The 46,962-nt window shown below is 64.5% G+C and carries 45 protein-coding genes and 1 pseudogene; 28 read left to right on the plus strand and 18 right to left on the minus strand.

Translation table 11 applies throughout. The features are described from left to right. Window positions 1–341: 341 nt before the first annotated feature. Together ACOJTB_RS20125 and ACOJTB_RS20130 are read right to left on the minus strand one after the other, a co-directional pair. Window positions 342–1,385 carry a patatin-like phospholipase family protein gene (locus ACOJTB_RS20125; RefSeq protein ID WP_420104302.1) on the minus strand — a complete coding sequence of 348 codons (1,044 nt, stop codon included), beginning with the start codon at window positions 1,383–1,385 and terminating at the stop codon, window positions 342–344. Between the two features lie 59 nt (window positions 1,386–1,444). Further along, complete coding sequence (locus ACOJTB_RS20130; RefSeq protein ID WP_420104303.1) at window positions 1,445–2,359, minus strand: SDR family oxidoreductase; 915 nt, start codon at window positions 2,357–2,359, stop codon at window positions 1,445–1,447. Between the two features lie 354 nt (window positions 2,360–2,713). On the opposite strand from ACOJTB_RS20130, the gene ACOJTB_RS20135 reads away from it, so the two are divergent. After that, on the plus strand, window positions 2,714–2,875 hold the full coding sequence (locus ACOJTB_RS20135) for a hypothetical protein (protein WP_420104304.1): 162 nt from the start codon (window positions 2,714–2,716) through the stop codon (window positions 2,873–2,875). 124 nt (window positions 2,876–2,999) lie between these two features. Here ACOJTB_RS20135 and ACOJTB_RS20140 read toward each other — a convergent pair whose 3' ends face one another. Then, a complete protein-coding gene (locus ACOJTB_RS20140; RefSeq protein WP_420104344.1) occupies window positions 3,000–3,902 on the minus strand; it encodes an AraC family transcriptional regulator in 903 nt (300 codons plus the stop codon). Between the two features lie 179 nt (window positions 3,903–4,081). Here ACOJTB_RS20140 and ACOJTB_RS20145 point away from each other — a divergent pair, with 179 nt between their 5' ends. The 3 genes from ACOJTB_RS20145 to ACOJTB_RS20155 are packed head-to-tail and all read left to right on the plus strand — an operon-like array spanning window position 4,082 to window position 5,802. Next, complete coding sequence (locus tag ACOJTB_RS20145; protein WP_420104305.1) at window positions 4,082–5,422, plus strand: MFS transporter; 1,341 nt, start codon at window positions 4,082–4,084, stop codon at window positions 5,420–5,422. Window positions 5,423–5,443: 21 nt separating this feature from the next. Then, a complete protein-coding gene (locus ACOJTB_RS20150; RefSeq protein WP_420104306.1) occupies window positions 5,444–5,689 on the plus strand; it encodes a hypothetical protein in 246 nt (81 codons plus the stop codon). After that, window positions 5,668–5,802, plus strand: coding sequence for a hypothetical protein (locus tag ACOJTB_RS20155; protein ID WP_420104307.1), 135 nt, complete (start codon window positions 5,668–5,670; stop codon window positions 5,800–5,802). The genes ACOJTB_RS20150 and ACOJTB_RS20155 overlap by 22 nt, the downstream gene beginning before the upstream one ends. A gap of 43 nt (window positions 5,803–5,845) precedes the next feature. Here ACOJTB_RS20155 and ACOJTB_RS20160 read toward each other — a convergent pair whose 3' ends face one another. Both ACOJTB_RS20160 and ACOJTB_RS20165 read right to left on the minus strand, forming a co-directional pair. Continuing rightward, entirely contained in the window at window positions 5,846–6,940 is a 1,095-nt protein-coding gene (locus tag ACOJTB_RS20160) for an aldo/keto reductase (protein WP_420104308.1), read from the minus strand. Window positions 6,941–6,959: 19 nt separating this feature from the next. Continuing rightward, window positions 6,960–7,940, minus strand: a complete 981-nt coding sequence (locus tag ACOJTB_RS20165; protein WP_420104309.1) for an MBL fold metallo-hydrolase — start codon at window positions 7,938–7,940, stop codon at window positions 6,960–6,962. A gap of 103 nt (window positions 7,941–8,043) precedes the next feature. Between ACOJTB_RS20165 and ACOJTB_RS20170 the strand changes: the two genes are divergently transcribed. From ACOJTB_RS20170 to ACOJTB_RS20200, 7 genes are all read left to right on the plus strand, one after another. Further along, a complete protein-coding gene (locus tag ACOJTB_RS20170) occupies window positions 8,044–8,943 on the plus strand; it encodes a LysR family transcriptional regulator (RefSeq protein ID WP_420104310.1) in 900 nt (299 codons plus the stop codon). A 183-nt stretch (window positions 8,944–9,126) separates the two neighbouring features. Then, window positions 9,127–9,567 (plus strand): hypothetical protein, encoded by a 441-nt coding sequence (locus tag ACOJTB_RS20175; RefSeq protein ID WP_420104311.1) that lies wholly within the window; start codon window positions 9,127–9,129, stop codon window positions 9,565–9,567. Window positions 9,568–9,629: 62 nt separating this feature from the next. Continuing rightward, window positions 9,630–11,330, plus strand: a complete 1,701-nt coding sequence (locus ACOJTB_RS20180) for an efflux RND transporter periplasmic adaptor subunit (protein ID WP_420104312.1) — start codon at window positions 9,630–9,632, stop codon at window positions 11,328–11,330. A gap of 12 nt (window positions 11,331–11,342) precedes the next feature. Then, window positions 11,343–14,468 carry an efflux RND transporter permease subunit gene (locus ACOJTB_RS20185; RefSeq protein ID WP_420104313.1) on the plus strand — a complete coding sequence of 1,042 codons (3,126 nt, stop codon included), beginning with the start codon at window positions 11,343–11,345 and terminating at the stop codon, window positions 14,466–14,468. A 20-nt stretch (window positions 14,469–14,488) separates the two neighbouring features. Beyond that, on the plus strand, window positions 14,489–14,863 hold the full coding sequence (locus ACOJTB_RS20190; protein WP_420104314.1) for a hypothetical protein: 375 nt from the start codon (window positions 14,489–14,491) through the stop codon (window positions 14,861–14,863). A 22-nt stretch (window positions 14,864–14,885) separates the two neighbouring features. After that, window positions 14,886–15,329 (plus strand): CopM family metallochaperone, encoded by a 444-nt coding sequence (copM, locus tag ACOJTB_RS20195; RefSeq protein ID WP_420104315.1) that lies wholly within the window; start codon window positions 14,886–14,888, stop codon window positions 15,327–15,329. 138 nt (window positions 15,330–15,467) lie between these two features. Continuing rightward, complete coding sequence (locus ACOJTB_RS20200) at window positions 15,468–16,094, plus strand: tyrosine-type recombinase/integrase (protein ID WP_420104316.1); 627 nt, start codon at window positions 15,468–15,470, stop codon at window positions 16,092–16,094. A gap of 191 nt (window positions 16,095–16,285) precedes the next feature. Here ACOJTB_RS20200 and ACOJTB_RS20205 read toward each other — a convergent pair whose 3' ends face one another. The 11 genes and pseudogenes from ACOJTB_RS20205 to ACOJTB_RS20255 form a co-directional block, all read right to left on the minus strand. Continuing rightward, the gene (locus tag ACOJTB_RS20205) at window positions 16,286–17,068 is read right to left on the minus strand and encodes an alpha/beta fold hydrolase (protein WP_420104317.1); all 783 of its coding nucleotides are present in this window, start codon (window positions 17,066–17,068) and stop codon (window positions 16,286–16,288) included. Then, window positions 17,059–17,813, minus strand: a pseudogene (locus ACOJTB_RS20210) (IS3 family transposase); the annotation flags it as partial. The gene ACOJTB_RS20205 and the pseudogene ACOJTB_RS20210, both read right to left, overlap by 10 nt. A 195-nt stretch (window positions 17,814–18,008) precedes the next feature. Beyond that, window positions 18,009–19,190 carry a beta-ketothiolase BktB gene (gene bktB, locus ACOJTB_RS20215; RefSeq protein WP_420104318.1) on the minus strand — a complete coding sequence of 394 codons (1,182 nt, stop codon included), beginning with the start codon at window positions 19,188–19,190 and terminating at the stop codon, window positions 18,009–18,011. A 46-nt stretch (window positions 19,191–19,236) separates the two neighbouring features. Next, window positions 19,237–20,652, minus strand: coding sequence for a dihydrolipoyl dehydrogenase (gene lpdA / locus ACOJTB_RS20220; RefSeq protein WP_420104319.1), 1,416 nt, complete (start codon window positions 20,650–20,652; stop codon window positions 19,237–19,239). Beyond that, complete coding sequence (locus ACOJTB_RS20225; protein ID WP_420104320.1) at window positions 20,649–21,032, minus strand: MaoC family dehydratase; 384 nt, start codon at window positions 21,030–21,032, stop codon at window positions 20,649–20,651. Before ACOJTB_RS20225 ends, lpdA begins: the two co-directional genes overlap by 4 nt. A gap of 53 nt (window positions 21,033–21,085) precedes the next feature. Beyond that, window positions 21,086–21,484 carry a hypothetical protein gene (locus tag ACOJTB_RS20230; protein WP_420104321.1) on the minus strand — a complete coding sequence of 133 codons (399 nt, stop codon included), beginning with the start codon at window positions 21,482–21,484 and terminating at the stop codon, window positions 21,086–21,088. Window positions 21,485–21,487: 3 nt separating this feature from the next. Next, window positions 21,488–22,732, minus strand: a complete 1,245-nt coding sequence (locus tag ACOJTB_RS20235) for a dihydrolipoamide acetyltransferase family protein (RefSeq protein ID WP_420104322.1) — start codon at window positions 22,730–22,732, stop codon at window positions 21,488–21,490. Between the two features lie 18 nt (window positions 22,733–22,750). Then, entirely contained in the window at window positions 22,751–23,728 is a 978-nt protein-coding gene (locus ACOJTB_RS20240) for an alpha-ketoacid dehydrogenase subunit beta (RefSeq protein ID WP_420104323.1), read from the minus strand. Between the two features lie 18 nt (window positions 23,729–23,746). Continuing rightward, window positions 23,747–24,745, minus strand: coding sequence for a thiamine pyrophosphate-dependent dehydrogenase E1 component subunit alpha (locus ACOJTB_RS20245; RefSeq protein WP_420104324.1), 999 nt, complete (start codon window positions 24,743–24,745; stop codon window positions 23,747–23,749). Further along, window positions 24,738–26,306, minus strand: a complete 1,569-nt coding sequence (locus tag ACOJTB_RS20250; RefSeq protein ID WP_420104325.1) for an AMP-binding protein — start codon at window positions 26,304–26,306, stop codon at window positions 24,738–24,740. Before ACOJTB_RS20250 ends, ACOJTB_RS20245 begins: the two co-directional genes overlap by 8 nt. Before the next feature lie 47 nt (window positions 26,307–26,353). Next, entirely contained in the window at window positions 26,354–27,517 is a 1,164-nt protein-coding gene (locus ACOJTB_RS20255; RefSeq protein ID WP_420104326.1) for an acyl-CoA dehydrogenase family protein, read from the minus strand. Between the two features lie 319 nt (window positions 27,518–27,836). On the opposite strand from ACOJTB_RS20255, the gene ACOJTB_RS20260 reads away from it, so the two are divergent. From ACOJTB_RS20260 to ACOJTB_RS20290, 7 genes are all read left to right on the plus strand, one after another. Then, window positions 27,837–29,063 carry an ABC transporter substrate-binding protein gene (locus ACOJTB_RS20260; RefSeq protein WP_420104327.1) on the plus strand — a complete coding sequence of 409 codons (1,227 nt, stop codon included), beginning with the start codon at window positions 27,837–27,839 and terminating at the stop codon, window positions 29,061–29,063. Window positions 29,064–29,119: 56 nt separating this feature from the next. Continuing rightward, window positions 29,120–29,992: a branched-chain amino acid ABC transporter permease gene (locus ACOJTB_RS20265; RefSeq protein ID WP_420104328.1), complete on the plus strand. Its 873-nt coding sequence runs from the start codon at window positions 29,120–29,122 to the stop codon at window positions 29,990–29,992. Further along, window positions 29,989–31,806, plus strand: coding sequence for a branched-chain amino acid ABC transporter ATP-binding protein/permease (locus ACOJTB_RS20270; RefSeq protein ID WP_420104329.1), 1,818 nt, complete (start codon window positions 29,989–29,991; stop codon window positions 31,804–31,806). The genes ACOJTB_RS20265 and ACOJTB_RS20270 overlap by 4 nt, the downstream gene beginning before the upstream one ends. Beyond that, entirely contained in the window at window positions 31,799–32,506 is a 708-nt protein-coding gene (locus ACOJTB_RS20275) for an ABC transporter ATP-binding protein (RefSeq protein WP_420104330.1), read from the plus strand. Before ACOJTB_RS20270 ends, ACOJTB_RS20275 begins: the two co-directional genes overlap by 8 nt. 39 nt (window positions 32,507–32,545) lie before the next feature. Further along, the gene (locus ACOJTB_RS20280) at window positions 32,546–33,163 is read left to right on the plus strand and encodes a TetR/AcrR family transcriptional regulator (protein WP_420104331.1); all 618 of its coding nucleotides are present in this window, start codon (window positions 32,546–32,548) and stop codon (window positions 33,161–33,163) included. Window positions 33,164–33,199: 36 nt separating this feature from the next. Continuing rightward, window positions 33,200–33,946, plus strand: a complete 747-nt coding sequence (locus ACOJTB_RS20285; RefSeq protein ID WP_420104332.1) for an SDR family NAD(P)-dependent oxidoreductase — start codon at window positions 33,200–33,202, stop codon at window positions 33,944–33,946. 86 nt (window positions 33,947–34,032) lie between these two features. Then, window positions 34,033–35,385 carry an MmgE/PrpD family protein gene (locus tag ACOJTB_RS20290; RefSeq protein WP_420104333.1) on the plus strand — a complete coding sequence of 451 codons (1,353 nt, stop codon included), beginning with the start codon at window positions 34,033–34,035 and terminating at the stop codon, window positions 35,383–35,385. A 278-nt stretch (window positions 35,386–35,663) separates the two neighbouring features. Here the strand turns inward: ACOJTB_RS20290 and ACOJTB_RS20295 are convergent, their stop codons facing one another. After that, window positions 35,664–36,434 (minus strand): aspartate dehydrogenase domain-containing protein, encoded by a 771-nt coding sequence (locus tag ACOJTB_RS20295; RefSeq protein WP_420104334.1) that lies wholly within the window; start codon window positions 36,432–36,434, stop codon window positions 35,664–35,666. A 114-nt stretch (window positions 36,435–36,548) separates the two neighbouring features. Next, window positions 36,549–37,205 (minus strand): GntR family transcriptional regulator, encoded by a 657-nt coding sequence (locus ACOJTB_RS20300; RefSeq protein WP_420104335.1) that lies wholly within the window; start codon window positions 37,203–37,205, stop codon window positions 36,549–36,551. A gap of 221 nt (window positions 37,206–37,426) precedes the next feature. On the opposite strand from ACOJTB_RS20300, the gene ACOJTB_RS20305 reads away from it, so the two are divergent. The 10 genes from ACOJTB_RS20305 to ACOJTB_RS20350 all read left to right on the plus strand — a co-directional run bounded on the left by ACOJTB_RS20305 (window position 37,427) and on the right by ACOJTB_RS20350 (window position 46,908). Beyond that, window positions 37,427–38,131 carry an HAD-IA family hydrolase gene (locus tag ACOJTB_RS20305; RefSeq protein ID WP_420104336.1) on the plus strand — a complete coding sequence of 235 codons (705 nt, stop codon included), beginning with the start codon at window positions 37,427–37,429 and terminating at the stop codon, window positions 38,129–38,131. Window positions 38,132–38,170: 39 nt separating this feature from the next. After that, complete coding sequence (locus tag ACOJTB_RS20310) at window positions 38,171–39,046, plus strand: amino acid ABC transporter substrate-binding protein (protein ID WP_420104337.1); 876 nt, start codon at window positions 38,171–38,173, stop codon at window positions 39,044–39,046. 43 nt (window positions 39,047–39,089) lie between these two features. Beyond that, window positions 39,090–39,806 (plus strand): amino acid ABC transporter permease, encoded by a 717-nt coding sequence (locus ACOJTB_RS20315; RefSeq protein ID WP_420104338.1) that lies wholly within the window; start codon window positions 39,090–39,092, stop codon window positions 39,804–39,806. A 3-nt stretch (window positions 39,807–39,809) separates the two neighbouring features. Further along, window positions 39,810–40,469 carry an amino acid ABC transporter permease gene (locus ACOJTB_RS20320; protein WP_420104339.1) on the plus strand — a complete coding sequence of 220 codons (660 nt, stop codon included), beginning with the start codon at window positions 39,810–39,812 and terminating at the stop codon, window positions 40,467–40,469. Between the two features lie 56 nt (window positions 40,470–40,525). Next, window positions 40,526–41,254: an amino acid ABC transporter ATP-binding protein gene (locus tag ACOJTB_RS20325; protein ID WP_346502115.1), complete on the plus strand. Its 729-nt coding sequence runs from the start codon at window positions 40,526–40,528 to the stop codon at window positions 41,252–41,254. A gap of 1 nt (window position 41,255) precedes the next feature. Then, a complete protein-coding gene (locus ACOJTB_RS20330) occupies window positions 41,256–42,233 on the plus strand; it encodes a threonine/serine dehydratase (protein WP_420104340.1) in 978 nt (325 codons plus the stop codon). Window positions 42,234–42,286: 53 nt separating this feature from the next. After that, window positions 42,287–43,498 carry a pyridoxal phosphate-dependent aminotransferase gene (locus ACOJTB_RS20335; protein ID WP_420104341.1) on the plus strand — a complete coding sequence of 404 codons (1,212 nt, stop codon included), beginning with the start codon at window positions 42,287–42,289 and terminating at the stop codon, window positions 43,496–43,498. Window positions 43,499–43,675: 177 nt separating this feature from the next. Next, entirely contained in the window at window positions 43,676–43,852 is a 177-nt protein-coding gene (locus tag ACOJTB_RS20340) for a hypothetical protein (RefSeq protein ID WP_420104345.1), read from the plus strand. Window positions 43,853–44,009: 157 nt separating this feature from the next. After that, window positions 44,010–45,470, plus strand: a complete 1,461-nt coding sequence (locus tag ACOJTB_RS20345) for a MobA/MobL family protein (protein ID WP_420104342.1) — start codon at window positions 44,010–44,012, stop codon at window positions 45,468–45,470. A 343-nt stretch (window positions 45,471–45,813) separates the two neighbouring features. After that, a complete protein-coding gene (locus ACOJTB_RS20350) occupies window positions 45,814–46,908 on the plus strand; it encodes a nucleoid-associated protein (protein WP_420104343.1) in 1,095 nt (364 codons plus the stop codon). Window positions 46,909–46,962 lie beyond the last annotated feature (54 nt).

Genomic DNA, 46,962 nt, shown 5'->3' on the forward strand with positions numbered 1-46,962 from the left:
GACGGATGCTCGGCCTCGTGATCCAGCACCATCCGAACCGCGCGGGCACGCACCTCAGGCGAAAACTTGTTTGTTGTCTTGCTCGTCATAGCTCCACCTTCTCAGGAGTTGGAGCCTCCGACAAACCCGGAGCGGTTCACCCAGCTTCTTTGTGCGCGGTTCGGATGCTCTCCTGATGGAAATCGCGGAGGATCAGCCGAACCCGGAAGGCAACTGGTCGCGGTGACAAGCGGCCATTCAAGGCTGGGGCCCCGAACAGGGCGCTTCGTTAGATCTCGAACGTCCGATTCTGGCCAAACCCTCAATGTCTGCAAATGGCGCACTTCAGCTGTGAGAAATCATTACTGAAGCGCCGCCTCATCGGCCAGGGAGCCGAACCGGAGCTGCCCTGTTGCCCTCCCGGTTTCATAAAGGCCTCGCAATTCGTCGGGCCTGAAGTCGAGTGGGTTCACAGCTTCCGGCACGCTCGTCGGCAGCGCGACGAGGTGGAAGCGGGCGCCGGCTCGCCTGGATGTCGCTTCGGCGTCCTGAACAGAGGTGTACAGCAGCTGCCGGATGAGCTGGGTGATGCCGCGTCGCGCCAGACCGAGCACATGCTGCGCTTCGCTCCGCAGCGCGGCGTCGCGGCCGACATGGCCGTTGGCGATGACCCAGACATGGGTCGGAGCGGCGCTCCGCTGCTTGAGCATGAAGGCCTCGAGCGGAACCGGCGTCTTGACGCCACCGTCGCTATGAACGGCAACCCTGCCCTCCTGGTCGCGCACATAGACCGGTTCGACAAGCCCCGGGACGGCGGCCGAAGCGACGAGGACGCCGAGAAAGGCGCTTTTGCGATTGCCCTGACCCGAGGCGATCGCACCCATGTCCCAAAGAACCGAGCGGCCGGCCGTCATATCGGTGGTCGTGACATAGAGGCGCCGCCCGGCCGCATGCGCCGCCGCGACGGCGTCGAGCGTGGTTTCGTCGATCACCTCCTCCAACAGGCGGCGCAAGGGAGCAGGATCGTAGAGACCCGTTCCCAGCAACGTTTTGACCCCGTTGGAGCGGAAAATGTCGCGGGTCCGCGTGGAGGTGTATATGCGTTCCAGCAGAGCATCATAATCCGGGCCCAGGAACGCTGCCGTGGCCTGCAATGCGCCGGTCGATGTGCCGGAGACGATATCGAATTGCGGGCGCCGGCCGCTGGCCGTCCAGGCCGTGATGACCCCGGCCCCAAACGCCCCGTCTGCCCCGCCGCTCGTCAGAACGAGAATGTGGCGCGGGGAACCGGCGCGTCGCGGCAAATTTGGAGCAACTGCGGAGGAGCCGTCCACTCGGCCAGTGGTCAGCATGCCTCCGCTGGCGTCGACGACGAGGCCAGCGTCGGCGCAGCCCGACAGCAGCAACGCCAAGCCCAGGGCGGCGAGCTTTGCCCGGCGGCGGGGCGTGGGTGCCGCGCTTCGCGTCACGCGAATGCCATTCCCACCATTTCTTCAGACAGCGCCCAGAGCCGCGCAGCGGCGGCGCTGTCGGTCGCCTGCTGGGGCGGCTCCTCCTCCGTCGGAAAGCCGCGCGTCCCGCCGAGCCTGTCAGGACCGTAATAGCCGCCGTCTCTCGCCGACGGCGCCGTAGCCGCGTAGAGCGTCGGCAGCGCCCCCTGCCACGCCGGCTGGAACAGGAAGGAAAGGTGGCGGCGCGCCAGTCCAGCGACGCTCCACCGGCCGGCCTGGTTGGGGATCAGATCCGTGCGCGTGATCCCCGGATGCGCCGCCAGGCTCTGGACGCCCCAAGCAGCGGCCCGGCTGCGGCGGCTGAACTCCAGGGCGAAGATGATGCAGGCGAGTTTCGACTGCGCGTAGACCGGCATCGACCGGTAGGCGCGCGCCGCCTGCAGGTCGTCGAAGTCGATGGCGCCGCGGCGCGCGGCGACACTGCCGAGCGTGACGACCCGTGGCTGCTGCCCCCGCCTGAGCAGGGGAAGCAGGTGCGCGGAGAGCGCGAAGTGCCCGAGATAATTGGTGGCGAACTGCAGCTCGAAGCCATCCGCCGAAACGTGCCGCTGCGGCGGCTGCATGATTCCGGCATTGTTGATCAGAAGGTCGAGGCCGTCCTGCTCGTCGGCCAGGCGCGCCGCAAAAGCGGCGACCGAGCCGAGACTAGCAAGATCGAGCTCAGCAAATCGGACTTTCGCATCTGGCACGGCAGCCCTGATCGCCGTGACCGCATCCGCGCCCTTGGCGGGGTTGCGGCCAGCGATGATCACGTCCGCGCCGGCACTAGCAAGCGCGAGCGCGTCTTCATAACCCAGTCCACCGGTGCCGGTGACGACGGCCGTCCGGCCGCGCTGCGATGGAATGTCGGCGGTGGTCCACTGGCTCATAAGCGATACCGATCCTTGAGGTTGGGCCGAACCCGCGGGCTCTCGTCCGGTCCTGCCGGCGAGCGAGGTCGCCTTTTGCTGACGAACCCTACGCGCAGGCGAAGAGACGGATTGCGCTCTTGCGCCGATCGACGACGATCGCCCTTAGCTTCGAGGCCGGGAGAATGCCTGGGAGGCGGCTCGAGCGGCTATGCCTCAACTCCCAAAAAATATGCCTGATCCTGCAATCGAAGCCCGCAGATGGCAGGCTCGGTCCTGTCAGGTCGATCCTGCGGTTCGGCTTCGTCCATGGGTAGGGAAGGCGATCGTCGCTGCCCCTTGCTGGCGGAGGCTCGCCTCCATCCCGTCCAACGAATGAGCATGGTGCACCATGTCGATATCGGCACGGCGACGAGGCTCGCTCTCTCCGGTGCGCTCGACGGCCGCATCGTCAATATCGGCGACGACGCGCCGATATCGCTTCACGAGCTGGTGGAACTTGCCGGGGCGTCTATGGCGCCTGTCGCGGAGCCGTAGGCGTCCCCCTGGCGCCTTCAGATGGACGTCTCGCTCGCCAGGCGGCTCGGTTTCCAGCCCGTCGTCAGAACTGTCCGTCAGGCCGCCGAGCTGGATGTGATGTGAAGCCGTGCGCAGCGATCCGCTAAGCCGCTGGCATCTTGCGGCTGGCATAGGTGGCATAGAGGCGGGCCTGATTCATCGCGTCCCGTTTCGGCGCGACGCCGAAGGTGCGGGAATACTCCCGGCTGAACTGGGACGGGCTCTCATAGCCGACCTGGTAGGCCGCCTGTGCGACGCTCGCGGCATCCGCCACCATCAGGCGCCGCGCCTCGAGAAGCCGCAGCTGCTTCTGGAACTGGAGCGGGGTCATCGCGGTCAGCGACTTGAAGTGCTGATGGAAGGAGGACTGGCTCATGCGCGCGGCCTCCGCGAGCGTTTCGATCCGCACCGTCTTGGCGAAATCCTCCCGCAGAATCCGGATCGCCCTCGCAATGCGCTGGCTGCTCGATTCCGGCAGAGTGAGGTTGCACAGCTCGCCGCCATGCGGCCCGCTCAGCAGCAGGTAGCAGATCTCTCGCATCACCGATGGGTAGAGGACGGGGATCGCACCGGGCGTCTGGGAGATCCGGATCAGTCGCTGCACGCAGTCCGCGAGCGCCTCGTCGACCTGGCCCACGAAGACGCAAGGTCCCGAGTCGGAAGCGGGGCGGGGCAGAGGGTCGAGCTGGGCCAACACGTCTCGCAGCATCGCCACATCGAGATCGATGGTGACGCCGACGAAAGGTCTGTCCGGTCCCGCCTCGATGATCCGGCCGGTGCCCGGCAACTCGATGCTGACCACAAGATACTCCATGGCGCGATAGTCGAGCATGGCGTCGCCGAAGAGGATCTGCTTCGCGCCCGCCAGGACGAGGCAGAGCGAGGGCCTGTAGATCCGGCGCATCGGCATCATCTGCTGGAATGAGCGGACGATGCTCACGCTTTTGATCCCCGTCGGAAACAGACCCTGGCCGCCGCCCTGCGCCTCGATATAGGCGTTGACCATGGCGAGCAGCGGCGCGGTCGCCGGCGCTTCCGGCAGAGGACCCAGCGGTTCCACGAACTCGCTGGTCACCCGCCGCCCATCTGTAGGAACAGGCAGATTTATTGCGATTTCAGACATTCTGGTCGTCCGATCCCCATTCTAGCTTGCCTCGTCTCATGCAGGCGAAAGGCGCAAAAATCATGGCGGAATCGGCGACCACGTCGAGGGACAGTTTGGAACTCTTGCCGGATGCGGCCCAGAGATACGGTGCCGGCTATGTAGAAGGCTGGCGAGCCGGAGCGTTGTTGTTGACGTTCTTCCTTGTCAGCGCACTGTCTCAGGTCGACAGGATTTTGCCCTATATCATGGCGGAGTCGATCAAGGCGGAATTGTCGCTCAACGATACTCAGATCGGACTACTGACCGGGGTCGCCTTTGCTGTCTGCTACACGCTGCTCTCGCTTCCGCTCGCACGCGCCGCCGACCGCGGCTCGCCGCGCTTCGTGTTGGTTTCGTGCATTTTTTTGTGGAGCGCGATGACGGCGCTCGGTGGGCTGGCCTCGAGCTTCCTGCTCCTGGCTCTGACGCGGTTCGGTGTCGCCTTCGGCGAAGCGGGCGCGATGCCTGCCGCCCATGCGATCATCGCCCGCCGGATCCGGCCCGAGCGGCGGGGGCTGGCGATCGGCCTGTTCGCCATGGGCATTCCGCTCGGCACCATGGCGGGTTTCGCGGCGGGCGGCGCGCTCGGCGATGCGCTGGGCTGGCGCATGGTGCTCATCGGCGCGGGCATCATCGGCTTAGCGATCGGAGCGATGGCGCTAGCCGTGCCCGGGCCGACGCCGCCGCGTAAGACCGAGGCGATCTCGAAGGAGCCTTTCCTGCGGACAAGCTTCGCCCTGTTGTCTTCTCCCGGGTTTCGCTGGCTCTTCTCCGGCGCCGTCGTCGCCAGCTTCGCAGCGGCACCGTTCTATGTCTTCGTGGCGCCATTCCTGATCCGCACTCACGGCTTCACCGCCAGCGAAGCCGGGTTGGCTTTCGGCCTGCTGCAGGGCCTGATGGGCATTGCCGGGACCTTGCTCGGCGGCCGCTTCTTCGACCGCGCCGTCCGCACCGGGACCGGCCGCGTTCTCGGCCCACCCGCCATCGTCTTCCTGCTCGCGAGCATCCCGATGGCGGCGGCGTTGTTCGCTCCGGTCGGATGGGTGTCGATTCTGCTGCTGGTGCCGAGCATGTTCTCCTTCGCCTTCATGCTGCCATGGGGCTTCGGAGCCGCACATCTGGTCGCCGGAGAAGGAAGAGAGGCCATGGCGACGAGCCTGGTCATGATCGGCTCCGGCCTGCTCGGCCCGGCTATCGGTCCGCTGCTGGTCGGCGTCGTCAGCGACGCAGCAACGGCAGCCGGGCTTGCGAACGGTCTCGGCATCGGCCTGCTGATCATTCCTGCGGCGAGCCTGCTGACCGGCCTCGCGCTGCTGACCGCGAACCGGCGCGTCGCCGCCCGGCTGCGCGGGGCTGTGAACGGCGACGCGTCCCACTTCTGATCCCCCTCCGGGAAAACGCGAATGCGCACCTGTCTCGTTTACGGCACCTTCGGCTGGCTGGTGGTCACTGGCCTGCTGCACTTCATCGTCGACGTCGTCGCGCAACATCTGCGCGGCGCGCGGGCGCCCGGCCTCGCGACATCGCTCTACTGTGGTCTCAACACATCCTTCGCGTTCGGGCAGGTTGTGTTCGGCTACTTTGCCTGTGGCTGGCCTGGCGGCAGCCGGGTTTCATGGGAGAGCGCTTGGCCGCGGTGCTGTGCCTGACGGCCGCCGCGGGATGGTTGGCGATTACATTCGTTTTCATGGAGTACTGGGAGCCGAAGCTCAACGCCGCGGTCTTCGCGGCGCTCCTGGTCGCGTCGGTGCTGATTTCCTGAGGCTCAGGCGGAGGCTCGGCGCATTGATTGGGAAGGCGTGCGCCTACTCTCTCAGTCGCTCGCGCGCCCGTGTCTGGGCGGTGCGGATCAGGCCTTGATACTGCCTCTCCTTGCCCGGGTACCAAGGCATGTTGGCGATCGTCCCGAAGCCGGGAATCGTCTCCATATGCGCGACCATGCGGCGGCGCATCGTGGCGTCCGGCAGGGGGCCGCGCATCGCCATGAGATTGTCGATGATGTGGTCGGGGTTCGAGGTTCCGCAGAGCACGCTGGTCACGGCCGGATGGGCCATGGCCCATTTGAGGAAGAATTGAGCCCAGCTCGTTGCGCCGAACTCGCTCGCGAAACCGGGCAGACGATGGCCTTCCACCACCTTCAGCAGTCGCGCCTTTTCGAGCGGCAGGTTCACCAGCACGCCGACCCCGCGGTCGGCCGCTGACGGAAGCAGGCGCTTCTCAGCATTGCGGTCGAAGATCGAATAATTCGTCTGGACAAAGTCCACATCGCCCTTCTCGACGATCTGGATCAATTGCTCATGGGCGGCGGTCTCATGGTGTGTGACCCCCACATGCCGGATCTGGCCCTCCTTCTTCCACGCCTGCATCAGCGGGACGATCACCGGCGCGTTGACGATGCTGTGGCATTGCATGAGGTCGATCGGCGAGCGCCACGTGCGCAGCTTGGACTGCTCGAGGCTGGCGGTGGCTGCACCGACATCGCCGAGATATTCGCCGGTCGCCCAGATCTTGTTGGCGAGGAAAACCTCCGCTTCAGCCGGCGTTTCCGCGAGGAAGGCGCCGACGCTGGCCTCGGCCGAGCCGTAGAGGGGCGAGGTATCGACCACCCGACCGCCACCGGCGGCATAGAGCCGGAATACCTCGCGGATGCGCTCGCGCGGCGCGCCCGGCATGAGATCGAAGGTCAGGAATGTACCGAGCCCGAGCGCGGTCAGGTTCTGTCCTGTCCGCGCGATCCGACGCGTGATGGCTTGTCCGCTCATCGCTCCGGTCATGGCGCTGGAAAGCGGCGGACTGTTCGTCTGGGCTTGTGCGAGCCGCGGGCCCCCCAGCGCGGCGGTCGCGCCGCTGACGGCCCCGAGAAAGCCGCGGCGGTCGAGATCTGTCGGCCTGCGGGTCATCGTCTCGTCTCCTTTATGCTCAGAATTGCCAGCCTGCGGGCAGCCAGGCGTAGCCGCTGTCCGTCCGCAACAGATGGCCGAGGCCCGGGAACGGATAGTGGAAGCCGAGAACCGGTATTCGGTCGGCCGCAGCGCGGTCGAAGATGCGCCGGCGCGCGCCGAGCGCGGCGTCCTTGTCGCGGTCGGGGCCCGGCCGCCACGGCCTGTCGATGTTGACGACGGGGTGGTAGGCGAGATCGGCCGTTAGCAGCAGCTGGTCACGTCCCGAGTGGACGAGGAACGAGACCATGCCAGGGGTGTGTCCCGCAGCCGCGATGGTCGTCAGTCCTGTAACGATCTCCGCGCCGGCTCCGTAGAGCTGCACGTTCTTGGCGATCGGCTCGACGCTGCGTTTGATCGCGGCGCCGAAGCGCCGCCGAAACTCCTCGGGAACGGGCATGTAGGACAGGTCGGGCTCACCGCTGACGAAGAAATCCCAGTCCGCCTTCGGGGCGAAGATCGTCGCGCGCGGAAAGGCGGATCCTCCATCGGCGGCTCGCAGGTTGCCGACATGGTCGGGATGGGTATGCGAGACGACGACGACATCGATGTCGTTCGCGGTCAGGCCGATCTCGGAAAGCCGGGCGAAGATCCGGCCGCCATGGGGCCCCATCGTCTGGCCGGCCCCCGCCTCGATGAGGACGCGCCGGCCGCCGACCTCGATCAGCAGCGTGTTGAGATTCAGCGTCATGTGGTCGAGAGGCAGAAAGGCGCGCTGCAGGACGTCCTTGAGCTCCTGCTCCGGCGCGTCGCTGGCATAGACGCGCGGCGGGCCGCCGATCACGCCGTCGCTCAGCACCGTCGCGCCGATGTCGCCGACCCGGAAGCGGTAGTGGCCGGCATTGCCGCCCGGCGGCTGCGCTGCTTGGCCGAGAGCCTGCCCGCCTCCGGCCAGCATCCCGGCTGCGCCAAGGCCTGCGCCCAGCATAATCCTGCGGCGGTTCAAGGTGATCGTCGTCATCGCTCCCTCGCGGTCCGGTTTTCGGGTCGGGCTCAGGATGACGGCAGTCTATTGATCGGATAAGATATCTTTTCTCAATCAGCTTGATAAGAAAATTGACGCAATGAAGTCTCTTCGTCTCGACAGCCTCGACGCTTTCGCTTCGATCGTCCGGTGCGGAGGCTTCCGGGCCGCGGCCGCCGAGCGAGGCGTGTCGTCAGCCGCTCTGAGCCAGAGCATCGCCGCGCTCGAGAGCGGGCTCGGTCTGCGTCTCCTGAACCGGACCACGCGCAGCGTCGCCCCCACCGAGGCGGGGGCGCGGCTCAACGAGCGGCTCGCCCCGGCGCTCCGCGACATCAGATCGGCGGTCGCCGATCTGGACCGGCTGCGCGAGACGCCGACCGGCACCCTGCGGATCAATGCTCCCGGCCCGGCGGTCGATCACGTCCTGTGCCCGCTGGTCTTCGACTTCATGCGTCGCTACCCCGACGTGAAGGTCGAGTTGATCAGCGACGCGGCCATCATCGACATCGTTCAGGAGGGGTATGACGCCGGCGTCCGGTTCGGCAGGCAACTGGAGCAGGACATGATCGCGGTTCCCCTGGGGCCCGCTCTTCGCTATACCATCGTCGCGTCGCCGGATTTTCTGCAGGATCGAACCCATCCGGTGATACCTTCCGACCTCATGAGCTTCGAATGCATCCGTCGGCGGTTTCCGGGCGGAACCGTCGTCAGCTGGCAGTTCGAAAAGGCAGGAGAGCGACTGGACATTGCGCCCCAAGGACGGTTGACCCTCAGCTCAGCTCATCAAGAGCTCCAAGCGGCGCTGGCCGGCCAAGGAATCGCGCATGTTTTTGAAGACTATGCGAGGCCGCACCTTGATGACGGCCGCCTGGTTGAGTTGCTGGTCGACTGGTCGCCCCAGTTACCGAGCTGGTTTCTCTATTTCCCGAACCGACGCCACCAGAACGCAGCGATGTCAGCCCTGCTGCAGCATGTTCGCCAGTTTGATTGGAGCCGATAAGCCGTTCCGGCTGAATGGCCGCTTCCCGGCAAAGGCCCGAGGTCGGCTCTTGGCGCTCAGCGATTTTGACCTGTCCGTTCGATCATCTGTAACCACAAAGCGCAAGGACAACCGAAGGCCGTTGACCTTCCCCAATGGGAAGCTTCATTTGATCGACGCAACGGAACGAATCGGCGGAGCGTCGTGACTGCAGTCGGTATCCTGGTCCATGCAATCAAGACGATCGCGCTGGTCGTCCTGTTGTCGCTTGGCTGGGCCATGCCGGTGCAGGCGCATTCCGGCCACGCCAGGCCCAATGCCGTCACAGCGGCCGCGAAGGTGGGTTCACAGGACACGCGCCTGACCTCCTTCGTGTCTGCCTCACCCGCGGCTGAGGTCGCCGACATCTGCACGCCGTCGACGCCCGGGGTGTCAGAGCCGATGGGCGATTGCTCGAGGGCTGGCGGCTCCGATCGCAGCTGCTGCGGCACGATGTGCACGTCCGCCGTGATCGAACACGCCGTCGCGTGGCTGCCCTTGCGGGTCTCTCACAGGATCCGGCTCGGCTTGCCGCCGGAGCGAACATCCCCCGTGCGAGCGCCGAGTCTCGACGCCAGACCTCCACGAACCATCGACATCGCTTGAGCGTCGGCCGGCTGACCAGCCGCGCCGCCGGATGGTCATGCCGATCGTGATGGGTTCGTTTCATGGTTTCGTTCGTCCGCAGCCTCGCACGCTGCCTCGTCGCGCCTGTGGCGCTGGCTTCCCTCCTGTCCGTTGCCCCGCTCGCGGCCCATGAGGGCCACGACCATGGCGCCCCGCCCGCTCCCGTCGCCACCGCGGGCTCGCCGCGGATCGCGCTGCATTCCGACGCCTATGAACTCGTCGGCATCCTGCGCGGCGACCGGCTGACGCTGTTCCTGGACCGCTATGCCGGCAACGCCCCCGTCACCGATGCCGGCCTCGTCGTGACGATCGGCACCGGGGCGGATGTCGCGGCGACACCGACGCCGGAGGGGACCTACGTCGTGGCCTCGGACCGGCTCGTCGACGCAGGACCGCTGGAACTCGTCTTCGCCATCACCCATCCCGACGGGGACGACCTCCTGATCGGAACGCTCGAACGGCCGGCCGCCCCGGCGGCCGGCGCTCCGGCGGCATCGGCTCACGCCTCCGCTCATGCTGCGAGCGTCGTCATCGCGGGTCGGCCGGTGCCGGTCCTGTATCTCGCCACGGGCGGGGCGCTCGCGCTGGGGCTCCTGCTCGGCGCTACCATCCGCCGCTCGCGCCCGGCCCTGTCCCTGACCGGCCTCGTCCTTCTAGGGCTGATCGCGGGGACGAGCCTCACCAGTGCCCATGAAGGCCATGATCACGGCGAGTCGGCCAAGGTAGCACCGCCCGCCGGCGACACACCCCGCCGTCTCGCGGATGGGTCGGTCTTCGCGCCCAAGCCGACGCAGCGGTTGCTGGAGATCCGCACCCAGGTCACCAAGACCGAGGAAGCCCGCAAGACCGTGGCCCTGGTCGGCCGCGTGATCGCCGATCCCAACCGCTCGGGCCAGGTCCAGAGCATCACCGGCGGCCGGATCGTCGCGCCCGAGAGCGGCCTGCCGCGGCTGGGCCAGGTCGTCCGGCGCGGCGATATCCTCGCCTCCGTCGAGCAGGCCGTGCCTCAGGCCGACCGCACCACCATCGCCGAACGCGTCGGCGAGATCGAGCAGCAGATCGCCATGGTCGAGGCGAAGCTGAAGCGCTCGCGCAGCCTGGCTGAGCGCGCCATCGCGCCGCAAAGCCAGGTCATCGATTTCGAGATCGAGCTCGCCGGGCTGATGCGGCGGCGCGAGATCGTCGGGCGGATCCGGATCGAGCCCGAAGTGCTGCGCGCGCCGCTCGACGGCGTGGTCTCAGCAGTGCGGGTCGTGGCGGGTCAGGTCGTCGGCTCGCAGGACGTCCTGTTCCAGATCGTCGATCCCGCAGGCCTGTGGGTCGAGGCCCTGTCCTATGGCGACGTCAACCTCTCGCAACTCGACGGCGCCTCGGCCCTGCTGCCCGGCGGAAAGCCGCTCAGCCTGTCCTTTCGAGGCACCGGACGGGCGCTGCAGCAGCAGGCGACGCTGGTGCACTTCGCCGTCGAGGACCCGCCCGCCACGGTCGCGATCGGCCAGCCCGTCCGGGTGACGGCCCGCAACGGCGCCAGCGTCAGCGGCATCATCCTGCCGCGCGACGCCGTCGTGCGCGGAGGCAATGGCGAGGCCCTGGTCTGGCGCCATACCGATCCCGAGCGCTTCGAGCCCAGGCCCGTCCGCACCGAACCGTTCGACGCGACAAGGCTGGTGATCCGTTCCGGCGTCGCGCCGGGCGAACGCATCGTCGTGCGCGGCGCCGAACATCTCAACCAGATCCGCTGAGACGAGGGCGCGATGTTCAACCTCCTCGTCTCGGCCAGCCTGCGCAACCGGCTCTTCGTCATCGCCGCCGCGCTCGTGCTGATGGCCTATGGCAGCTATGTGCTGCCGCGCGTCCCCGTCGACGTCTTCCCCGATCTCAACCGCCCGACCGTCACGCTGATGACGGAAGCCGAGGGGCTCGCCCCGCAGGAGGTCGAGCAGCTCGTCACCTATCCACTGGAAACGGCGATGAACGGCATGCCCGGCGTGCTGCGCGTGCGCTCCGTCTCGGGCGTCGGCCTCTCGATCACCTATGTCGAGTTCGACTGGGGCACCGACATCTACCGCTCGCGCCAGCTCGTCGCCGAGCGGCTGTCGCTGGTGCGCGAGCAGTTGCCGCGCGGCGTCACCCCGCAGATGGGCCCGGTCTCCTCGATCATGGGCGAGATCATGCTGGTCGCGGTGACGGCCGAGCGGGCCTCCCCGATGGAGGTCCGCGAGATCGCCGACTTCATCATCCGGCCGCAGATCCTGAACATCGCCGGCGTCTCGCAGGTCATCCCGATGGGGGGCGAGGTCCGCCAGTACCGGATCACGCCCGATATCGCGGCCATGCAGGCACTCGACGTCACGCCCGAGCAGATCGAGGCGGCGGTCACCCGCTTCGGCACCAACACCGGCGGCGGCTTCATCGACCAGCAGGGGCGCGAATACCTGATCCGCAATGTCGGGCTGACGCAGCGGCTGGAGGATCTGCGCAACACCGTCGTGATGCAGCGACAGGGCCAGCCGATCCTGCTGCACCAGGTCGCGGGCGTCGATTTCGCGGCCCGGGTCAAGCGCGGCGACGCCGGCTACCAGGGCAGGCCGGCGGTGATCATCGGCATCCAGAAGCAGCCGGAAGCCGACACCGTCGCGCTGACCCGCCAGGTCGAGACCGCGCTGGCCGAGATCCAGAAGACCCTGCCCGCCGGCATCTCCGCGACGAATGTCCAGTTCCGGCAGGCGAGCTTCATCGAGACCTCGATTGCCAATGTCGAGCGCGTGCTGCTGGAGGCGGCCGGCGTCGTCGCCGTCATCCTGCTGCTCTTCCTGATGAATGTCCGCGCGACCCTGATCTCGCTGACGGCGATCCCGGTCTCGATCCTGACGACGGTGCTGGTCTTCCAGGCCTTCGGCCTGACCATCAACACGATGACGCTGGGCGGGCTCGCCATCGCGATCGGCGAACTGGTCGACGATGCCGTCGTGGATGTGGAGAACATCCTGCGGCGGCTGAAGCAGAACCGGGAGAGCACCGCGCCCAGGCCCGTGCTGGCGGTCATCGCGGCCGCCTCGCAGGAGGTCCGGTCGGGCATCGTCTACGCCACCGCGATCGTCATCCTCGTCTTCATCCCGCTCTTTGCGCTATCGGGCATCGAGGGGCGGCTCTTCGCGCCGCTCGGCATCGCCTACATCGTCTCGATCCTGGCCTCGCTGATCGTCTCGATCACGCTGACCCCGGTGATGGCGTATTACCTGTTGTCGGGTGCGAAGAGCGGCCATGAGCGCGACTCCTTCGTCGTGCGCCATCTCAAGCGGGGCAATGCGGCGCTGCTGCGCTTAGCCTTCGAGACCCGCGCGCTGCTCGTCGCCCTCGTCGGCATCGGCGTGGCGCTGGCGGTCTATGGCGCGACCCTGCTGCCGCGGACCTTCCTGCCGCCCTTCAACGAGGGCACGCTGGTGGTCTCGCTGCAATACAACCCGGGCATCTCGCTGGCCGAGAGCCACCGCCTCGGGCTCCTCGCCGAACAGCTCGTCCTGAAGGTGCCGGAGGTGAAGTCGATCGGCCGCCGCACGGGCCGCGCCGAGCTCGACGAGCATGCCGAGGGCGTCCATTCCTCGGAGGTCGACATCGATCTCCACCGTTCGGACCGGCCCAAGGAGGCGGTCCACGCCGATATCCGCGCAGCGCTGAGCGTTCTGCTGGTCTCGGTCAACATCGGCCAGCCGATCAGCCACCGGCTCGACCACATGCTCTCGGGCGTGCGCGCCCAGATCGCGCTCAAGGTCTATGGCGAGGACCTCGACACCATCCGCAGCCTCGCCGAGACGCTGCGCGAGCGGCTCGCCTCCGTGCCTGGCCTCGTCGATCTCCAGATCGAGCGGCAGGTCCGCATTCCCCAGCTGCGCATCGACGTCGATCACGAGAAGGCCGCGCTCTACGGGCTGACGCCGGCCAGCGTCACCCAGGCGCTGGAGACGCTCTCCAACGGCCGCACCGTCTCGCAGATCGTCGACGGCAACCGCCGCTACGATGTCGTGCTGCGGCTCTCGGACCAGGACCGCTCGACGACCGGGCTCGAGGATCTGCTGATCGCGACGCCCGGTGGCCACCTGCCCTTGCGCCTGATCGCCTCGGTCTCCGAGACCGATGGCCCCAACCAGATCCAGCGCGAGAACGGCCAGCGCCGCATCGCCGTCTACGGCAATGGCGACGGAAAGCGCGACATGGCGGCGATCATCGCCGATATCCGCGGAGTCGTCGCGCAGACGCCGCTGCCGCAGGGCTATGTCACCCGCCTGGAGGGCACCTTCCAGGCGCAGGAGGAGGCGACGCTGCGGATCGGGCTGCTGAGTCTCGCCTCGCTCGCACTGATCTTCGTCGTGCTGTTCACGCGCTACCAGTCGGCGGTTCTGGCGCTGATCATCATGGGCAATATCCCGCTCGCCCTGATCGGCAGCGTCGTCGCGCTGCACCTCGCCGGGCAGCCGCTGTCGGTCGCCTCGATGGTCGGCTTCATCACGCTCGCCGGCATCTCGGCCCGCAACGGCATCCTCAAGGTCTCGCACTACATCAACCTGACCCTCTACGAGGGCGAGCGCTTCGGGCGCGAGCTCGTCATCCGCGGCAGCCTGGAGCGGCTGACGCCCGTGCTGATGACGGCGCTCTCGGCCGGGCTCGCGCTGATTCCGCTGCTCTACGGCGCCGACCAGCCCGGGCGCGAGATCCTGCACCCGGTCGCGGTCACGATCTTCGGCGGGCTGATCTCGGCGACGATCATCGACACGGTGCTGACGCCCGTCCTGTTCCTGGCCTTCGGCCGCAAGCCGCTGGAGCGCATCGTCGCCAGCCGGGCGCCGGGCGCCGGCGCGTTGTCGCCGACTGAAGCCTTCTGAAACGGCAAAGGAGAAAGACCATGTTCAGATCGATCACCGCTCTGGCCCTGATCGGCCTGGTATCGACAGCCTCAGCTCACGAACTGGCGAAAGGCCCCAATGGCGGCCCGCTCGTCGACGTCGCCGGGCACCATATCGAGATGGTCGCGAAAGGGACCGAACTCGTTCTCATCCTCACCGACGCCGCCGACAAGCCGCTGTCATCGGCGGGAACGAAGGCGGCACGCGCCATCGTGCAGGACGCCGGCAAGACCGCGACGGTGGCGCTGAGCCCCGTCGAACCCAACAAGCTGGTCGGGACGCTCGCCCAGCCGCTGGGGACGGGCGCGAGGGTCGTGATCTCTGCGACACTCGCCGACGGCCACGCGTTGCAGGCGCGCTTCACCAACAACTGATCCCCGAAGAAAGGACCTACCGATGACACGCTCGATCCCGACCGCGCTGATCCTCCTGATGCTCGCCTTGCCCGCGGCCGCTCAATCCTCGCATCAGGGGCATGGCAGCCATGGCGCGCCGGCGGCTACCGGTGCGCCGAAAGGCCAGACGGGCGCCGGCGCCATGAGCATGGAATCCATGCAGACCATGATGCCTTCGCCCGGCGACGCGGCCTCGACCAAGGACTTCAAGAGCGCCGACATGAAGATGATGCACGATATGGCCGTGCCCTACACCGGCAATCCCGACATCGACTTCCGCACCAAGATGATCCCGCATCATCAGGGCGCGATTGACATGGCCAAGGTCGCGCTGGCTCACGCCAAGGACGAGACGACGAAGTCTCTCGCCGCGCAGATCATCAAAGACCAGGAGCGCGAGATCGCCGAGATGCGAGAGTGGCTCAGCAAGAATGCTCCGAAGTGAGCGAGGGCATGCCTGGTGGGGGCTGATCCGGGCTGCGGTCCTATAGCGGCGGTTCGCGATCAGCCTGCTGTTTGGCGCCGCCAGTCATCGAGTGGTGTTAGAGTGCGGCTGGATGCGGCCTCCTAAGGAGGATGCAAAATGTCGATTGAGCAGCAGAACGTCACTCAACGTCCCGCCTGGAACACAGGACGCCTGATTGGTCCCAAGCCTCCGCTGAAGCCGCGGCACATCTGGGCAATCCGAACGCGGCTTCAGCACGATCATCGCGTACGCGATCTCGCCATGTTCAACCTCGCGATCGACAGCAAGCTGCGCGGTTGCGATCTCGTTCGCCTTCGGATCAGCGATGTTGTCCTCGGCGGCACGGTGAGGCTGCGGACTTCGATCATCCAGCAGAAGACGGGCCGACCGGTGCCTTTCGAACTGACTGATCCGACGCGCGAAGCGCTGACCGCTTGGCTTCGGCGACGACCATCCATCGCTGCCGACTGGCTGTTTCCCAGCCGTAACCATAAAGACGAGCATGTCACGACCCGCCAATATGGACGCCTGCTCGATGACTGGGTTTCGCTGATCGGCCTCGACCCTGCCCTTTACGGCACGCACAGCCTCAGGCGCACCAAAGTCGCACTCATCTACAAGCGAACCGGAAATCTGCGAGCCTGCCAGCTTCTGCTCGGCCATTCCAAGCTGGAGAGCACAGTCCGTTACCTCGGCATCGAAGTCGATGATGCTCTGATGTTGTCTGAGCAAACAGATATCTGATTGAGACGGCGCGGCGGCTCCCGCCGCGCCGGAGCGGACCAAGAATTCAGGCATCTCCGCCACAAAGAAGGATGCTCGCGGCGCACTGAAGGTCTGCTTCTTGGCAAAGCATGAATGTCAGGAAGTGGCGCGTCGCCGCAGCCTTTGGCCGAAAACACTTTCCGGCTTTATGAAACAGCTGATCTCTGTGTCTACGAAGCGTGCCGCAGGCCGCTGCCCGTCGTTGCTAGAATGAGCTGCACCGTCTCGTCTGTGCGGTCCCACATTGGAAAGTGACCGCAATTGGAGAACCAGTGCAGCGTGGCGGATGGGAACGCCTCTTGAGCGCGAGCGGCTTGTCGCGGCAGACACAGACGGTCCTGGCGGCCCCAGCCGATGACGAGAGTACGGGCTGGATCAGCCGCGGGACCTTTTTGCTCGGGCCCTGTCGCAAGATCGCGCACGAGAGCATCGAAGGTTTTCGTGCTGGCAAAACTCTGCAGTTCAGCTCCAACAACCTCCCCGTCGAGGCGCCATGGTCTTGCCGAGAGCTGCGCCAAAAGCGCGCTGCGCATCACGGCTGACCGTGAGAGACTCGGCAGTGCCGGACGCAGTCCTCTGAGAAGACGGATCGACGCCGCGAGCGTCGTTCGGAAGTAGGTGCGCTCCCAGCCTCTCCAGAAACCGCCAGGGTCCAAAGCGACAGTAGCTCCGACCCTCCCGCGCCGCGCCATCTCCAAGACGATCCGAGCTCCAAGCGAACTGCCTACGATGTCGACGCCGTCCAGCCCCTGCTCAAGGATGAAGCGCTCCACGCTGTCAGCAAGACCAGCGAAGGTGCCGCTGTCTGCCGTCGCTGGTGTTTGGCCATGCCCTGGTAGGTCGATCGCGGTCACCTCGCGCGCCTTCGACAACGCCGGGACGATCGTGCTCCAGGAGTGCAACGTCCCGCCCAAGCCATGGACCAGAAGGAGGCGGGGGCCTTCGCCAAGCATTCCCGGGTGAACTCGTCGATCACGTTCAGCATGCGGAACTTCCGGCCGTTGTGGGTGCGGTCCTCGACAAAGTCATAGGACCAGACGTGATTGGGATGTTCTGGCCGCAGCCGCACGCAAGAACCGTCGTTCAGCCAGAGGCGCCCTTTCTTCGGCTGCCGACAAGGCACTTCGAGCCCTTCTCGCCGCCAAATCCGCTCGACGCGCTTGACGTTCACTGCCCAGCCGGCGGCATGCAGCAACGCTGTGATCCGCCGATAGCCGTAGCGCCCATACTGGGTGGCGAGCTCAACAATGTCAGCCGTTAAGACCGCCTCGTCGGCTCGACCCAGCGGCTGCTTTCGCTGCGTCGAACGATGCTGCCCCAGAACCCGGCACGCCAGTCGCTCCGAAACCCGGAGCTTCACCACGACATGCTCGACACAGCGGCGACGCCGGGCGGGGCTCAGAAGTTTCCCCGTGCAGCCTCGGCCAGGATCAGCTTCTCAAGCGTCAGGTCAGAAACGGCCTTTCGCAGACGCTCGTTCTCCTTCTCCAGGTCCTTCAAGCGCTTCACCTGATCGCTCTTCAGGCCGCCGAACTCCTTGCGCCAACGATAATAGGTGAAGGCCGTCACCCCGATCATACGGATCGCCTCGGCAACCGGCCGGCCCTGCGACAACAACACGTCGACCTGCCTCAGCTTCGCGACGATCTCTTCAGGCTTATGCTTCTTCTCGCCATAGCGGCATCCTCCAAGGCTCAAAAGCCTACTTCACGGAGGACCACTTTTCAGGGGGCAGGCCACACCGGCCATTTAGAGCGACGACCCAGCCACGAGTGCAATCGCTGTCCAAGGCTTCTGTCACCTGCATCGACAGGGGGATCGCAACCCACCCGTTAGAATCTGCGACATCACAGCCGATTGGAAGCTTTCATGGCTGCTGACGACGGCAAAAGGTTACATTCGTTCTAAAGCCAGTGCGATCCCCTGCCCACCCCCGATGCACATGGTGATCAGCCCGAATCGTCCTCCGGTTCTCTTCAGATAGGAAATCGCCTTAACCGTGAGGATAGCACCCGTCGCCCCAACAGGATGCCCGAGCGCGATGGCTCCGCCATCAGGGTTGGTAAGAGCAGGATTCATTTCAAGTTCGCGCGACACCGCCAAGGCCTGCGACGCAAACGCCTCGTTCGACTCAATGACGTCGAAGTCACCAATCGACATTGAGGTCCGGGCCAGCAGCGCCCGAACCGCGGGGATCGGCCCACATCCCATGAGGCCAGGCTCGCAGCCGGCATGCGCGTATCCAACGATGCGCGCGATCGGTTCGAGCCCGTTCGAGCGGGCATGGCGCTCGGATGCCAGCACCACTGCCGCCGCCCCATCATTGATCCCTGACGCGTTCCCGGCGGTGACTGTTCCGCCCTTTCGGAACGCCGCGGGCAAAGCTGCAAGGGTTTCAGGCGAGGTCTCAGGTTTCGGGTACTCGTCCGCCTGGAAGGAAATCTGGGCGCGTCCCTTGGCGACCTCGATTGGAAGAATTTGATCCGTGAAATGGCCAGCCGAGGCGGCTGCTGCGGTGCGCCTCTGGCTCTCGGCAGCAAAGGCATCCTGATCCTCGCGCGAGATGCCGTATTTCGCCGCGACATTCTCGGCGGTGATACCCATGATGCCGTTGCCGAACGGATCGGTCAGGATACCCGTGAGGCCGTCGAGCGCCGTTGCATCCCCGATCCGCTGGCCGAAGCGGGCCACCGTCAGGTAATGCGGAGCACGACTCATCACCTCCGCGCCGCCAGCGAGTGCCGCATCGCAATCGCCCAGCATGATCGCCTGCGCGGCCGATATGATCGCCTGCACGCCGCTGCCACACAGCCGATTGAGGGTCATCGCAGGGACCTCGACGGGAATGCCGGCCTCGACCGCCGCCACGCGCGCGAGATAGGCGTCCTGCGGCCCCGTCGGGATGACATTGCCGAAGACGATGTGGCCCAGCCCTGCGGGATCCATCCCGGCCCGCTTCAGCGCCTCCGCTGCCACGAGGCCGCCGAGGGCCGAGGGCGCGTGGCCCGCAAGAGAACCGCCAAACTTTCCGATCGCGGTGCGAACCGCTCCGACGACGACGACAGAATCCGCCATGCCCGTATTCCGATCAGTTTGAATGTCAGAGGATTGAAGTGAGCCGTCAGGCTTTCGGACGGCTGCGTGGCGGCAGATGGATCGCGCCTGCGTCCATCGCTTCGTAAGCAGCCTCGGCGAGTGCTTCACCGAAGGTCGGGTGCGCATGGACGGTGTGGGCGAGCGCTTCGAGCGTCAGTTCCATCTGCACGGCGAGTGTCGCTTCGCCAAGGAGTTCTGTCACGGCCTCGCCGATCATCGAGATCCCCAGGATCTGCTGCGTCTCCGCGTCGGCGACGATCTTGACGAAGCCGTCCTCGGCTCCGTCTGCGGTGGCCTTGCCGCTTGCGCTGAACGGAAAGCGCCCCACACGGATCGCGGCATGGCGAACTCTGGCCTCGGCCTCCGTCAGCCCTGCGGCGGCGACGCCGGGGCTGGTGTAGACGGCACGCGGGATCACCGCCGGGGCCATGGTGGATGGCTTGCCGAGAAGATTCGAAACGGCGCATTCAGCCTCGGCAGCGGCCTTGTGAGCGAGCAGCAACCCGCCCCGCGCGTCGCCTATTGCGTAGATATGGGAGATGGCCGTGCGGCAGCCGTCGTCGGTCGCGATCGCGTTCCGCTCTGTCGCGACGCCGATCCGCTCGAGCCCGAGGCCCTGGGTCAGCGGACGGCGGCCGACGGCTATCAGCACCGTGTCGGCGTCGATCGCTTCATGACGGCCATCGAGGCTCAGCCGGGTCACGAGGCTTGCTTCGGTGGACGCGATTTCGGACACGCTCGCGCTCGTGAGGATCGTCACCCCCTGCCGGCCCAGGCTGTCCGCCAGAGCGGCGGCGATGTCGGCGTCTTCCTCCGCCAGAATGCGGTCGAGGCGTTCGACCAGCGTGACGGCAACGCCGAGGCTGACGAAGATCTGGGCGAACTCAACCCCGATGACGCCTCCGCCGACGATCAGCAGCCGGCGCGGCAGGCTCGGCAGCGACAGGACGCCTTCGCTCGTGACCACACCGGCAAGGTCGATGCCCGGCAGATCCGGTAGGATCGGCTCCGATCCCGTCGCGATGATGAAGGCGTCGGCGGTCAGCCTCTCGCCACTTTCGGCAATCTCCAGCGTGGCGGCGTCCCGAAAGGCCGCCGTCCCTCCCACCAGCCTGATCTTGTTGCGGCGTACGAGCGTCTCGACGCCGCCGACGAGCTTGGCCACGGCCGCAGCCTTGTGGGCCATGAGCGTATCGAAATCGACCGAAAGTGTGTCGGGATCGACCCCGAAATCTTGACTGTCCTGGACGGCCCGAAAGCGGCGCGCATGGTGGAGAAGGCTCTTCGTCGGAATGCAGCCGATATTCAGGCAGGTCCCGCCCAGCCTCACTTTCTCGACTAACGTGACATCGAGCCCGGCCCGAGCCGCGCGGATGGCTGCGGTGTAACCGCCGATCCCGCCGCCGATAACGACCAGACTTCGAGCAGGAGAAGCGCTCATGCGGAGACCTCTACCTCACCGTCCAGCACCGTCTCGTCGCGCTGGTTGAGGCATGCGAAGCCGATGGTTGCGACCTCGCGCGAGCCCGCATGAGCCAGTCCTGTCACCACGGCGCGAGAGCGGATCACGTCGCCCGGCCGCGATGGTGCACGATAGCGAAGGCGAATGGCGGTGTCGGCCGGCAGTTCGTCCGCTTCAAGAAACGCTTGGAGCGCCTGGCAAAGAGGCTCCATCGGGATGCAGCCATGTGCGATCGGGCCGCCGAAGCCTGCTGCTTCGCCAGCGGCAGGGTCGACATGCAGCGGGTTGTAATCGCCCGAGAGCGCGGCGTACTCGTCGATGAGAGCCTGGCTGATGACGATGGACCGCTCGGGGAGCACCGCACCGATTATGAAGGCGCGGGCGGCCGTCTGGCCGGACTTCGAAGGATCGCTCACGGCACGATCGCCGTGAAGGCAACGGAGCAGACCAACTCGTCGCCCTGATTCAGGGTCGTCATTTCGTATCTCATGAACTTGCGGTTCTTGCGCTCGAATTTCTCGACGATGCGCAGCCGGGTCAGCAGCACATCTCCCGCCCGGACGCCGACGCCGAATCTGTCGTCATCGCCCATCCGGATGGCGCCGGGTGGGAAAACACCGAATTCCCAACCCAGGCGCAGTCCGTAGATCAGGCCCATGCTGGAGGGAGCCGGGGTGACGTCGGATGTCGCCTTGCCATAGCCCATCAGTCGGCGGAAGCGCGCGATGCTCTCACGCGTCACCTCGTAACGTCCCTCGCACACGACCTGATCGAGAGGGGCCGTATCATAGGCCACAAGTGCCGGATCCATCGCTTACCTCAGCAGGGCCAGGAGAAGGGAAGGTTGTTCGAGCAACGCCCTGATCCGCGCCCGAAACCGGCCGGCCAGCGCCCCGTCGATCAGCCGATGGTCAAAGGTAAGGCTCATCATCATCGCAGAGCGGATGACGATCTGCCCGTTCCGCACGGCAGCCTCCTCGGCGATCTGCCCAATTCCAAGAAGCGCGGATTGCGGCGGGCTGAGGATCGGCGTCTCGAAGTCACCGCCATAACTACCGAAGTTGCTGAGCGTGAACGTACCGCCCTCGATGTCGCTCCGTTCGAGCGTCCGGCTGCGCGCCTTGTCGATGAGATCCTGGCGCAACCGCGAGATCTCGATCAGGTTGAGTTCATCCACCCGTTTCAGAACCGGCACTAGCAAGCCGTCGTCGACCGAAACGGCCAAGCCGATGTTGACCGCGCTCCAGGTCACGATCTCGTCGCCGACGATGGAGGCGTTGATCTCCGGCATCTCGCGCAAGGCCTGGGCGCATGCCTTCAAGACGATGTCGGTGTAGGTGATCCGAGCACCCAGAGTCGACGCGGCGGCGACGAGTTCGCCGCGAACGCCGACGACCTCCGTCATGTCGATCTTGCCGAATCCGGTCATTTGGGCGCTGCCCGACAGGCTATCCATCATCCGGCGTGCCACGGCCTTCCGCATGCCGGAAAGCGGGCGCCTGGCGGCGACTCCATCCTCCACAACCGCAGTCGGCACGTTCCCCGTCGCCGCCGGCGCGCCGGGCGCCGCCTCGACATCGCGTCGCAGGATCACGCCACCGGGTCCCGAGCCGCGGAGATGCTTGAGATCGACCTGCCGCTTGGTCGCAATCTGGCGCGCGACGGGCGAAATGAGCAGGCGCTGGCCGTCTGAATCGGCCAGTGATGCAGCATGGCGAGGGGGAGGCTCCAGCTGCACACCGACCACAGCAACGTCCGGAACCGATGAACCGCGCTCGACCGGCATCGCGGATTTGGACCCAAGCGGACCCGCCTCGTCCGTAGCCTGAGCATGCAGGTAGCCCACGAGCGCGCCTACCGGCAGCACCGCGTCGACCATCGCAGCCTGCTGCAGAAAGCCGTCATGCTCGGCTTCGATCTCCGACGAGATTTTGTCGGTCTCAATGGTGAAGAGCGGCGTCCCCTTGGTGACGTGCGCCCGATCGGGATAGTGCCATTCGACCAGCGTTGCCTCTTCCATGGTGAGGCCAAGCTTGGGGATGTTGACCGCGTGCGTCATGACGTCGTCTCCGGCCGCTCAGGCGACGAGTTCGCGCACGGCGGCGGCGATACGCTCGGCGTTCGGTATCAGGAAGTCCTCGTTGGCCTTGCCGAAGGGCATCGGCGTGAAGGGGGGCGAGAGCCGCCGCACCGGAACGTCGAGATCGTAGAACGAGCGTTCCATGATCTCGGCAGCGACCTCCGAGCCGAACCCGAAATTGCGGTGGGCGCTCGTCACCACGAGCGCGCGGTTGGTCTTCGCAACGGAGGCGGCGATCGTATCCATGTCCAGCGGGCTGATGCTGCGGGGATCGACCACTTCTACCTCAATGCCTTCGCGCGACAGCATCTCGGCCGCAGTGAGTGCCTTGTGGACCATGAGACCCGTCGCGATCAGCGTCGCGTGTTCGCCCTGCCGCTTTATTTCGGCCTTGCCGATAGGGATCAGAAAATCTTCGTCGTCCCCGACCTCCTCCTTCATCTTGTGGAGGGCAAGATGTTCGATGAAAATCACGGGATTGTCGTCGCGAATGGCCGATTTCAGCAACCCCTTGGCGTCGCGCGGCGAGCTCGGCATCACCACCTTCAGTCCCGGCACATGCGCGACCCAGGACTCCAACGACTGCGAGTGATGCGGCCCGATGCCCATCTCGGTCGCTACCAGCGTCCGGATCACCATCGGCACCTTGAAGGCGCCATTGTAGAGGTAGTGCATTTTGGCGCCCTGGTTCGCGATCTGGTCGAGGCAGAGGCCGAAGAAGTCCATGAACATGATCTCGACGATCGGGCGCTTGCCCATCATCGCCGATCCGACGGCCAGCCCAACGATGATCTCCTCGCTGATCGGAGTGTCGCGCACCCGCAGCGGACCGAAAGCATCGAGCAGCCCGCGTGAACCACCGAAGGCCCCCCCTGCGGCTGCGACATCCTCGCCCAGCAGGAAGACGTCCTTGTCGCGCGCCATCTCCTCGCGCATCGCGTCGATGACCGCCCAGCAGTAGTTTTTCATCGCCATCGTGATCTGTATCCGCCGCTAGGATGCGTAGACGTTGAGAAGGGCATCGGAGGGCTTGGGATCGGCGCTCTCCAGCGCGTACCGGATCGCCGCTGCGATCGCCTCGGCCGCTTCGGCGTCGATTGCGTCCGCCTCATCAGCCGAAAGCGTGCCGGTTTCATGCGCAAGTTCTCGAAAGCGGCGTAGCGGGCAACGCTCCTGCCATAGCGCCTCCTCCTCCCGGCTTCGGTACTTGCGCGGGTCGCCTTGGAAATGGCCGCCCCAGCGATAGGTCTTTAGCTCTAGGAGAGTCGGTCCGGCCCCGCTGCGGGCATGTGCGACCGCACGCCTAGCCGCATCGAGAACCGCGAGTACGTTATTGCCGTCAACGATCTCGCCGGGCACGCCATAGCCTTCCGCCCGCTTCGCGACGTCGGCTTCGCCAACTGTCTCGCGGAAAGGCGTCATCTCCGCGTAGAGATTGTTTTCGCAGACCATAATCAGCGGCAACTTCCAAGCAGCCGCAACATTCAAGGTTTCGTGGAAAGAACCCTCGTTGCTCGCCCCTTCTCCGAAAAAGGCCACGGAGACCCGGTCGGCACCATCCAGCACCGCCGCATAGGCGGCTCCTGCCGCATAGGGGATCCCACCCCCGACGATGCCGTTGCCGCCGAGAATGCCGTGCTCGGGATCAGCCGCGTGCATTTCGCCGCCGCGGCCGCCACCGATACCGGTCGCCTTGCCGAACATCTCAGCCATCATCGGCTTCAGCGGCATGCCCTTGGCTAGATAATGACCTCGCCCGCGATGGGTCGACACGATGGTGTCGTCCTTTCGCAGCACGGAGCAGACACCGACCGCGCAAGCCTCCTGCCCGAGATATGAGTGAATGTACCCGGGAAAGAGATTTTGCGCGAAAGCGTCGTTGAGCTGCTCCTCGCAGCAGCGGATCAGGGCCAGCCTCTCGTAGAGCGTGCGATGAAGCGCCTTCTGCTCATGCGAAACCTCGTTCGAGCCGGCGCCGGAGATGTCAGGCATTGAGGGCTCGGGCATTCTTTTCCTCCGCCTTGAGTTGATGCTTCATGATCTTGCCAATCGAGGTCCGGGGTAGCGAAGACCTGAATTCGCAGAAGGATGGGACCTTGAATTTGGCGAGGTGGCGCGCGCACCATTCCTTTACGTCGGACTCGGTCAGCGACACGCCGGCCTGGACCACGACGAAGGCCTTGACCGCTTCGTCGCGCAGCGGATCGAACACCCCGATCACCGCGGCCTCCGCGATTCCGGGATGTTCCGTCAGTACACGCTCGACCTCTGACGCCGATATGTTCTCGCCGGCGCGCTTGATGACGTCCTTCGAGCGATCGAAGAAGTGAAAGTAGCCGTCTCCATCAATCGATGCGTTGTCGCCGGTTGAAAACCAGCCGTCGGTCATGCAGGCCCTGGTTTCCTCGGGATTGGCGTAATATCCGGAGAACAGCGCTGGCCCCTTGACCTGAATCTGTCCGACCTGGCCGCGCGGCACACCCTTGCCGTTTTCGTCTACGACACGCATTTCGCAGCCCAACAAGGGCAGGCCGATGCAGTGTCGCTTCGTGACGCCGTGAACGACCGGATTCGAGGAGCAGATGCCGAGGGTCTCCGACAACCCGTAGCCCTCGATCAGACGCACACCGAAGCGGTTCTCAAAATGCGTCCATTCCTCGGATGAGGTCGGCAGCGCATAGAAAGAGAAGCGGACATCGTGCTTGCTGTCGGTTTCGCTGGGCGGCTGCAACAGCATCGTCCGCAGGATCATCGGCACGATGCTGATTCCGGTGCAACGATGGCGCCGAACCTGATTCCAGTAATTGCGCGCGCTGAACGTCTCAAGCAGCACGACCGTGCCCCCGACCGTCAGCGTCGGCATCACCCCGACATACTGACCGTTGACATGGAAAAGCGGCAGCACGACGCAGCAGCGATCATCGTGTCGAAGACCGAAGAGCATCGCGGTCGCGATGCCCTGAACGACCGTGGCGCGATGGCTCAGGATCGCGCCCTTAGGCCGCGATGTCGTGCCGGAGGTGAAGATGATCTGGGCTGGGGCGTCCCCCTCGACCGCCACCACGCGGTGGTCCGGCGAAGCCGCCCGCTCGATGTCGGACAGAGCATCGAAGTCGGGCATGCTGTCCTGGCTTCGCGCCAGCCATTTCAGCCGCAGATGCCGGCAATGCTCGGCGATCTGCCTGAAGGTCGGCATGAACTTCGGCTCGGTGACGAGGGCAACCGCTTCGGTGGTGTCGAGCAGATAGCGCAATTCGTCGGGCGCATAGAGCACGTTGACGGGCACCATAATCGCCCCCGCCTGCGTGATCGCAAACCAACAGACGATGAAATCGGGGCAATTGCTGAGCATCACCGCAACCCGATCGCCCGGACGGACGTCGCGGTCAGAAAGCGCATTCGCGATCCGGTCGACCCGGCTGGCGAAGGCGCGGTAGCTCAGCGTCGCGACCGATCCGTCATCCGCTTCGAAAACGAGGAAATCCTTGTCCGGATGGGCAGCGACCCGCTGCTCCAGAACATCCGATAGAGTCTGGGTGCCCGATACATCCATGGCGATGCCTCCCGCATCACGATCGACCGCTTGTCTTGTTCTTATGGTCAGTATGATTTCGGCTGGCCGCAGCCGACCTGCGCGATAAAATTCTTATTCATCTCATTGGTTATTGGGGCGAAGATCAGCTGGCGGATATCACGGTAGTAACGCTGCATGTGGTATTCCATGGTGAAGCCATAGCCGGCCATCACCCGCATGCCCCGATCGGTCGCGCGGAACGCCGCTTCAGAGGCGAAGAGCTTCGCCATCGCAGCCGGCAGCGAGCAATCCTGTCCCTTGTCCTGCATCCAAGCTGCCTTATAGGTCATCAGCCGCGCCAGCTCGATGTCCGTCAGCGTTTCGGCGAGTTGGTGTTGGACCGCCTGGAATTGCCCGATCGGGCGGTCGTAGGCACGCCTCTCCTTGGCGTACTGGTTCGCATCTTCGAACGCGCCTTGCGCCAACCCGACGCAGGTTGCGGCGATGAAGATGCGCTCGTTGTTCAGCGTATCGAGAACCGCGTGCCAGCCGCGCCCTTCCTGGCCGATGATCGAGGACTTCGGCACGCGGACGTTCTGATAAACGACCTCATAGGAGTGGAGGAATTTCGAGCCGAGCTTCTCGATCTTATTCCACGAGATGCCAGGGGTGTCTTTGTGGACGAGAAATACGGTCAAGCCACGCGACGGCTTTTCGGGATCGCGCGAAGTGCGAGCAACGACGAAAAGATACGAAGCGATGTTGATGCCAGTCGTGAAGACCTTCGCACCGTTGATGACGTAGTCGTCTCCCTCGGCAACCGCCGTCGTCTTCATCGCGCCCAGAATGTCCGTGCCACCATCGGGCTCTGTCATGGAAAGCGCAAAATGTACGGCGCCGTTCGCAATCTGCGGCAGGAATTCCTGCTTCTGCGCCTCGGTTCCATGCCGCTCGATGGTCACCGCGCCGAACGAGATATCGAGGCCGTAGGCCAGAGCGACGGTTGAGCTGTGTCTGGCGAGCTCCTCAAGGACGATTGTCTCCTCCATCACGCCACCACCCGACCCACCGTACTCTTCCGGGATGGACGCACCCATCAGGCCGATCTCAGCCATCTTGTCGAGAAGAGGCAGTGGGAACTCATTCTCCCGATCCCAGATCGCCACCGCGTCCTTAGAGATCTCACGTTCGACGAATCGGCGCGTCAGGTCCTGCAAAGCGCGCTGGTCTGGCGAGAATTCGAAATCCAAGGGTCACCTCCGTCCGGCGACGGCTCGTATGATCGAGCCGATATTTATACTCTTGAGTATGAATCTGGATCGATTTCAACATGGATGTCAACCGACAGCCATTCGTCAAAGCGCAGCTAAGCGATGTTCGGGTGCACCTATAATGACGATTATGACGCCAAAATTCGCGATAAAATGACGACAAGGCTTTGCAAAAATGCCGGCGCGTTACCGGCCAACGAGCCGCTTGCATCGACAGCGAAAACTCGTTCATACTCACCGGAATAAAAAACAACGCGTCGGAACCTCGACGTTTTGAGAATGCCCTTGGGAGGGAACCATGACCAGACTGACCCGGCGCACAGCCATCGGATGCCTTTTCACGGCTTCGGCCCTCCTGAAAAGTGGGGCCGTGGCGCTTGCTCAGGACGGCTCGACGATCAGGCTCGGGCTGACCACCGCTCTGACCGGCCCCTATAACGAGTTCGGCGAAGGAACTCGTCGCGGCTTCGATCTCGCCATCGATCTCTGCAACGCGAAGGGCGGCGTGAACGGCCGCAAGGTCGAGATCGCGACCGCGCTGGACGATCAGATGGTGCCCGATCGCGCAGCGCAGAACATGCGCCGGTTGCTGGACGACGCGAGTCTGGTCGGCATCCTGGGCCCGGCTGGCAGCGGCGCCACCATGGCGGTGGTCGATATGGCGACCGCGGACGGCCGCGTCTTCATCAACCCGTTAGCCCAGGCGCCCGCGGCCACCTATCCCGCAGGCCTCGAAAAGCCTCCTCGCCCCAATGTTTTCCAGTTTGGGATCCTGAGCCCCGTCGAGGCGGAGGTTCTCGGCAGCTACATCGCCAAAACCTATAAATCGATCGGCCTGCTTCACGAGAGCACGAGCTATGGCGTTTCGGGTCGGGACACGCTGCTGGCAGTCATCAAGCAGATTAACCCCGACATGAAGATCCTCGCCGAATCCTACAACCAGCGCGCAACTGATGTCACAGCGCAACTCGTGCGCATCCAGCGCGCCGATGTCGAAGCGTTGCTGGTGGTCGGGCTCGGCACCGATCTCGTCAACATCCGCCGCAGCATGGGTCGCCTCGGTCTCCAGCAGCCGCTTGTGACCAGTGCCGGCGGGTTGTCTCTGCCCTATTTCGAAGGCGCCGGGGAGGCTGCGGTCGGCACGATCGCGCCCATGGTCTCGGCATTGGTCGACGTCAAGCGTCGTCCTGAGGTCACCGCATTCATCGACGCCTACAAGGCAAAATTCGGGGCGGACCGCTACTGGGGTCCCGACGCCGATCGTCCGCAGATCCAGATGTCGCTGATCGTCATTCCCGCATTCGACGGCCTGAACGTGCTGCTGGAAGGGATCAGACGTGCCGGCTCGACCGAGTCCACGAAGGTCATCGCGGCGATCGAAGGACTGGACGGCTTCCCCGGCGTCAATACGACCTACAGTTTCTCTAAGCAGCGTCATCACGGCATCGGGCCGCAGAGCCTCGCGATGCTGAAAGTCGTCAAGCAAGGAAACCGCCTCGGCCTCGAGGTCCTGCCACGCACGTGAGTGCTGCCCCCTGGGCGGGCCATCACAGCGGATAGGAAGACATCATGGCGTTCACGATGGCGCTGGTCGTCGCGGGATTGAGCGTTGGCTCGATCTACGCGCTGATCGCGATCACGCTCAACCTGACGTTCTGGACCACGAAGACCGTCAACTTCGGGCAAGGCTCGATCCTGATGCTTTGCGCGATGGCGACGGTCTTCATGGCCGGTGCCGGTCTGCCGATCTGGATGGCGAGCCTGCTTGGGATCGCTGCCGCGGCCATCACCATGGTCGCTGCGGAGCGGATCAGCGTTCGGCCAGTTCTGAAAGCGGCAGGCAGCATGGGCTGGGCGGTCTCAACCCTCGGCTTCGGCATTCTCATCCAAGGCATCGTGTCGAAATATCTCGGCACGCAAGCCGTCGCTTTCCCGGATGTGGTGTTCAGCTCCTCGGCATTCGTTCAGGTTTTCGGGATACGGATCGGGCTGCAATACGTCGTCGTCTTCGGCTTTTCCCTCGCCACCATCTGTCTGCTGGAACTGGCGTTGCACAGAACGGTTTGGGGCCGCGTCGTCAGGGCCGTCGCTCAGGACCGTGAGCTTGCAAGCCTTTTCGGCATCCCGGTCTCACGGGTTGTCATCGTCTCCTTCGCTTTATCGGGCGCACTTGCCGGCGTTGCCGGCATCTTGACCGCGCAGATCATCGGCACCGTCGATCCGGCCTTCGGCTTCAATCTCCTGATTTCGGGCTTCGTCGCCGGCATTGTGGGCGGCTTCGGCCGAAACTGGGGCGCGCTTGCCGGCGGCCTCCTTATCGGCGTGCTGGAGCAGGTCGTGGGCGGCTACGTCTCGACCGCCGCTGGCCACGGCATTTCCCTGGCCGTGCTGGTCTTGATGCTGTCGGTGCGGCCCCAGGGCCTCTTCGGTCAGGAAGAGGCGGTGAAGGTATGAACCATCTGCGCATGACCCTGACGCGGCTATTCTGCAACGTCTACGCGACTGGACTTCTTTGCCTGGCGCTCTGGTTCGGCGCCCCCTCGATGAGCGAGGGCCTCCGCCAGATGGTGTCCTTCGCGATCGTCAACATGCTGCTTGCCCAAAGCATCAACTTGTTGACCGGCATGGCCGGGCAGATTTCGCTTTGCCAGGCGGCTTTCATGGGCATCGCCGCCTACGCCTCGGTGCTGTTGGTGAAGAACGGCTCATGGCCGCTCTGGGCCTCCCTTCCGGCGGGCGTTCTTTTGGCCTCGTTCGCGGGTTATCTCCTGTCGTTCCCGGCCGGCCGTGTGCGCGAGTTCTACCTCGCGATGATGACGCTCGGCTTCGGCATGATGTTCGTCGAGATCGTTCGGGAATGGAACGACGTGACGGGCGGCGTCATGGGCGTCGTCGGCGTGCCTTCCCCACAGCTCAGGATGCTGAGCATCTTCGGGCACATGCTGACCACGACGGACTATCTGCGCCTGCTGATTTGTGTCGCTGCCGCTGCGCTGTTCATGCTCGACCGCTTCACCCGCAGTCGTTTCGGCAGGGCTTATCTGGCGATCCATGTATCGGAGGTTTCCGCCCGTAGCATCGGCATCGACAGCGCAGCGGTGAAGCGCCAGGCCTACGTGATCAGTGCAGGTTTGGCAGGGCTGGCGGGCGGGCTTTACGGGCACCTCGTCAGCTATATCGGGCCCGAGAGCTTCGAACTGCATCGTTCGATCGAAATTCTGGTCATCTCCGTGGTGGGCGGCCTCGGTTCCCTTGCCGGGCAGGTCATCGGTGCCGTGGCCCTGACATGGTTGCCGACGCAGTTGGAGGCCTTCGCCGACTATAAGTTCATCGCCTATGGCGCGGTTCTGGTGGCCATCTTCGTGGTCATGCCGCGTGGGCTCGCGGGCCTGCTGTTCCTGCCGCCGCGTTTCATTAGCAGACGCCTTCTGGGAGAGCAGAACGCTGTGGCAGGCAGCTCGGCCTTCAGCCCGAGCCGAAGCAGCGAGCCGAAAGACATTGTGCTGGCCTGGAATGGCCTGCGCCGCGACTTCGCCGGATTGACCGCCGTGCGCGATTTCTCCTTCAGCTTGCGGGCAGGCGAGGTCGTCGCTCTCGTCGGCCCCAACGGCTCGGGAAAGAGCACCACTGTCAACGTCCTGGCCGGCATTTATCCGCCATCGGCGGGAACGGTGCTGTTGAAGGGAGCCGACATTTCGGGGCTCGCCAGTCACGCCATAGCCCAGCGTGGGCTCGTGCGGACATTTCAGGATCCCCGCCTTGTCGGCAGCTTCACGGTGTTGGAGAACGTGATGCTGGGTGGCCATCTCGGAGAGAGATACAGTGCGATCGAGGCCGCGACCGGGCTCGGAAGGGCCATGAGCAGTGAACGCTCAATGCTGGCCCGCGCGCGCGAGACCCTGCGTTTCATGGAGTTGGAGCAGGTTGCCGATAATGTGCTCGACACCCTGCCCTACGGGTACAGGCGGCTGGTGGAAGTGGCCCGCGCCATGATGGTCATGCCCGAGGTTCTCCTCTTGGACGAACCGGCGGCCGGGTTGTCCGAAGGCGAGATCGACAGGCTTTCGGACGTCATCGGCAAGCTCAGCCGGCAGGGCACCGCCATTCTGATCATCGACCATCACATGGATTTTCTGGCAGGGCTGGTTGATCAGGTCGTGGTTCTCGACAGCGGCGAGGAAATTTATCGGGGCGACATGGCGGGGATGCGCAATGATGCACGGGTCGCCGAGTGCTATCTCGGGCGCGTAGAGAGCACCCATGCTTGAAATCCGTGGTCTGTCGGTGTCGTACGGCCCGATCGTGGCAGTTCGAGAGCTGTCTCTGGTGGCCGAACCCGGTCGAATCACGGCGATCCTCGGCGCCAACGGCGCCGGTAAATCCTCTGTCATCCGGGCCGTTGCCGGCCTGACGGCAAGCCGCGGAGACATCCGTCTCGCCGGACATGATCTGAAAGGGCTTGAGGCCCATCAGAGGGCCAGGCTCGGCCTCGGCTGCGTTCTCGAGGGCCGTCGGCTATTTCGCGAACTGACCATCGAGGAAAATCTTGAGGTGGCCTGGCGCTTTGGCCCCCGGCGCTCGCCGTTTGCAACGATGCGGGATGCGACCTTCGGCCATTTTCCGATCCTTGCCGAGAAGCGCGCAGTACCGGCCGGACTTCTCAGCGGTGGCCAGCAGCAGATGCTGATCATCTCCTGCACCACGGTACGCTCTCCCGAGTGCCTGTTGCTGGATGAACCATCGCTGGGACTTGCCCCGGTGATCGTTCAACAGGTGTTCGATTTCATCGTCGAAACCAGTCGCCGCCTGCAGACGACTGTGGTGCTGACGGAGCAGATGGCAGCGCTGGCGCTGCGGATTGCCGATTTCGGCTATGTCATGCGACAAGGCGCGATGGTGCTGAATGGCGATCGAGAGACCCTTCTCGAACCTCTGCACTCTCGGAAACTCACCGAGGCCTATTTATGACGGGAGGCGTGGCTGATGCCTCCCGGAGGTAAGCTGCTGATGCGTAAGGCCGACGACAAGCGTGCGCTCTGGAGGGATATTCGCGAACTCAAGCGCGACCGCATCCTGCAAGAGGCTGCTGTGCTGATTTATGAAAGAGGCTATTCGCAGACCAGCGTCGAGGCCATTGCCGAGCGCCTCGGAGCCACGAAGCCGTTCGTCTATTATCACTTCGACACCAAAATCGACATCTTGGTCGAGATTTGCCGGAGCGGCACCAGCGATGCGCTCGTTAGCGTGGGAAAAAGCGCAGAGGCCGAGACCGATCCGGCAATAGCTTTACGCAAATTCGTTCGGGCATTTTGCGAAGCCGCTCTGCGAAACCATCGGTTTGTTGCGATTTACTATCGCGAAGAGGCAAGCCTGCCGGCCGACGTGGCGCTGGAGATCCAGGGCATGCGCCGACAGATCGAGCGCAGGCTCTGCGATATGCTGGCTCGCGGGAAAGAAGCCGGCATCTTTGACTTCCAGGATTTGCGCCTCACCGCACGGACGATCCTTGGCATGGCGAGCTTCGCTTTCGCTTGGTACCGACACGATCGTGAAGCGGAACTATTCCGGATCGTCGATCAGATGGAGCAACTGGCGCTTAAAGTCGTGGCACTGCCATGCCGCTAGCCTCCTGATGGCTTGCACAGTGGGAGATGCTGTCGAATGCTAAAGGGGAAAGTCTGTCTAGTGACCGGCGCGGGCTCCGGGTTGGGCCGCGCCACGTCGCTTCTTGCAGCCAAGAACGGCGCTATGATCGTTGCCGCAGACGTCGTCCAGGAAGCCGTTGAAGAAACGGTCTCGACCATCTTCGCAAATGGTGGGCAGGCCAGTGCCATTTTATGCGACGTGACCGACAATGCCTCGGTCGAGGCCATGTGCCATCACGCCCTTGAGCGGTTTGGTGGTCTCGATTGCGCTGTCAACAATGCAGGGATTGAAGGCATTCAGGCCCCCACGTCTGCCTATCCTGAAGCGGAATGGAATCGGGTGCTCGCGGTCAATTTGACCGGCGTCTTCCTCTGCCTGCGAGCCCAAATTAACATCATGTTGACTAGTGGCTCAGGCTCGATCGTCAATGTGGCCTCCACCGCCGGGCTGGGCGGCGTCGATGTCATGCCCGCTTACACGGCATCGAAACATGGATTGATCGGTCTGACGAAGTCAGCTGCGCTCGCCCACGCGGCGGACAATATCCGCATCAATGCGATATGCCCCGGCTCCTTCCACACCCCTATGAGCGGCCGCCTGTTCGGCGACAGGTTCGACGACATGATCGTCTCGTCGACACCGATGCGGCGGGCAGGCACGCTCGACGAGATTGCAGAAGCAATCCTCTGGCTGTGTTGCGATCGCTCGTCCTTCGTCACCGGGGTCGCCCTTCCCGTAGAAGGCGGAAAACGGGCGCGGTGACTGCTGGCTGCAGTAAGAGGCAAAGGCGCTGAACCGCCCGGCTCTCGCCTGGCGATCCCCTCCAGGCGTGACGCGGAGATGTTGCCATGACCGTATCGTCAACGATCGCTAGTTTCGTATGCTCTCTCCGAGACGGAACCATTCCCGAGCCTGTAGAACATCGCCTGCGCGCCTGCCTGCTGAACGGCTATGGGATCGCTCTCGGCGGCCTTCCCACTCATTACCATCGGGTCGCGGCGCAAGCCGCACTCGCAGCGCACGGAGAGGTCGCAAACGGTGTGACCCTGCTGGGTGACGGCCGAAAAGCCGGCATCGATGCTGCGCTCCTATCGAACGCGGCGCTGTTTCATGGGCTCGCGCAAGAGGACACCTGCGGAACGGTGCATGTCGGCGCGATCGTGATGCCGATGTTGACAGCAATGGCAGAGACCGGCCGCTACGACGGTAAGCGCTTCCTGCCTGCGCTTCTCGCGGGATACGAGGTCGCGGGTCTTTTCGACGTGGCGTATGGCTCCCTTACCGCACCACTAGGTCTGCGCGCCTCCCCGCTTTACGGAACGCTCGGCGCAGCGGCGGCGGCGGCGGCGTTCATGGGTCTCGGCGAGGACGGCATCGCCTCCGCACTGGCAAATGCTGCCGCATTCACGGGAGGAACGCTGCAGGCATTTGCCGAAGGCACCGACGAATGGCGCTATCAGGTCGGCATCGCCGCTCGCAACGGCCTGACGGCGGCCGCTCTGGCGCGTGCAGGCTCCGTCACCGCTCCTCACGCATTCGAGGGCAACGCGGGTTTCTTGCGTGCCTATGTCAAAGCCGACTGCGATCTTGAAAAGCTCCTGGAAGGGCTCGGGAAGCGCTGGGCGATCGAGCGCGTGACGTTCAAGCCATATCCCGTCTGCGCCTTTAACCAGACGCCGGTTCAGGCAGCCCTGACGCTGCGCGAAAAACTGGCGGGGCGATACCCTCACGCGATCACCGTGCGGATGAACCCTTACGAGACGAGCTATGCCGGGATGCTTGCCAAAGGCCCATTCTCTACGATTTCCGGAACGCTCATGAGCATTCCCTTCTGCGTTGCGGTGACGCTGGTACGCGGCGCGCCGACGATCACGAACATGACCACTTATGATGACTGGCAGGTCGCCGCTTTGATCGAGCGCATCAATGTCGTGTCCGATCAGGACGTGCCGAACCTATCGACCGTCATCGACGCCGATGTCGGAGATGGCACACGCATCGTCCATAAGCAGACAATGACGGCCGCCGATTATGCGTATGACTGGCACGGAGTTTCTCGACTCGTTCGGCGCGTGGGCGCGACCGCCGGGCTTGATCCTTCCCTATATGATCAGCTCGAATCGATCGTCAGATCGATCTCGGGCCAGACTGTACAAGATATCATCAAAATCTTTGCAGCCGCACGCGCCATGGCTCAGTGATCTCAACTCTCCAGAACAATCTCCGATCCGTTCAGCTATGGTTGGCGGTTGTTTGGGATCGAAGAGCTGCCGCTCACCGAAGCGTTACGGTCAAGGCCCGCGCCGAGTGTAAGCGCTTTGACCCGAGTTTCCTGCGCTATCAACTGCGGAAATAGCCGAGATGTATTTTGTATCTCAATGTCCGCTCCTCGGCAGGCATGAAATGTCAGCTTCTGGCGCAATCCGCCTCGGCGCTCGGCCGCAATGTGGCGCGCGACAGCGGTTGACCCTGCCTGGTCTCAGCAAGCAGCGATTGGATGGAAGCCGAAGATCCGCTGGATCGATCCGACTGCCGATTTTGGCGTGTAGGCCCCGGAAACGCCGCCAAGTGTGGTTGAGCTAACCGAGATGTCCCACTCGAAGCCCTGACCGAACACCTGGATCCGGTGGCGCATCTGTCGCGTCTCGGGATCCGCCACGACGATGCTGCGCGTGCGGTCGAAGCCGATCCCGGCAATTGCCAGGGCGGCATGCACGTTCACATTGCGCGGAAAGCGCACGCAGGCGTCCCGCGTTGCCCCCTCGAAGAGCACGCCGCGAGCGCTGGTGTCAGCTCCTAGGCTCGCCCCGTTCTTCGTCGTGGTCACGATCACCTTGTCGATCGCATCGCGGCCGTCACTCAGCCCGTCGAGGGCGAGCACAGCTCCGTGTGGCACCAGCAGGCGGGTCCCGGCGGTCGCGGCAGCCCGCCTGACGGCGGCCTCGACCGACTCATCGGCCAGCGCCGACGAACTGAAGGCGCAGAGATCGCCTTTCGCGAGCAACTCCGCGCCCAGCCCGGCGACGACGTCGGGATGCGCCGCCTCGATCACCAGATCCGTGGGGGCCGTGAGCGCGCGCCGGACGTCGGTGGTGAGGTATTCGCGCAGACGCGTCGCGTCGGCAGGTGGCGCGAAGCGCTCGTCGACCAGTACGTAGTCCACGGCGGCGAGATTTTGGGCGACGATGGCGTCGAAGATCGCGTTTCCGATGACGCCGGCTCCGATGATGCCGACCCTTTGATAGTTCATGTGCCCATCCCAGTTCGGCTGGCCCGCACCGATAAGATGCCGCAGCTCCATTTAGCGATTAACGATAAATTTGATAACGAAGGAGGCCTCTCGCGAGGGCGCCCCTCCGGATGGCTAGGCGCGCGGCGCGAGGCTGTCGACGAGAAGGTCGCCCGTCGCGAGCACATGTTTCCGCAGGAGATCGCAGGCTCGCTCGACGTCGCGCATCTCGCAGAGCGTCAGAATGCTGCGATGCTCGGCCTGGGACTGTTCGAGATGATGCGTTTGCTCCCAAGTGTAGCGCAGGTAGCGCTCGAAGTTCATCCGCAGCGTCTCGATCATCTCCAGCGTGCGCGTGCGCCTAGCCGGTGTGTATAGGATCTGATGAAAACGGCCGTTCAGCAGGATCTTCGCGTCGACCGCGGTGGCCGCATCGAGTTCGTCGAGCACTTCGGCAGCAGAAAGAAAATCGGCGCGCACCATGTTGGGAATCGCCCAACGTAATGCTTGGCATTCCAGGATCGCCCGCAACTGGCTGATTTCCCAGGCCTCGTCGCGGCTCATCAGCGCGACGGCGACGCCGCGGCGCGGCTCGGCGGTGAGGAATCCCTCGCCGACGAGCTGCTTGAAGGCCTCGCGCACGATCATCTGGCTAACGCCGAACTGCGTCGCAATCGCGTCCTGCCGCAGCCGCTCGCCGCCGGCCAGGCGATTGCGCAGAATGGCGGCACGCAGGTCGTCCGCGACGATCTCGGCGGCCGAGCGGCTGTCCCGGCGCGAGGCCAGCTCCACGATGCTCTGCGTGTCCACGCGACGGCACCCCTTTGTGAATTAGCGATTTAACAGGTCCAAGAGCCAGCTTCTCGGCTAGCAGCCGGTCGAAGTCAATCAGACATGAGAATCTAAAATTCGACGTGAAGTCCCCTGAGGCGCCCCCGGCCATCGCGGAGTTGACGATATCCATTTTAGCGATTATCGCTAATTTACTCCAGCTTAAACGGAACGGGTTTCTCATGCTTCGCTTGTCCGACTTCGACGCCGTCACCTTCGACGTCTACGGCACCCTGATCGACTGGGAGCCGTCGATCGTCGCCTTCCTGCAGGATTGGGCGCAGGAGCAGCGCGTCAACGCGACTGGCGAAGCGCTGATCATGTCTTTTGACCGTGCCCGTGCCGTCATCCAGAAGGAGCGCCCGGCTCATCTCTATCCCGAGGTGCTCCGCCGCTGCTTCGACAGGATCTCGGCCGATTTCGGCGTCGCGGTCGATCCTGTCAGGCGCGAAGCGTTCTCGCGGACTCCGCATGACTGGCCGGCCTATGCCGACACCGAGGCCGGTCTGAAGGCGCTGCAGGCGCGCGCCAGGATCGGGGCGCTGTCCAACATCGACAACGCCTCTCTGGCCTCTTCATGCGCCAAGATGAACATCCGCTTCGACATCGTGGTTACGGCCGAGCGCGTCGGCGCCTACAAGCCCAGTGACGAGCATTTCGCCACGGCGCTCGCAGATCTCGATGCAGCCGGGATCCCGCGGCAGCGCGTCCTGCATGTCGGCCAGAGCCTTCGCGCCGACATCACGCCCGCCAACAGGCTCGGGCTGAAATCGGCCTGGATCAACAGGCCCGACCGACTTCTCGGCCTCTCCGGCGAAGGCGCAGCCGAGGCCCGGCCGGACCTGACAGTGTCGAGCCTCGCGGAGCTGCTCGACGCCATCGCCTGAGTCTTCCAGCAACAACCGGCAACGATAAGGGAACGGAACATGAAACGCAGGATTTTGGGACTGGCCGCCATCGCCGTCAGCCTGGCATTGGGAACGACGTCGGCGGTACAAGCGCAGGCGACGGATGCTGTGATCGAGCGGATCAAGGCGAAGAAGTCGATCTCGATCGGCTATCGCGAATCTTCGATCCCGTTCTCCTATATCGACGCTCAGGGCAAGCCGACCGGTTACTCGACCGAGCTCTGCACCCGGGTCGCGGCGACCGTGGAAACGGCGCTCGGCCTGCCGGAGCTTGAGATCAAATGGGTGCCGGTCAATCTGCAGAACCGCATTCCGCTGGTCGCCAACGGCACCGTCGACATCTCCTGTGAATCGGCAGTCAACACGATCGGGCGTCAGGCACAGGTCGATTTTTCGAGCCCGTTCTTCATCTCCTCGACGCGGCTTCTGGTGAAGTCGAAGTCTGGCATCGCCGAACTCGCCGACCTCAAGGGAAAGTCGATCGCACTGCCGATCAATTCGGTCCCCGAGCGCCTGATCAAAGCCATCGTCGAGCGCGACAAGCTGAACGTCAGGATCGTGCCGGTGCGGGATAATTCGGAGGGCTTCCTTGCTCTGTCGACCGACCGCGTCGACGCATTCTCGACCGACGACATCCTGCTGTTCGGGCTTCGCAGCAAGGCACCGATGCCCGCCGACTACGATGTCGTCGGCAAGCCGCTCTCCTACGACAGCTACGGCTTCCTCGTGCAGAAGAACAGCACGGTGTTCCTGTCGCTGGTGAACGCGACGCTCGCTCGGCTGGCTCGTGAAGGCGAGCTCGCCAAGGTCTACGGAACTTGGTTCGAGCCGCTGAGCGTGCCGCTCTCGGCACCGCTGGCGACCACCTTCCAGGTCATCGGCATCCCAGAGTGAGGGGGATCGGTGGCTTCGGAAGCCGAGTGGGGAAGATCACGCCATGAACTACGCATGGAACTGGGGCGTCCTCTTCCAGCCCCCCTACCTGGAGTGGCTCGGCCAGGGCATCGCCATGACGCTCGCGGTCTCGATCGCTAGCTGGGGCATCGCGCTCGGCCTGGGGACGCTGATAGGCATCTTCCACAGCGGCACCTCCGGGGCGGTGCGCTTCGTCACCGGATCCTACATCAACCTGTTTCGGAACGTGCCGCTGCTCCTGCAGATGTTCCTCTGGTTCTTTGTCGTGCCCGAGATGCTGCCGAAAGCGGCGGGCACGTGGCTGAAGCGGGATCTACCCCATCCCGAAGTCGTGACGGCAATCGTGGCGCTGGGATTGTTCACCGCCTCTCGCGTCGCGGTCCAGGTCGCCGCCGGCATCGCCGCCGTTCCGCGCGGCCAGTCGATGGCAGCACGCGCCTCCGGGCTGTCTACGGTACAGGCCTATAGGCTCGTCTTGCTGCCGCAGGCTTTCCGCATCGTCATCCCTCCGCTGACCTCGGAATTCCTGACGATTTTCAAGAACTCCTCGATCGCGCTGACCATTGGCGTCTACGAGCTGACGGCGCAGACCCAGCAGATTCAGAGCTTCACCTATCAGGGCTTCGAGGCCTTCACCGCTGCGACCGTCGTCTACATGACGATCGCCCTGATGGTGACTACGCTGATGACGATCATCGAGCGTCGGATCTCGATCCCCGGCCCGACCGCGAGGGGATGAGCAATGTTCGGCTTCGACATCTCCGTCATTCTCGACGCGCTGCCCTTCCTGGCGAAGGGGCTCGGCCTCAGCCTCGGGCTGACCGCCATCGCCATGACCGGCGGCCTGACACTCGGCCTGGTCCTCGCCATTGCTCGGCTCTCGCGCTACCGCGCCCTGGCGACGCTCGCCGCGCTCTACGTGAATGGCTTTCGCGCCGTACCGCTGATCCTGGTGATCTTCTGGTTCTACTTCCTGGTGCCGCTCCTGCTCGGCCGGCCAGTCGGCGCGCTCTATTCGGTGCTGATCGCCTTCGTCATGTTCGAGGGTGCCTATTACTCCGAGATCATCCGGGCCGGGTTGAAAAGCGTGCGGCCTGGGCAATGGCAGGCCGCGCAGGCCTCGGGCATGAGCTATCTCCAAACGATCCGCCTCGTGGTGCTGCCGCAGGCGCTGCGCAAGATGGCGCCACTGATGGTCACGCAGGGCGTCGTGCTCTTCCAGGACACGTCGCTGGTCTACGTGGTGTCGCTCCACGACTTCATGACCTCGGCCAGCATCGTCGCGAACACCCAGAACCGCATCGTCGAGCTCTATGTGTTCGCCGCGCTCGTCTACTTCGCCCTCTGCACCGCCGGCAGCACGCTGGCGCAGCGCCTCAGCAGCCGGCAACGCGCGCATTAGCGCCGTTGGCACCCCCTCCCTCGCAACCGCGGGACAGCATGAACGACATGGTCGAGATGATACGGATCGAAGGATTGTCCAAGAGCTATGGCGACGTCCCGGTTCTGCGCGACTGCAGCCTTGAGGTGGCGCGCGGCGAGGTCGTGGTGATCTGCGGGCCCTCGGGCTCGGGCAAGAGCACCTTCGTCAAATGTATCAACGGAATTGAGCCGGTCCAGGCGGGTCGCATCGCGATCGATGGCGAGGACCTCCCGTCAAAGCCCACAGCAGCTGCCAAAGTCCGCGCGCGGGTTGGCATGGTGTTCCAACATTTCGAGCTCTACCCGCACCTCACGGTGATGGAGAATATCTGCCTGGCGCAGGTCCATGTGCTGAAGCGCAGCCCTGACGAAGCTCAAGACAAGGCCCGCGGCCTGCTTCGGCGTGTCGGTCTCGCCGACAAGGAGGCTGCCTACCCGTCGCAGCTCTCGGGCGGTCAGCAACAGCGCATCGCCATCGTGCGGGCGCTCGCCATGGACCCGATCGCGATGCTGTTCGACGAGCCGACTTCGGCACTCGACCCAGAGATGATCGGCGAGGTGCTGGCGGTGATGCTCGAACTCGCCCGTGAGGGCATGACCATGGTCGTCGTCACCCACGAGATGGGCTTCGCGAAGGCCGCCGCCGACCGGGTGGTCTTCATGGACCAGGGCGAGATCGTCGAGGTCGCCGAGACCGCGCGCTTCTTCGCCGCGCCCCACTCGGAACGCGCCCGCCTCTTCCTCTCGCGCATCCTGGCCCATTGACATGACCGACCTGCTCCGACCGACCCCCGACGATGTCCTCGACGCTGCGCGCGTTCTCACGCCCGTGGCCGTACGCACGCCGCTGCTGCGCTCGCCCGCCCTCGACCGGCTTACCGGCGGCGAGATCCTGCTCAAATGCGAGAACCTGCAGCGCTCCGGCGCCTTCAAGTTCCGCGGCGCCTACAATCGGCTCCATCGTCTCGACCGCACGGCCCATCCCGGCGGCGTCGTCGCGTATTCCACCGGCAATCACGGCCAGGCGGTGGCGACGGTGGGCCGGATGCTCGACATCCGCGCGACCATCGTCATGCCGAGCGACGCTCCCGCCAACAAGATCGCCAAGGTGCGCGAGAACGAGGGCGAGGTCGTGCTCTACAACCGCGCCACGCAATCGCGCGAGGAGATCGCGGCGCAAATTGCAGCGCGCGCACCGGTAGCCGTTGTGCCGCCGGGCGACGACCGCTTCGTCATCGCCGGCCAGGGCACGGCCTTCCTCGAAGCCGCCGAGCAGGCAGACGGCGCGGTCGATCTCGTCGTCGTCCCTTGCGGCGGCGGCGGGCTCGCTGCCGGAACCGGTCTCGCCTTGGAGGCCATCGGTTCTCGGGCCGAGCTCTGGGCTGCCGAGCCCGAAGGCTTCGACGACACGCGGCGCTCGCTCGAAAGTGGCCGGCGCGAGGTCAATGAACACCTCTCCGGCTCGCTCTGCGACGCGCTGCTGGCACCGACCCCGGCGGAACTGCCGTTCTCCTTCAACCGCGAGAAGCTGTCGCTGGTTTTGACCGCCTCTGACGACGAGGTGCTCGCTGCCATCCGTTTCGCCTTCGAGCATCTGCGGCTTGTCGTCGAACCCGGCGGCGCCGTCGCTCTGGCGGCGCTGCTGGCGCGGCCCGAGGCGCTGCGCGGACGCCGCGCCTTGGTGATGCTCTCCGGCGGCAATGTCGAGCCTGAGATCTTCCGCAGCGCGATCGCGCCCCGATAAGCGCGCCCGGCCGCGCACCACCGCTTCGCCCATCGAGCTCCATAGGAACCGCCATGTCTTCGCTCGCCAACAAATTCGCCGCCCTTTCGACCGATAACGCCCCCGGGCAAGAGGTGCGGCGCTCAGACGCCGACATCCGCGCCCTGATGATCGGCGAGTCCCTACCCGGGCGCGCCGTCGATTTTTCCCATGGCGACATCGACGCCTTCCCGCCGCCGCCCGACGCGATGGAGCGCTTTGCAGAGGCCGTGCGGATCGGCGGGCGACAGGCTTATACGGAGTATCGCGGGTCGGCCGACATCCGCGCCGAGCTGGCAAGCCAGCTCGAAGTTTTCACAGGCGCGCCGGTCTCGGCCGATTCCGGCACCATCCTCACACCTGGTACGCAGGGCGCGCTGTTCCTGGCCATGGCAGCGACTGTCGCGGCCGGTGATAAGGTCGCGATCGTTCAGCCCGATTACTTCGCGAACCGCAAGCTGGTGAAGTTCCTTGGCGGCGAGGTCGTGCCGGTCGCCATGGACTATCTCGGCGCTGACGAGGCAGCGGGTCTCGACCTCTCGGCGCTGGAGGCGGCCTTCCTCGCCGGCGCGAAGGTCTTCGTCTTCTCCAACCCCAACAACCCGACCGGCGCGGTCTATTCGCAGCGCGAGATCGGCCGGATCGCGGAGCTGGCGACGCGCCATAGCGTCACGGTCGTGGCAGACCAACTCTATTCCCGTCTGCGCTATGAGGGCGAGCAATACAGTCATATCCGCGCGAGCGGCCTGCCGGAGGCGCAGTGCGTGACCATCATGGGTCCGTCAAAGACGGAGTCGCTCAGCGGCTACCGTCTCGGCGTCGCCTTCGGTGCGCCGGAGATCGTCGACCGCATGGAGAAGCTGCAGGCGATCGTCTCGCTCAGGGCGGCCGGCTACAATCAGGCGGTGCTTCGCTCTTGGTTCGCCGAGCCTGCAGGCTGGATGGCGCAGCGGGTGAGCGACCACCAGCTCATCCGCGACGATCTGCTGGCTATCTTCGCCGAGGCGGGCTTCCCGACCCGGCGTCCGCGGGCGGGAAGCTACGTATTCCCGACGCTGCCGGCGCTGCGCGTCGCGCCGCTCGATTTTGTTCGGCTGCTTCGCCAGCAGGCGAATGTGATCGTGACGCCGGGAACGGAGTTCGGTCCGCATCCGCACAGCATCCGCCTGAACTTTTCCCAGGACCGGAGTGCAGCGCTGGATGCCGCCCAACGGATTGTAACCATGGCTGAACGATACAAGGTCTAGATGGGTATCCGCGCTTCATCGACCGCTCGGCGAGGCCTCCAGCCGGGCCGTCGGCGGGCTGACCTTGAGCCGCTTTCGCCTGATGCTCGTCACCGCCGTGCCGACCGGAGCCGTTACCCCCTGATCGTCGAGCCGCTCTCCTTCGTTGGTCTGATGGCCCCGCACATGGCCCGGATGATGGGCCTTCAGCGCCACATACCCCAGCTCTACGGCGCAGCCGTCATCGGCGCCCTCACCATGCTTCCTCGCCGACTGGCTCGGTCGCAACCTGCTCTTCCCCTGCCGGTAGGCCTCCTCGCCACATTCATCGGTGGACCATACTTCATGAAACTCATGGCCAAGGGCGGAAGGTAGGCAGGTAACTCAACACCGCATCACGGCACCTTTCCGGTTCGTCTCAGGCAATCCGATCGAGGCCGGCAACCGCATTTGAAGCCGACCCGCCCGTTGTGGCTTTCCCGGCCTCGACCTTCAATGGTGGCAAATAGGTCCCTTATACGTCGAGGCCGTCATGCCCGCTCCCTGCCATATCCATCTCGATGTCATCCAGCGATCGCGAGGCCAGACGTTGCTGCACGATGCCGCTTACAGGATGGGCGAGCTCGTGTTCGACCTGACCGGGAAAAGGCGGGATTATCGGGCGAGCCGGATCCACCACCGCGGCACGATCGTGCTCCTTCCCGATCATGCCGACGATACCCTGACCGACCCTTGGGCATTGCTCGGCGAAACGGCATTCCGCGAGAGGCGCTGGGACGCGCAGGAGGGCCGGAGGCTCGTGATCATGCTGCCCCGGGCGGTTCCGACGGCGCTGATCTCCAGCGTCGTCGCCTATGGCATCGCGCCGCTGATCGAGCACGGCATGGTCGCCCAGATGGACGTGCATGAGCCGCCGGCGAGCGACGGCGAACGTCATCCCCATGTTCACATCTGGATTTCGCAGCGCTCGGTCGAAGGGGCCTCATTCGGGAGAAAGGAGCGTGCCTGGAACGCGATCTTCGTCCAACAGGCGCAGGCGCTTCGCGCCAGCATTTCGGCGCGCATGACACAGGCTATGGCGATGCTGGGGATCAGCGAGGCGATCGACCCGCGCTCGCACAAGGCTGCGGACAGGCCGCCACCGCTGCCCCGGCTTCCGCCTCATCTTTTCCGACAGGCCGAGCGCGGGCAACTCGTCACCGAACTGCAGAAAATCCGTCAGATCGCGATGGAGGAGCCGGAAGACGCCGCCTCCGAGCGATGGATCATACCGGTTCCCACATTGCCGGCGAAGCGCTCATCCCCTGCTTCTCGCGCCAATCCCGTGGCTTCGAAGGGCATTGCCAGCATCTGCGAAGCGTTGAAAGCGCGCGGCGAATGCACCTTCCGCACCCAGGTCGGCTTCTGGGGCATCGTCCTCGACGACGGCAGCCGCATCGTGGCCTGCCCTCAATTCGTGCGCTCGGCCGGTCCGCTGACGAGCCGCAAAACCGCTTCTGTCATGGTTGGGCTTGCGACCGCCATGGGGTGGACCGGAGTCGTGCTGGAGGGACCCGACGCCTTCGCCACCGACATCGTCGATGCGGCGCTGGGCCAGCGATCTCCGGTCATGCCGATTAATCGGATTTTGCCCGAAGAGGCGGTGCAGGATCTTTCCCGGCGCCATCGGCCCCGATTGAAGGAGGCGATCGCCCGTATGGATAGGACGGGATCGCTCGCGCGATCGATCGACAGGTACTTTGCGCGCCCCGGGCTCGAAAAGGTTGCATCGATGCAGAACGAGATCGAACCAGCTGTCGTATTCCAGCCCTTCCCGACGCCGCGCCGCGCTGCGGCAACTGATGCCCGGAATTCGGAAGAGGGCCTACGCTTGTGGCGGCGTTACGTCCAGCGGATGCAGGATGGCCGTCTCATAGCGCGAGGAGATCCACCCTCGCTAGAGAACTTCGAAGACGCGACCGCAGATCAGAGAGCGCCGCCTCGCGACCTATGAAGCTCGGTCGGAAATCAGGCCTGAGAACTCAACGTCAGCATGCCAGGGCAAGATGTTCATAAGCCTGCCTTTCGACAGCCGCCAAGCGCAGTGCGCCACTTCCGGACATTGGCTCGGCGCCCGAGAGCGGACCGTTAGCTCTCTGCTCATCCTGAAGCCAGAACCGTTAGGCTCAGCGTAGCCAACGACGCCGAACCGGGTCGAACCAGCTTCGGCGCGCGTGAGCCTGAGAGCCTACGAGCCCAAGTGCTCTACGACCGTTTCTGTCATGCGCGGCGACAATTTGCGGTTCGCTCGCAGGTCGTGCCACAACTCTGGCGCTAATGGGGGAGATCGTCTGAGAATGCTGTTCGAGAACCTAAAGGTAAACCGCGTTGGGGTCCACGAAGTGTTCCAGCGCAATGAAGACAAGTCGATCCGGCCGCCTGTGTTTGCGGACGACTTGGAGAACCTCAGCCCCGAAGCCTTGGGAGCCTTCCGCCTTCGCATGACTGACGCTCTGTCGGGGCAAAGCCAAAGCCTGGAAATGCGCATAGTGCGGCACGGTGCCGGCAGCTTCCTGGAGCTAGCGGAAAGCTTGGTCGGATCGTCCGATGAGCACTTTCTTGCGGGGTCGAAAGCGGTTGCCAACAAGCTCGCAGAAGCTCAAATCGCCCGCCGCATCCCGGGAGGAATGCTGATCGTTTTTGACGGCACCGTGGGCGCAACAGCCCAGCCGTTTGTGGGAGTTATCAAGGCTGAGACCCAAGCCGGTTTCCGCCGCTCCAAGGATGGCGCGAAAGCGGTGGTCGAGTTCTTGCAGAACATTTTCCTGACCCCCGCCACACGGCTCTACAAGATCGGCCTGATGCTATTTGAGGATACCATCAAGGCGAAGCCGGACGGCCGCAGGGCATTCGTCTTCGACAGCAACATCTCGGTCAGCAACCGGGAGGCTGCGGCCGCCTACTTCTACGAAGGTTTCCTGGGCTGCGCTTTGCCCAGCGATGGGCCGTACGAAACGGCCCGGTTCTTCGACCTCACCCGGGAGTTCGTGCGCAGGTCTGAACTCGAGCCTGAAAAAAAGCGGGACGTGATGGACAGCCTGTATGTCTTCGTGCGCGACGAGCAGGACCCCACCTTCACCGCCGAGCAGTTCGGCAACCGCTACCTGCCGCAGCACATGCAGGATCCGTTCGCGGAGTTCCTCAACGCCAAAAAGTTTACCCCGAACGCTGTGGTCCGCGACACCTCCCAGATGGGCAACCGTCTGCGACGCCGGCGCCTCAAGTTCGGGGGCGATATCGAACTGTCCGCCTCACCCGAGGCCCTCAAGAGCAAAGTCCAGATTGAGGCCATCGCAGCCGATGGCGGTGAACCGCTCCGGGTTTGTCGGAGGCTCCAACTCCTGAGAAGGTGGAGCTATGACGAGCAAGACAACAAACAAGTTTTCGCCTGAGGTGCGTGCCCGCGCGGTTCGGATGGTGCTGGATCACGAGGCCGAGCATCCGTC

The sequence above is a fragment of the Allobosea sp. genome (assembly GCF_048595345.1).
Lineage (GTDB): Bacteria > Pseudomonadota > Alphaproteobacteria > Rhizobiales > Beijerinckiaceae > Allobosea.

What these genes read in the sequence shown, in the direction of transcription:
- ACOJTB_RS20330 (WP_420104340.1), top strand. Translation starts at nt 41,256, where the DNA reads ATGACCGACCTGCTCCGACCGACCCCCGACGATGTCCTCGACGCTGCG.
- ACOJTB_RS20320 (WP_420104339.1), top strand. Translation starts at nt 39,810, where the DNA reads ATGTTCGGCTTCGACATCTCCGTCATTCTCGACGCGCTGCCCTTCCTG.
- ACOJTB_RS20140 (WP_420104344.1), bottom strand. Translation starts at nt 3,902, where the DNA reads ATGGTCAACGCCTATATCGAGGCGCAGGGCGGCGGCCAGGGTCTGTTT.
- ACOJTB_RS20340 (WP_420104345.1), top strand. Translation starts at nt 43,676, where the DNA reads ATGGGCCTTCAGCGCCACATACCCCAGCTCTACGGCGCAGCCGTCATC.
- ACOJTB_RS20150 (WP_420104306.1), top strand. Translation starts at nt 5,444, where the DNA reads ATGCGCACCTGTCTCGTTTACGGCACCTTCGGCTGGCTGGTGGTCACT.
- ACOJTB_RS20295 (WP_420104334.1), bottom strand. Translation starts at nt 36,434, where the DNA reads ATGAACTATCAAAGGGTCGGCATCATCGGAGCCGGCGTCATCGGAAAC.
- ACOJTB_RS20290 (WP_420104333.1), top strand. Translation starts at nt 34,033, where the DNA reads ATGACCGTATCGTCAACGATCGCTAGTTTCGTATGCTCTCTCCGAGAC.
- ACOJTB_RS20315 (WP_420104338.1), top strand. Translation starts at nt 39,090, where the DNA reads ATGAACTACGCATGGAACTGGGGCGTCCTCTTCCAGCCCCCCTACCTG.
- ACOJTB_RS20170 (WP_420104310.1), top strand. Translation starts at nt 8,044, where the DNA reads ATGAAGTCTCTTCGTCTCGACAGCCTCGACGCTTTCGCTTCGATCGTC.
- ACOJTB_RS20250 (WP_420104325.1), bottom strand. Translation starts at nt 26,306, where the DNA reads ATGGATGTATCGGGCACCCAGACTCTATCGGATGTTCTGGAGCAGCGG.
- ACOJTB_RS20350 (WP_420104343.1), top strand. Translation starts at nt 45,814, where the DNA reads ATGCTGTTCGAGAACCTAAAGGTAAACCGCGTTGGGGTCCACGAAGTG.
- ACOJTB_RS20145 (WP_420104305.1), top strand. Translation starts at nt 4,082, where the DNA reads ATGGCGGAATCGGCGACCACGTCGAGGGACAGTTTGGAACTCTTGCCG.
- ACOJTB_RS20325 (WP_346502115.1), top strand. Translation starts at nt 40,526, where the DNA reads ATGATACGGATCGAAGGATTGTCCAAGAGCTATGGCGACGTCCCGGTT.
- ACOJTB_RS20205 (WP_420104317.1), bottom strand. Translation starts at nt 17,068, where the DNA reads ATGCTTGGCGAAGGCCCCCGCCTCCTTCTGGTCCATGGCTTGGGCGGG.
- bktB (WP_420104318.1), bottom strand. Translation starts at nt 19,190, where the DNA reads ATGGCGGATTCTGTCGTCGTCGTCGGAGCGGTTCGCACCGCGATCGGA.
- ACOJTB_RS20260 (WP_420104327.1), top strand. Translation starts at nt 27,837, where the DNA reads ATGACCAGACTGACCCGGCGCACAGCCATCGGATGCCTTTTCACGGCT.
- ACOJTB_RS20135 (WP_420104304.1), top strand. Translation starts at nt 2,714, where the DNA reads ATGAGCATGGTGCACCATGTCGATATCGGCACGGCGACGAGGCTCGCT.
- ACOJTB_RS20190 (WP_420104314.1), top strand. Translation starts at nt 14,489, where the DNA reads ATGTTCAGATCGATCACCGCTCTGGCCCTGATCGGCCTGGTATCGACA.
- ACOJTB_RS20180 (WP_420104312.1), top strand. Translation starts at nt 9,630, where the DNA reads ATGGTTTCGTTCGTCCGCAGCCTCGCACGCTGCCTCGTCGCGCCTGTG.
- ACOJTB_RS20185 (WP_420104313.1), top strand. Translation starts at nt 11,343, where the DNA reads ATGTTCAACCTCCTCGTCTCGGCCAGCCTGCGCAACCGGCTCTTCGTC.
- ACOJTB_RS20345 (WP_420104342.1), top strand. Translation starts at nt 44,010, where the DNA reads ATGCCCGCTCCCTGCCATATCCATCTCGATGTCATCCAGCGATCGCGA.
- ACOJTB_RS20240 (WP_420104323.1), bottom strand. Translation starts at nt 23,728, where the DNA reads ATGGCGATGAAAAACTACTGCTGGGCGGTCATCGACGCGATGCGCGAG.
- ACOJTB_RS20265 (WP_420104328.1), top strand. Translation starts at nt 29,120, where the DNA reads ATGGCGCTGGTCGTCGCGGGATTGAGCGTTGGCTCGATCTACGCGCTG.
- ACOJTB_RS20310 (WP_420104337.1), top strand. Translation starts at nt 38,171, where the DNA reads ATGAAACGCAGGATTTTGGGACTGGCCGCCATCGCCGTCAGCCTGGCA.
- ACOJTB_RS20335 (WP_420104341.1), top strand. Translation starts at nt 42,287, where the DNA reads ATGTCTTCGCTCGCCAACAAATTCGCCGCCCTTTCGACCGATAACGCC.
- ACOJTB_RS20285 (WP_420104332.1), top strand. Translation starts at nt 33,200, where the DNA reads ATGCTAAAGGGGAAAGTCTGTCTAGTGACCGGCGCGGGCTCCGGGTTG.
- ACOJTB_RS20275 (WP_420104330.1), top strand. Translation starts at nt 31,799, where the DNA reads ATGCTTGAAATCCGTGGTCTGTCGGTGTCGTACGGCCCGATCGTGGCA.
- ACOJTB_RS20270 (WP_420104329.1), top strand. Translation starts at nt 29,989, where the DNA reads ATGAACCATCTGCGCATGACCCTGACGCGGCTATTCTGCAACGTCTAC.
- ACOJTB_RS20200 (WP_420104316.1), top strand. Translation starts at nt 15,468, where the DNA reads ATGTCGATTGAGCAGCAGAACGTCACTCAACGTCCCGCCTGGAACACA.
- ACOJTB_RS20130 (WP_420104303.1), bottom strand. Translation starts at nt 2,359, where the DNA reads ATGAGCCAGTGGACCACCGCCGACATTCCATCGCAGCGCGGCCGGACG.
- ACOJTB_RS20280 (WP_420104331.1), top strand. Translation starts at nt 32,546, where the DNA reads ATGCGTAAGGCCGACGACAAGCGTGCGCTCTGGAGGGATATTCGCGAA.
- ACOJTB_RS20165 (WP_420104309.1), bottom strand. Translation starts at nt 7,940, where the DNA reads ATGACGACGATCACCTTGAACCGCCGCAGGATTATGCTGGGCGCAGGC.
- ACOJTB_RS20160 (WP_420104308.1), bottom strand. Translation starts at nt 6,940, where the DNA reads ATGACCCGCAGGCCGACAGATCTCGACCGCCGCGGCTTTCTCGGGGCC.
- ACOJTB_RS20245 (WP_420104324.1), bottom strand. Translation starts at nt 24,745, where the DNA reads ATGCCTGACATCTCCGGCGCCGGCTCGAACGAGGTTTCGCATGAGCAG.
- ACOJTB_RS20235 (WP_420104322.1), bottom strand. Translation starts at nt 22,732, where the DNA reads ATGACGCACGCGGTCAACATCCCCAAGCTTGGCCTCACCATGGAAGAG.
- ACOJTB_RS20305 (WP_420104336.1), top strand. Translation starts at nt 37,427, where the DNA reads ATGCTTCGCTTGTCCGACTTCGACGCCGTCACCTTCGACGTCTACGGC.
- lpdA (WP_420104319.1), bottom strand. Translation starts at nt 20,652, where the DNA reads ATGAGCGCTTCTCCTGCTCGAAGTCTGGTCGTTATCGGCGGCGGGATC.
- copM (WP_420104315.1), top strand. Translation starts at nt 14,886, where the DNA reads ATGACACGCTCGATCCCGACCGCGCTGATCCTCCTGATGCTCGCCTTG.
- ACOJTB_RS20230 (WP_420104321.1), bottom strand. Translation starts at nt 21,484, where the DNA reads ATGGATCCGGCACTTGTGGCCTATGATACGGCCCCTCTCGATCAGGTC.